The organism is Pseudidiomarina atlantica (genome assembly GCF_000753735.1).
GTDB classification, from domain to species: Bacteria; Pseudomonadota; Gammaproteobacteria; order Enterobacterales; family Alteromonadaceae; genus Pseudidiomarina; species Pseudidiomarina atlantica.
In genome coordinates this window covers 1-57671 of the sequence record NZ_JPIN01000012.1, presented here as the reverse complement: position 1 = coordinate 57671, position 57671 = coordinate 1, and the positions used below count along the sequence as shown (strand labels likewise).

48 protein-coding genes (1 of these 48 running past the window's edge) are annotated in these 57671 nt (G+C 50.7%); 29 read left to right on the top strand and 19 right to left on the bottom strand.

Going from position 1 to position 57671, the window contains the following annotated elements; translation table 11 throughout:
* On the top strand, window positions 1-2118 hold the 3' portion of the coding sequence (locus tag IDAT_RS10595) for an NfrA family protein (protein WP_034733444.1). The gene continues 903 nt to the left of window position 1, outside the view; the window shows 2118 of its 3021 coding nt (coding positions 904-3021); the start codon falls outside the window, past its left edge; the stop codon is at window positions 2116-2118.
* A gap of 23 nt (window positions 2119-2141) precedes the next feature.
* The gene (locus IDAT_RS10590) at window positions 2142-3008 is read left to right on the top strand and encodes a DUF4434 domain-containing protein (RefSeq protein WP_162178401.1); all 867 of its coding nucleotides are present in this window, start codon (window positions 2142-2144) and stop codon (window positions 3006-3008) included.
* Here IDAT_RS10590 and IDAT_RS10585 read toward each other — a convergent pair.
* The 4 genes from IDAT_RS10585 to IDAT_RS10570 are packed head-to-tail and all read right to left on the bottom strand — an operon-like array spanning window position 3005 to window position 6078.
* The gene (locus IDAT_RS10585; protein ID WP_034733439.1) at window positions 3005-3622 is read right to left on the bottom strand and encodes a glutathione S-transferase family protein; all 618 of its coding nucleotides are present in this window, start codon (window positions 3620-3622) and stop codon (window positions 3005-3007) included. The two genes, IDAT_RS10590 and IDAT_RS10585, sit on opposite strands and share 4 nt — an antisense overlap.
* A gap of 6 nt (window positions 3623-3628) precedes the next feature.
* Complete coding sequence (locus IDAT_RS10580) at window positions 3629-4576, bottom strand: META domain-containing protein (RefSeq protein ID WP_034733438.1); 948 nt, start codon at window positions 4574-4576, stop codon at window positions 3629-3631.
* Window positions 4577-4597: 21 nt separating this feature from the next.
* On the bottom strand, window positions 4598-5347 hold the full coding sequence (locus IDAT_RS10575; RefSeq protein ID WP_156099520.1) for a tetratricopeptide repeat protein: 750 nt from the start codon (window positions 5345-5347) through the stop codon (window positions 4598-4600).
* On the bottom strand, window positions 5344-6078 hold the full coding sequence (locus tag IDAT_RS10570; protein WP_034733434.1) for a hypothetical protein: 735 nt from the start codon (window positions 6076-6078) through the stop codon (window positions 5344-5346). Before IDAT_RS10570 ends, IDAT_RS10575 begins: the two co-directional genes overlap by 4 nt.
* Before the next feature lie 151 nt (window positions 6079-6229).
* Between IDAT_RS10570 and IDAT_RS10565 the strand changes: the two genes are divergently transcribed.
* Window positions 6230-6937, top strand: a complete 708-nt coding sequence (locus IDAT_RS10565; protein WP_034733433.1) for a thioredoxin domain-containing protein — start codon at window positions 6230-6232, stop codon at window positions 6935-6937.
* Here the strand turns inward: IDAT_RS10565 and trxC are convergent.
* On the bottom strand, window positions 6932-7360 hold the full coding sequence (gene trxC, locus IDAT_RS10560; protein WP_034733432.1) for a thioredoxin TrxC: 429 nt from the start codon (window positions 7358-7360) through the stop codon (window positions 6932-6934). The two genes, IDAT_RS10565 and trxC, sit on opposite strands and share 6 nt — an antisense overlap.
* A gap of 138 nt (window positions 7361-7498) precedes the next feature.
* Between trxC and IDAT_RS10555 the strand changes: the two genes are divergently transcribed.
* From IDAT_RS10555 to IDAT_RS10545, 3 genes are read left to right on the top strand one after another with little or no spacing between them, the layout of a single operon-like run.
* Window positions 7499-7690 carry a YgaP family membrane protein gene (locus tag IDAT_RS10555; protein ID WP_034733431.1) on the top strand — a complete coding sequence of 64 codons (192 nt, stop codon included), beginning with the start codon at window positions 7499-7501 and terminating at the stop codon, window positions 7688-7690.
* Window positions 7691-7714: 24 nt separating this feature from the next.
* A complete protein-coding gene (locus IDAT_RS10550; protein WP_034733430.1) occupies window positions 7715-8368 on the top strand; it encodes a cupin domain-containing protein in 654 nt (217 codons plus the stop codon).
* 57 nt (window positions 8369-8425) lie between these two features.
* Window positions 8426-9112 (top strand): dUTP diphosphatase, encoded by a 687-nt coding sequence (locus IDAT_RS10545; RefSeq protein ID WP_034733429.1) that lies wholly within the window; start codon window positions 8426-8428, stop codon window positions 9110-9112.
* A 7-nt stretch (window positions 9113-9119) separates the two neighbouring features.
* Here IDAT_RS10545 and IDAT_RS10540 read toward each other — a convergent pair whose 3' ends face one another.
* On the bottom strand, window positions 9120-9800 hold the full coding sequence (locus IDAT_RS10540) for an SDR family oxidoreductase (protein ID WP_034733428.1): 681 nt from the start codon (window positions 9798-9800) through the stop codon (window positions 9120-9122).
* A gap of 3 nt (window positions 9801-9803) precedes the next feature.
* The gene (locus IDAT_RS10535; RefSeq protein ID WP_034733427.1) at window positions 9804-10517 is read right to left on the bottom strand and encodes a thioredoxin family protein; all 714 of its coding nucleotides are present in this window, start codon (window positions 10515-10517) and stop codon (window positions 9804-9806) included.
* A 146-nt stretch (window positions 10518-10663) separates the two neighbouring features.
* Between IDAT_RS10535 and IDAT_RS10530 the strand changes: the two genes are divergently transcribed.
* Genes IDAT_RS10530 through IDAT_RS10520 form a run of 3 tightly spaced genes read left to right on the top strand, consistent with a single transcriptional unit; the run spans window position 10664 to window position 14312 of the window.
* Entirely contained in the window at window positions 10664-13099 is a 2436-nt protein-coding gene (locus IDAT_RS10530) for a S9 family peptidase (RefSeq protein ID WP_034733426.1), read from the top strand.
* Entirely contained in the window at window positions 13100-13813 is a 714-nt protein-coding gene (locus IDAT_RS10525; RefSeq protein ID WP_034733425.1) for an SGNH/GDSL hydrolase family protein, read from the top strand.
* 16 nt (window positions 13814-13829) lie between these two features.
* Entirely contained in the window at window positions 13830-14312 is a 483-nt protein-coding gene (locus IDAT_RS10520; protein WP_034733424.1) for a redoxin family protein, read from the top strand.
* Here IDAT_RS10520 and IDAT_RS10515 read toward each other — a convergent pair whose 3' ends face one another.
* Window positions 14313-14945, bottom strand: coding sequence for an SOUL family heme-binding protein (locus IDAT_RS10515; RefSeq protein ID WP_211250602.1), 633 nt, complete (start codon window positions 14943-14945; stop codon window positions 14313-14315). It abuts the gene before it with no gap.
* Between the two features lie 142 nt (window positions 14946-15087).
* Here IDAT_RS10515 and IDAT_RS13305 point away from each other — a divergent pair, with 142 nt between their 5' ends.
* The 5 genes from IDAT_RS13305 (at window position 15088) to IDAT_RS10495 (ending at window position 21696) form a co-directional block, all read left to right on the top strand.
* The gene (locus IDAT_RS13305; protein WP_156099518.1) at window positions 15088-15249 is read left to right on the top strand and encodes a hypothetical protein; all 162 of its coding nucleotides are present in this window, start codon (window positions 15088-15090) and stop codon (window positions 15247-15249) included.
* A gap of 76 nt (window positions 15250-15325) precedes the next feature.
* Window positions 15326-16702 (top strand): M23 family metallopeptidase, encoded by a 1377-nt coding sequence (locus tag IDAT_RS10510; protein ID WP_081909823.1) that lies wholly within the window; start codon window positions 15326-15328, stop codon window positions 16700-16702.
* A 179-nt stretch (window positions 16703-16881) separates the two neighbouring features.
* Window positions 16882-19854: a TonB-dependent receptor gene (locus tag IDAT_RS10505; RefSeq protein ID WP_034733423.1), complete on the top strand. Its 2973-nt coding sequence runs from the start codon at window positions 16882-16884 to the stop codon at window positions 19852-19854.
* 134 nt (window positions 19855-19988) lie between these two features.
* Window positions 19989-20357 (top strand): PadR family transcriptional regulator, encoded by a 369-nt coding sequence (locus IDAT_RS10500; RefSeq protein WP_244441644.1) that lies wholly within the window; start codon window positions 19989-19991, stop codon window positions 20355-20357.
* Entirely contained in the window at window positions 20338-21696 is a 1359-nt protein-coding gene (locus tag IDAT_RS10495) for a permease prefix domain 1-containing protein (protein WP_034733421.1), read from the top strand. The genes IDAT_RS10500 and IDAT_RS10495 overlap by 20 nt, the downstream gene beginning before the upstream one ends.
* 71 nt (window positions 21697-21767) lie before the next feature.
* Here IDAT_RS10495 and IDAT_RS10490 read toward each other — a convergent pair whose 3' ends face one another.
* Complete coding sequence (locus IDAT_RS10490) at window positions 21768-23039, bottom strand: sensor domain-containing diguanylate cyclase (RefSeq protein ID WP_034733420.1); 1272 nt, start codon at window positions 23037-23039, stop codon at window positions 21768-21770.
* Window positions 23040-23182: 143 nt separating this feature from the next.
* Between IDAT_RS10490 and IDAT_RS10485 the strand changes: the two genes are divergently transcribed.
* On the top strand, window positions 23183-26194 hold the full coding sequence (locus tag IDAT_RS10485) for a ligand-binding sensor domain-containing diguanylate cyclase (protein WP_034733419.1): 3012 nt from the start codon (window positions 23183-23185) through the stop codon (window positions 26192-26194).
* Window positions 26195-26202: 8 nt separating this feature from the next.
* Here the strand turns inward: IDAT_RS10485 and IDAT_RS10480 are convergent, their stop codons facing one another.
* Both IDAT_RS10480 and katG read right to left on the bottom strand, forming a co-directional pair.
* On the bottom strand, window positions 26203-29157 hold the full coding sequence (locus IDAT_RS10480; protein ID WP_034733418.1) for a ligand-binding sensor domain-containing diguanylate cyclase: 2955 nt from the start codon (window positions 29155-29157) through the stop codon (window positions 26203-26205).
* Between the two features lie 121 nt (window positions 29158-29278).
* Window positions 29279-31438, bottom strand: a complete 2160-nt coding sequence (katG, locus tag IDAT_RS10475) for a catalase/peroxidase HPI (RefSeq protein ID WP_034733417.1) — start codon at window positions 31436-31438, stop codon at window positions 29279-29281.
* Window positions 31439-31653: 215 nt separating this feature from the next.
* On the opposite strand from katG, the gene IDAT_RS10470 reads away from it, so the two are divergent.
* Genes IDAT_RS10470 through IDAT_RS10455 form a run of 4 tightly spaced genes read left to right on the top strand, consistent with a single transcriptional unit; the run spans window position 31654 to window position 37352 of the window.
* Window positions 31654-32730, top strand: coding sequence for an efflux RND transporter periplasmic adaptor subunit (locus IDAT_RS10470; protein ID WP_034733416.1), 1077 nt, complete (start codon window positions 31654-31656; stop codon window positions 32728-32730).
* Window positions 32727-35804 carry an efflux RND transporter permease subunit gene (locus tag IDAT_RS10465; RefSeq protein ID WP_034733415.1) on the top strand — a complete coding sequence of 1026 codons (3078 nt, stop codon included), beginning with the start codon at window positions 32727-32729 and terminating at the stop codon, window positions 35802-35804. Before IDAT_RS10470 ends, IDAT_RS10465 begins: the two co-directional genes overlap by 4 nt.
* Window positions 35797-36897 (top strand): threonine aldolase family protein, encoded by a 1101-nt coding sequence (locus IDAT_RS10460; protein ID WP_156099517.1) that lies wholly within the window; start codon window positions 35797-35799, stop codon window positions 36895-36897. The genes IDAT_RS10465 and IDAT_RS10460 overlap by 8 nt, the downstream gene beginning before the upstream one ends.
* Window positions 36894-37352 carry a YaiI/YqxD family protein gene (locus IDAT_RS10455; RefSeq protein WP_034733413.1) on the top strand — a complete coding sequence of 153 codons (459 nt, stop codon included), beginning with the start codon at window positions 36894-36896 and terminating at the stop codon, window positions 37350-37352. Before IDAT_RS10460 ends, IDAT_RS10455 begins: the two co-directional genes overlap by 4 nt.
* Here the strand turns inward: IDAT_RS10455 and IDAT_RS10450 are convergent.
* A complete protein-coding gene (locus IDAT_RS10450; RefSeq protein ID WP_280113587.1) occupies window positions 37349-38392 on the bottom strand; it encodes a branched-chain amino acid aminotransferase in 1044 nt (347 codons plus the stop codon). The two genes, IDAT_RS10455 and IDAT_RS10450, sit on opposite strands and share 4 nt — an antisense overlap.
* Window positions 38393-38479: 87 nt before the next feature.
* Here IDAT_RS10450 and IDAT_RS10445 point away from each other — a divergent pair, with 87 nt between their 5' ends.
* Window positions 38480-38746: a CopG family ribbon-helix-helix protein gene (locus tag IDAT_RS10445; RefSeq protein WP_034733411.1), complete on the top strand. Its 267-nt coding sequence runs from the start codon at window positions 38480-38482 to the stop codon at window positions 38744-38746.
* Window positions 38743-39027, top strand: a complete 285-nt coding sequence (locus IDAT_RS10440) for a type II toxin-antitoxin system RelE/ParE family toxin (protein ID WP_034733410.1) — start codon at window positions 38743-38745, stop codon at window positions 39025-39027. Before IDAT_RS10445 ends, IDAT_RS10440 begins: the two co-directional genes overlap by 4 nt.
* A gap of 12 nt (window positions 39028-39039) precedes the next feature.
* On the opposite strand, the gene IDAT_RS10435 is transcribed toward IDAT_RS10440, so the two are convergent.
* Window positions 39040-40440 (bottom strand): amidase, encoded by a 1401-nt coding sequence (locus IDAT_RS10435; RefSeq protein ID WP_034733409.1) that lies wholly within the window; start codon window positions 40438-40440, stop codon window positions 39040-39042.
* A 132-nt stretch (window positions 40441-40572) separates the two neighbouring features.
* Between IDAT_RS10435 and IDAT_RS10430 the strand changes: the two genes are divergently transcribed.
* Window positions 40573-42162, top strand: a complete 1590-nt coding sequence (locus IDAT_RS10430) for an ABC-F family ATPase (protein ID WP_034733408.1) — start codon at window positions 40573-40575, stop codon at window positions 42160-42162.
* An 8-nt stretch (window positions 42163-42170) separates the two neighbouring features.
* Here the strand turns inward: IDAT_RS10430 and IDAT_RS10425 are convergent, their stop codons facing one another.
* Complete coding sequence (locus tag IDAT_RS10425; protein ID WP_034733407.1) at window positions 42171-43457, bottom strand: M56 family metallopeptidase; 1287 nt, start codon at window positions 43455-43457, stop codon at window positions 42171-42173.
* Window positions 43457-43831 carry a BlaI/MecI/CopY family transcriptional regulator gene (locus tag IDAT_RS10420; protein WP_034733406.1) on the bottom strand — a complete coding sequence of 125 codons (375 nt, stop codon included), beginning with the start codon at window positions 43829-43831 and terminating at the stop codon, window positions 43457-43459. Before IDAT_RS10420 ends, IDAT_RS10425 begins: the two co-directional genes overlap by 1 nt.
* A 154-nt stretch (window positions 43832-43985) precedes the next feature.
* Here IDAT_RS10420 and IDAT_RS10415 point away from each other — a divergent pair, with 154 nt between their 5' ends.
* Complete coding sequence (locus IDAT_RS10415; RefSeq protein WP_034733405.1) at window positions 43986-45077, top strand: DUF2891 domain-containing protein; 1092 nt, start codon at window positions 43986-43988, stop codon at window positions 45075-45077.
* A 154-nt stretch (window positions 45078-45231) separates the two neighbouring features.
* Window positions 45232-47847: a TonB-dependent receptor gene (locus IDAT_RS10410; protein ID WP_034733404.1), complete on the top strand. Its 2616-nt coding sequence runs from the start codon at window positions 45232-45234 to the stop codon at window positions 47845-47847.
* Between the two features lie 124 nt (window positions 47848-47971).
* On the opposite strand, the gene IDAT_RS10405 is transcribed toward IDAT_RS10410, so the two are convergent.
* Together IDAT_RS10405 and IDAT_RS10400 are read right to left on the bottom strand one after the other, a co-directional pair.
* On the bottom strand, window positions 47972-49588 hold the full coding sequence (locus IDAT_RS10405; protein WP_034733403.1) for a M28 family peptidase: 1617 nt from the start codon (window positions 49586-49588) through the stop codon (window positions 47972-47974).
* 83 nt (window positions 49589-49671) lie between these two features.
* Complete coding sequence (locus tag IDAT_RS10400; RefSeq protein WP_034733402.1) at window positions 49672-50553, bottom strand: prenyltransferase; 882 nt, start codon at window positions 50551-50553, stop codon at window positions 49672-49674.
* A gap of 106 nt (window positions 50554-50659) precedes the next feature.
* Between IDAT_RS10400 and IDAT_RS10395 the strand changes: the two genes are divergently transcribed.
* A complete protein-coding gene (locus tag IDAT_RS10395; protein ID WP_034733401.1) occupies window positions 50660-51748 on the top strand; it encodes an NADH:flavin oxidoreductase/NADH oxidase in 1089 nt (362 codons plus the stop codon).
* A 25-nt stretch (window positions 51749-51773) separates the two neighbouring features.
* Here IDAT_RS10395 and IDAT_RS13345 read toward each other — a convergent pair whose 3' ends face one another.
* The gene (locus IDAT_RS13345; protein WP_051986728.1) at window positions 51774-52286 is read right to left on the bottom strand and encodes a DUF805 domain-containing protein; all 513 of its coding nucleotides are present in this window, start codon (window positions 52284-52286) and stop codon (window positions 51774-51776) included.
* Window positions 52287-52497: 211 nt separating this feature from the next.
* Here IDAT_RS13345 and IDAT_RS10385 point away from each other — a divergent pair, with 211 nt between their 5' ends.
* The 4 genes from IDAT_RS10385 (at window position 52498) to IDAT_RS10365 (ending at window position 56095) form a co-directional block, all read left to right on the top strand.
* Window positions 52498-53235 (top strand): endonuclease/exonuclease/phosphatase family protein, encoded by a 738-nt coding sequence (locus IDAT_RS10385; RefSeq protein WP_034733400.1) that lies wholly within the window; start codon window positions 52498-52500, stop codon window positions 53233-53235.
* A 194-nt stretch (window positions 53236-53429) separates the two neighbouring features.
* Window positions 53430-53672, top strand: coding sequence for a helix-turn-helix domain-containing protein (locus IDAT_RS10380; protein WP_051986725.1), 243 nt, complete (start codon window positions 53430-53432; stop codon window positions 53670-53672).
* Between the two features lie 38 nt (window positions 53673-53710).
* On the top strand, window positions 53711-54976 hold the full coding sequence (locus tag IDAT_RS10375; protein ID WP_162178400.1) for a type II toxin-antitoxin system HipA family toxin: 1266 nt from the start codon (window positions 53711-53713) through the stop codon (window positions 54974-54976).
* Window positions 54977-55618: 642 nt separating this feature from the next.
* The gene (locus IDAT_RS10365) at window positions 55619-56095 is read left to right on the top strand and encodes a hypothetical protein (protein ID WP_034733397.1); all 477 of its coding nucleotides are present in this window, start codon (window positions 55619-55621) and stop codon (window positions 56093-56095) included.
* 514 nt (window positions 56096-56609) lie between these two features.
* Here IDAT_RS10365 and IDAT_RS10360 read toward each other — a convergent pair.
* Window positions 56610-57671: nucleotidyl transferase AbiEii/AbiGii toxin family protein (locus IDAT_RS10360; protein ID WP_244441643.1), on the bottom strand; the 1062-nt coding region annotated here is incomplete at its 5' end.

Genomic DNA, 57671 nt, shown 5'->3' with positions numbered 1-57671 from the left:
CTGTTGTTGCGAATGGATAATCGCGCTGCTGCCGAACAGCGCTTTGTGAATTGTTCGGTGCGCGAAAATGCGGCGGTTTGGCTGACTTTAGCAGAGCGTCTGAAGCAGTTCGAGCTGGTGCAACGCACGGAGTTTTCCAACCCGGAGCTGCAAGCACAACGTGTGCGCTTGTTAATGAACCACAATCATCAGCAACAGGCGTGGCAGCGCCAAGTAGAATTGCTTAGCGGACGAGCGGACAACGAGGCGGAGCTAACTTACTTGGCGATGGCCTACGATCGGCTCGGCGATGGTGCGAAGTCTGAACCAGTTTGGCGCGAAATTTGGCAGCGCTATCGTGATCCAGCTGCGTTAGAAAAAGCAACTTACTTGATGTGGCAACGTGGTGAATCTTCACAGACCTTAGCCTTGCTGCACGAGGGCTTTGGTGAAGTCAACTTGGCCAGTGCGCCGGGCAAAGTTTTACTCTCGCGCTACATTAATATTTTGTACGGTGCGCCAGACGCGATTAGCGCTGAGCGCATTCAATTGCTAGCGGAGAATAACGCAGATCCAGTGGATGTTGCTGAGCTTTGGCGCTTACATGGGGACTGTGATGCAGCGCTTGCCGCACTGGAAAATGTCAGCCAACAACGTGGTATCCGTACTCGCGCGGAGTGTTTGATTGATCGTGACCCAGAAGCCGCCTATGCAGCCTTGCAAATGGCTATTGGTGAACAGCCTTCGGCAGGAGACTTACGTAGCTTAGCGGCACTAGCACAACGAGTTGGTGATGACCAAGCGGCAGTAGGTTATCTGCAACAAATTCCAGCGAGCGAACGTGTGGGTTCCGACGACATCGCCATTGCGCGCATGATGTACGATTTAGGCGATCTTGCGCAAGCCGAGACTGCGTGGCAGGCGGCAAGACAAGAGCAAGAACTCGATTGGTGGCTGTTGGGTGTCGATATTGCGCAAGCGCAACAGGACGACGACAAAACCCTGTTGTTACTTGAACGTGCGGACCAACGTTTTGATTCGCCATTGTTGGTCGAAGAGCGCGCCTACATTTACCGTAAACGCGGTCAGCTAGAGCAGCTTGAAGCATTGTATCGCGAAGCCGTCGCGACTTATCCCGACAACAAGCAATTTCAAGCTGAATTAGCCTTCACCATTTATGAGCGTGATCCGGTAGAGTCGGCACCTTATTTTGAGACGGCGTTGCGCGGTAATGAAGCGAATGCGCAAGTGAAGCACTTACATCAAGCTGCGTTTGCTTTTGACTATGCGAATGACGCTGAAAAAACCCAGCATTACGTGCGTGCCGCTATCGACAAGATGCTCGATGATCCTGATGCTGACGAGCTACAGTTGCTCGAAGCTCAGCGTCTGCATCGCGATGTTTCAAGTCAATGGTCATTTAACCTTAGCGGTTGGGCAGGTGATAGCAGTCGTGCCGCGGTGGGCCAGGGGGTCGATGCGCAAGGCGACTACTTTATGCAGTTGCAAGCGGCTTATGCGTTTACCGAAGAGCAAAGCGGTATTGGTGGGCTAGGGGCGCAAATAAGCCTATTGCAAGGCGGTGAAGACGATTTCTTTGAGACCCAAGAAATCGATTTAGGCGTTACTTGGCGGCCCACACTTAAAATGAACACCGTGTTTGCTGCTGGTGTGCGGCAGCAACTCGATGGTGATGAAGAGCTGAAGCCGTACCTGCGCGCGTCGATTGATTTGCTCAGTCCATGGAGCCAAGGCAAATGGTGGAAGCCGCAGCAAGAACGTTTTTGGTACAACACTTTCTATCTAGATGGCATTTATTACCCAGAAGACGATCAGCATGCGTTTTTTGGACGTATCGAGTCGGGTCCAGTGATCGCGCTCACGCAGACACATCTGCAGACCTTACGCGGCTATGGTTTCTTGCAGGCAGATACCTCAAAAGACCTTGCGGCTCTCGGTGATGCGAGCGATACGCGCGCTGGCTTAGGTGTGGGCTGGATGTCGGAATGGTGGGCATCGGACTATAACGGGTACAACTTACAGATGGAGCTTGGTCTCGAATGGCAACATGTAGTCAACAGCGATTACGCCGAAGATGGCGACAACGCGGTCCTCATTCGCTTCGAGCTCTATTTCTAGGTCTGATAGTTAGTGTATTGCCTGTGTTAGTACAACCAGTGGCGGCAGACGAGTCACCGCCACTGGGCGTAATGTATCAGCCACTGAACCGTGATGCCGAGCTTGGTAGTTATGGTTGGCAATACTTGTTTCAGCAGGTGGCGGACACAGATATCGAATTCGGTGTGGTGCAATGGGTACAGTATGGCGAAAGCGATTTTAGTACGCCAGCACCTTGGTTGCTTGATGCGGTAACTGCGTGGCAACGACACATGCCATTATGGTTAGGCATGCATAGTGAACCTGACTATTTTACCGAAATGGCGAAGGGTACCGCAGCGCAGGCACAGTTTTTTGCCCGTTATCTGCGGCGCATGAACGGCCCTGTGGCACGTTGGCAGGGCTGGATAGCGCAGCATCGCGCGCAATTTTTAGGTTGGTATCTCCCCCTGGAGCTTAGTGACGCCTATTTCTCGGAACCGGAACAGCGCAAGCAACTACATGAGTTCTTACGCAAAGTTCGGCGCAGTATGGGGGATGCTCCACTCGCTATTAGCTTATTCATGAGTGCGCAAATGTCGCCGCGGAGCTTTGCGGATTGGGTAGAACAGCTGCAAGCTTTGGATTATCAAGTGTGGTTGCAAGATGGCGCCGGTACGCAAGCGCTCTCAGCCAGCGAACGCAGAGCCTACTTTGACCGGATCAACTGCAAAATAAGCTTTATCAATGAAGCTTTTGTACAAACTTCAACTGAGCCGTTCAAAGCGAGGGCAGCGACGCCGGAGGAGCTAGCTGCGACAATGGCGCAACAACAGCCTTGTCACCAACGTATCTTGTTTTCGTTACGCTATTTGCCGCAAACGGCTGGGCTACTTTATCTGACCGATGTCACCCAGCCGGCCGCCCCTTAAACTTGTGCTGATTCACGCGCCTGCATGCGCTGGTACCAGGCGTGCAAATTGGGCAATGAATCGTCAACCCGAAGCTTAATGACACGTGCAAAAGCGGCAACTGCGAAGGCCGTGAGGTCAGCAGCGGTAAGCTTGTCGCAGCAAATGAACTGTTTGTCGGCAAGGTGTTGATCGAGAAAACGCATGAATTTTTGCGTATCTGCGACGCAGAGCTCGCCCCATTCTTTAACTGGTGTCATGCGGTCTTTAAAGAACCCGCTGGTATGCTGGAAGCCCATACCACATGGCACAAAGAAGTAGTAATCCAACCATCGTGACCATTGCTCAATTACAGCTTCTTCAACCGCGTTGTCACCTAGCAGTTTAGGCGTAGCGGGATAAGCACTTTCAAAATAGCGACAAATTGCCATGGTTTCGGCGATACAAGTACCATCATCAAGTTCCAGCACTGGCACTTTCTTCATTGGATTCTTGGCGGCAAATTCAGGAGTAAGATTTTCGCCTTTTTGTAAGTCAATTTCGACACATTCAACTTGGTCGAGCAGTCCTTTTTCGGCTAAAAACATGCGGACCCGACGTGGGTTGGGAGCGGTTTTGGTTTCATATAATTTCATTCGTTGTTACTCACCATTCGATGGAAGTTCTAGGGCCTGACGGGTGAAAGCAATAAATTCACCGTTCGGGAGACGCAGTTGCATGGTTGCATCTGCAAATACGCGAAAGCCGTTAACTTGGGTTAATTGTTGCAGAAATTCTTGTTCAATCGACATGACCTCACGAGCGCACATGCGCTTGGTCACCGCCATAGGGGCAAAGGACAAGCCTTCACCGGTGACTGTGTAGCCGCCGGTGAAGTAATTACAGCCGGCATAGCCACTGACTCTAGACTCTGGATGGAAAGTGATACTCACAGGCTGTTCAGTAGCTGTTTGCTGCAAGTGCCAGCTGGCGCCGCTAAGTGTGCGTTGCGGATCTCCGGCACAGCCCGCGAACACCGAGTCGCCTTCGGTCAACGCAACACGGTAGGGATAGCTTTGACCACTCATTGAGTCGTAACAGATCTCTTGTGCGACATCTAATGTCGCGCCGTTGGAGAATTCAAGGTGATGCTCGAAGCCTTGTGCGACATTATCTGTCGTACGGACGGTAACTTCCTCTGAGTTATCGGGTTTACGCAGAGTTGCTCGGTCGCCGTCGATAGTGATCAGCCAAAAAGGTTCGTTACCACGTGCATTCAGGTCCTGCGGTAGGGTTCCTTTTTCAATACACAGGGGTAGGGTGAACAGATCGCTGCTGAATTGCGCCTCGTTACCTTTGTTCCAAAATTCCCCACCCAAATCTTGGTTGACGTAACGCGCACCCGAAGCCGCAGGTGTTGCCGTAAAGTTATAGCTGCGGTCAGCAAACTGTACGACAAGTTCTTCACCGTTGAGTTCGGTGGTTAATGCCAGCGCACCACATTCATATTCGGTCACTGCCGCGCTTTCTGCATCCTCGGTTACCGGCCCGCAGGCGCTTAGCGTCAAAGCTCCTAGGACCATCGGCAAACGCCACGCAATAGACTCCATTTATGCTTCCTTCACCACTTCTCAAGGTGAATTAACGATAGCGGTAGATCGCACCTCCTGCAACAACTGTTGTAGCTCCGGATCGTTTGATGTGGCTGCGAGACCGAAATGCTTATTAGCCTCATGCAGTTGATGATTCATTACGAATAATTGAGCTAAGCGGAGGTGCGCCCACTCAATAGGGGCTAAATCATCGCGTGTCGTGTTCATCGTTGCAACGCGCGCAATGTAACCTTCCAAAGCGACTATTCCGTGTTTGATGTCCCGTTGCGTTAGCACCGTTAAGCGGCCTTTTTGATAGAGGAATGCTGGGTCATTTTGAATGTGTTCGGGTTGCGCATCGATAAACTGAGTAAGTTCAACGGCGCTATCGTTTTGCCGTAAGTGCAATAATTCCATTCGTGCGCCAAATAATGGATCCAGAATAGCCAGCTGGCGGATCTGTTCTCGTGCGCCTGCTTGGCTCCCGCCGACAATGCTTGGTGCGTTGACATAAAAGTTGATGAGTCCGACGCGGTAGTCTAAGTTATCCGGATCAAGATCAACGGCGGCTTCTAAGCACTTCAGTGAGCGTTTTGCGTAACCGTAAGCGGAAAATACATTCGCTTGACTTGCGAGTTTGCCAAAGTGACGGCCGCAAGCGAATTGTAGTGCAGCATCATCAGGTGACGCGCGCAATTGCTCAAGTAGCTGCTCGCTCTCATCCGACGCGCGTGCGGAACCAGCGAACAAGCAGAGTAGGCACACCAACGTAGAGATTACGATCTTCACAGCTGCACCAACTTAGCGTTTTTCGCATACTTGCGCGTCAGCAGTGCAATTGAGATACCACCGATAACGCCTGGCAACACCCAGAAGGTGAGTTGCCAATAGCCGTCAAGTTGAATGAGATGGCGAGCGCCAAAGGTCAGAAAAGCCGTGTAAGCCGCAATACCAGAGCCGATGTAGCCGCCTAGGTGCTCGGCGAGCCATAGTTTATTCGAAACTTCTTTTTTACGGATGAGTCGATAGGTTGAAATGGATGAAAATAAGCCTAAGCCACCGAATATTTGTAGCAATGGATGGCCGTACTGAATACCAGCTACAAGACAAATGAGGCCCAAGATAAACATTCCAGCTAACAGGGTAAGATAGCGCGGGGTGCGATAGGCTGAGCGGTTTTGCTTTGCTTGCAGCGAGACTTGCCCGTGATAGACCGAGAATAAGGTGAGCCAACCCAAGAACACTAGCAGCGTGGCGAACACGCGGACGCTGGTGATTTGCGCCGAACTGCTGTCGAGTGCGGCGAGTTCGGGCTTTATCCAGGTTGGTACGGTAAACATCAGTAGCGACATCAGTATCCCGCAGTAGGCGACGAGATACATCGACCGGCGGTAGTAGCGACCAAAGCTGCGGTGGTTGAAGCCGCCTTTGCGTGTTGCTAGTGGCACCCAAAAAAGCACCATCGCGATCAATCCCGCGGTGATGTGGATGTAGAATAATGCGTAGTAAAAAGTCGCCATAACGGTTCTCCAAAGCCCCAATTACCAGAATTAGATGAAGCATACAAAGCAATAGCGCACGCGGTTAGTGCCAAAAGTCATCGTTGAAAACGTGACTTTTGGCCTATTGTGGGTTGAAATGGCAGTTATCTATTACAGCTAGGGAATCATTATGCGTTTATTCAGTGTGTTACTGTTAAGTTTGCTGGTCGCTGCGTGCCAACCAGCGACTGAAGAATCGAACCAACCAAATACTAAAGCATCACCAGCAGAAAAAATCATGCAGCCAGAAGCTACTGTTGCTGAACGTTTTGTTGAAGGTAAAGATTACCGGGTGTTGGAGCAGGTAATAGCTCCAGCAGCGTTTGAGCCGCAAGCTGGTGAAGCCGGCTATGTGATAGAGTTTCTCTGGCCTGGTTGCCCGCATTGCCAAGAATTCAATCCAACCATAGTGGCGTTTGCGCTTGAGCATCCCGAGGTGACCGTTATCAAGCGTGCTGCACCGGCCAATGAGCGTTGGGCAATGGATGCCCGAGTGTTTTTTGCGTTGCGTGAGATCTCCGAAACCAATCTCGATGACGAGCTATTGGCGTTTTATCAAGGTGTGCGCGTAAACCATGAGCGCTTACCAACGCAACCAGATTTGAACCGCTTTATGGCAGAACACGGGATCGCTGAAGACGCTTTTGCTGCGGCGTATGAAGATCCTGCGCTGACCGATAAGTTGCGGGTTGTTTTAGAAGACATGCGTGGCGCAAATATCAGCAGTGTACCGACCGTTGTGGTCAACGGTCGCTACGTGGTCGAAGCTCCGGCTCCACATAGCCAAGCTGAATCACAGCGCTATTTCGCCTTGATCAATCACCTGTTGACCTTATAAGTGCTGCTGTAGCCATTGTTCGAATTGCTGGGGTGGCAAAGCTCCGGCGATTCGAGCGACTTCTTGCCCGTGTTTCATCACCATTAACGTCGGAATACTGCGAACATTGAAATGTTGTGCCAAGTGCGGCTCTGTTTCAGTGCTGACTTTCACAAAACGTGCTTGTTCTGCAAATTTCGCTGCAGTTTGACTGAATATCGGCGCAAATTGTTGGCAAGGGCCACACCAGCTCGCCCAAAAATCGACCACGACAGGTAAATCGCTATCGCGATGATGGCGAAACTGATCCGCACTTACGGTGATCGCTTGGCCATTAAAGAGCTTTGCTCCACACGCACCGCACTTAGCTTCAGCGCGTGGCTTATTGGCAGGAAGGCGGTTCTTCTGATGACACTGCGGGCAGGCAACAATCGTTGAACTCATAAAGACTCTCTGTTTTAGCAATAACTAAATTAAATATAGGGGAGTTTACCCTGTTTTCAATAGTTACAACTGTCTTTTTAGCGATCCATCAACTATCTTTCGTCGTAGTAATTCAGCAACAGCTAAAAGGAGAACATCATGGGTAACGTAGGAACCATCGATCGTATTATTCGCATTATCATTGGGGTTGCGCTCATTGCCTGGAGTCTGTCGGCGGGTAATTTATGGTGGATCGCCGGCGCTATTATTGTCGCGACCGGGGTCTTTAAATTTTGTGGTTTGTACAAGGTGTTAGGCATTAATACCTGTGGTAAATCCAGCACTTCTTAACAGTTTTCAGGAGAAAGTTGTTCCATGCTTAATATGGATTTCTCGCAACGCGTCGTTATCGAAGCGGCCAAATCTGAATGGCAGCCGAGTCCTGCTGCGGGTATCGAACGCAAGTTATTAGAGCGTGAAGAAGCCGAGCGCGGCCGCGCCACAAGCATCGTGCGTTACGCTGCTGGCTCACGCTTCAACACACACGAACACCCGCTCGGCGAAGAAATTTTCGTACTCGATGGGGTGTTTTCTGATGAAACTGGCGATTATCCCGCCGGTACTTACCTGCGGAATCCGCCAGGTTCTGCCCATGCACCCTTTAGTGAGCAAGGCTGCACATTGTTCGTCAAGTTGCACCAATTTGCTCGAGCCGATCGCGCTACCGTGCGTATCAACACCAACACCCAACGTTGGTTACCGGGTCACGGTGGACTGCAAGTGATGCCGCTCCATAGTTTTGAAACTGAGCATGTCGCTTTAGTGAAGTGGCCAGCTGGGGAAGTTTTCCAGCCCCATCGGCATTATGCAGGCGAAGAAATTCTGGTGCTCAATGGTGAGTTTATTGATGAGCACGGGCGCTATCCCAAAGGCACGTGGATGCGCAGCCCCCACGCCAGCAAACATACACCACATGTCGAGCAAGAAACCATCATTTACGTCAAAACGGGACATTTGCCGGTGCTTTAATCGGCCCACTTGTGTTATTTTTGCGCTAGGCAAAAGTACATCAAAAAGGAAAACCCAATGACGCCAAATCAAGCGCGCCAGCTGGTTGCAATGCAAGTCGCATTCAACCAAGTGATTGACCCTGATTATCCAGCAGCTCCGAAAGTCAAACGCGATGACGTGAAGGCAATTTTGGTGGAATTAGGCGAATACTTCGAGCACAGCGCTTATAAATGGTGGAAAAAGCAAAGCGCCGATTGGTCACAAGCGAATATGGAGCTCATCGATATTTTACACTTCGCAATGTCGGATGCGATTGAGCACGCATGCCGCAGCTCCGCAGACACCGCAGCAGCAATCGAGCATGTCGCCCAACTGATCATCAAAAGCTTCGCGAAGCAACGCAACGTGGAAGACGGAAAAGAACTTGTCAGTGCGCTAGCGAAAGATGGCGATAGTGAACACTCACTTGTCTGTGGTGCCAACTTTTTCGATGTGTTGCTGTCAATGTTAGTTGAGGCATACGGCGATGCTGATACTGTGTACCTGACGTACATCGGTAAAAACGCCTTGAATAACTTGCGCCAACAGCGCGGATACAAACAGGGCACCTACATTAAGATGTGGCATGGCGAAGAAGACAACGAAGTGATGATGCGCCTGTTAGCTGAGCATCAAGACGCAATCATCAATGCCGAGCAGCCGCTGGTACATGCCCAGACGTTGCTGCTCGATCATTATGACCAGCAAGTGGTAAGCGCTTAGTTTTTGCCTAGTTGCGATACGCTGGCATCAAATAGATTTCGCGGACGCAGTTGCGTGGATGTGCCTCAAGTGCATACAACACTGCGTCGGCGACATCTTGCGGATCGAGCTTGTCCGGCTTTGGTTCATCAAAGAAGGGTGTGTTCACCATGCCTGGAGCAATAGTCGTGCAGCGACCGTCCCACTCTTTCATTTCTTCGGCGAGGTTCTGCGCAAACCCATGCACAAACCACTTAGTGGCACCGTACACGGAGCCCTTGATAGTGGTACGTCCTGCCGCCGAGCCGGTCATTAAAAAATGCCCAGTGGTTTTGCGTAAATGCGGTAAGGTTAATTGTGCGGTGTAGAGCAACCCGTTAATATTTACGCCAATCATCTGTTGCCATTGTTCCGGATCGCCGTTGGCGACGCCTGGGCTAGAAACGCCAGTACCTGCATTGGCAAAGACGGCATCTAACTGCCCAAACGTTTCGATGCCGCGTTCAACAGCGTGGCGTAAAGCGTCGTAATCACTGGCATCAGCAGCAACGCCAAGCGCTTGCTCGGCGCCAATTTCACTGACCAACTCGTCAAGCAATTGTTGTCGGCGTGCAGTTAAAATCAGACGATAGCCTGCTTTTGCTGCCGTAATAGCGGTGGTCTTGCCAATGCCACTTGAGGCACCGGTGATCATCAATACTTTAGCCATAGGTTACTCCTTTTCGGGTTCCCACATTTGGCGTGGGTAGTCGGGGAATCCTGCGGTTGCAGACTGATACTTTACCACATCCTCAAATACGCCATTGCGAAACGCGGCAAGTGCTTCCCATGCGGCACCGAATTCGCTGGACGCTTGATCATCGTCGCTCGTCATATAGGCCTTTAACATAGGGCCTACGGTCGCAAAACCGTCACGCACACGCTCGGCCTGCGCGGTTTCGAATGCCAAACTCTCTGCGGTCTGCTCTACTTGCGTAAATTGTTGTTCAATGAAGTAATCCTGATAGGTTTCGGGCGTCTGCGAGGAAGCATTGGTCCACTGCTGCCAGTCGGCTTTATTCAGGATACGTCCGGAATCAGGATCAACAATTATGACGGTAGGAGTGCCGTAGTATGTTGGTGCGCCAAAGGCGTTAGTGATAAAAAAGCCATATTCTAAATAGCCTACATCGATGGCTTGCATGACATAGCGTTTTTCAAGAGCGGCAGCAAATTCTGGCTGCTGAAACTGTGCCATTAAATCACGGCTGTCATGGCACCAGTCGGCACCCAGTACGAACATCAGTAGCTTGTCTTGCGCTCTTGCTTGTTGTTGCAATGCCGCAAGCTCAGTCGCTGAAGATTCTGCGGTGACAAAGTACTTAGTATCTGCAGCATTACTGTTAAAGCTTGCGACAAAAACAAGCAATAGAAGCCAGTATTTCATTTTAATTCCCCTAGACATGCGTTGAATGCCGACTGTGATGCGATTTATGCCAACGTCAAAGTGAAGAATTTGACGTAAGTTATGGTAGCTTAGTTAACAGAATTTTAAATCACCTAGATGTTTAAATAACGAAAAAGGTAACCAATATGATCAAGGGACTTAAGTTGAGTGCGCTGGCAATTGCCCTCGGCGCCAGTGCGGCATTCGTTGCGGCAGCGCCGAGTTATGCCAATGCAGTGAAAATCGATTATCAACAACCGACGCAAGAGATCATCGATATTGTCGATGCTGCGCCGTCACCAGGCGGTAGTTTAAGCCCTAGTGGCGACTTGTTGCTGGTCACCGGCTATCCGGCATTACCGGACATTGCGGATGTTGCTGCCGATGAATTAAAGCTTGCCGGACGTCGGATTAATCCAGCAAACCACACAGTGAGTCAAGCGCGTTATATCAGTTCGCTTGAGCTAATCAACGTTGAGACTGGTGAAGCTGAGCAAATTGCAGGTTTGCCGGCCGAACTAAAAGCACTTGGTACCAGCTGGTCACCCAACGGCAAGTACATCGCTTTTGCGCAAATGACGCCGAACAAAGTTGAGTTGTGGGTGGTCGACGTTGACGCGGCAGAGGCGAAACTCTGGTCAAGCGAGCAGCTAACAGCCGTATGGGGACCGGAATTAGAGTGGCGTCATGACAGCAAAGGGCTCTACAGCTACACCGTTGTGGCAGATCTTGAAGAACCTGCGCGTCGCACCGTGCCAACCGGACCGGTCATCACCGAGAGTATGGGCCGTACTGCGCCAGGTCGTACCTATCAAGATTTGCTGCAAAACAAGCAAGATGAATTGTTGTTTGATTACTACTTTACCAGTCAAATCACTTATTTCGACCTTAACGGCGACACCCAGCAAGTCGGTGAGCCAGCGATTTATAGCGGCGTTACCAGCTCACCAAATGATGCCTATTTATTGGTAAGCCATATTCAACGTCCTTATTCTTATGCAGTGCCTTGGTACCGCTTCCCGGAAACCACGCAGGTATGGAATAACGCCGGTGACAACGTCTATACCGTGGTGGAACAGCCGTTAGCCGACAACTTACCTATTGCTTTTGACGCTGTGGTACAAGGGCGCCGCTCCATTAGCTGGCGCAACGATGCAGATGCTACTTTAGTATGGGCTGAGGCTACCGACCAAGGTGACCCTGCTGTCGATACCGAAGTGCGTGACCAAGTCTTCCAGCAGGCAGCGCCTTTTGATCAAGCACCGCAAAAACTCCTCGACTTGAGCAAACGCTATGCGCGAATGCTCGCGGCAGATGCCGAGAACATTTTGGTATGGGAGCGTTGGTGGGCGGATCGCGATGAAAAACTCTGGTTAGTCGATGCAACGGGTCAACGTGATGCCAAGCTCGTGTGGGAACGTTCATGGGAAGACCGCTACAACGATCCAGGTCAGCCATTTACCGTGCAACAAGACGGTCGCAACTTGCTCCATCTTGCCGATGGCGAAATGTTGTTGAGCGGTACTGGGGCATCTGATGAAGGCGACCGCCCATTTATTGATACCTATGATTTGCATAGTGGCGAGAAAGAGCGTCTTTGGCGTAGCGAAGCACCTTACTACGAGCGCCCATGGGCCCTGATTGATGCGCAAGAAATGACCTTTTTGACGCAACGTGAAGGCGTTACGGATCCGGCCGATTTCTTTGTTCGCGATGTCGATGACAACCAATTGACCGCGCTTACAGAAACGCCACACCCGATGCCACATACCAAAGACATCACGCGCGAGTTAATTACATACACCCGGGAAGATGGCCTTGCCATGTCAGCTGAGCTCTATCTGCCGGCGGGCTACGATAAGGAACGTGATGGCCCGTTGCCAACTATGGTGTGGGCGTACCCGCGTGAGTACAAGAGCTCAGCTGCAGCAGCACAAATCTCGGGTTCGCCTTATGAGTTTGTCCGCATTAGCTACTGGGGACCGCAGTACTTAGCGACGCAAGGCTATGCAGTTATGGATGCTGCCACTATGCCGATCGTGGGTGAGGGCGACGCGCAACCGAACGACACCTTCATCGAGCAGTTGGTGATGAACGGTGAAGCGGCTATAGCTGCGGGGGTTGAGCGTGGTGTTACGGACCCAGAGCGTGTGGCGCTGGGAGGCCACTCGTATGGCGCCTTTATGACCGCCAATATGCTCGCCCATAGTGATTTGTTTGCGACGGGCATCGCGCGCAGTGGCGCCTACAACCGCAGCTTGACGCCGTTTGGTTTCCAGCGCGAGGAACGTACCGTTTGGGACGACCCAGACCTGTACATTCGCATGTCGCCGTTTTTCCATGCGCACAAAATCAACGAACCTTTGTTGATGATTCACGGTGCTAACGATAACAACTCCGGCACCTTCCCGATGCAGTCCGAGCGTCTCTACCAGGCCATTAAAGGCCTTGGGGGCACCTCGCGGTTAGTGATGTTGCCGCATGAATCGCATGGTTATCGGGCGCGGGAATCGATCTTGCACATGTTGTGGGAACAAACGCGTTGGCTCGACACCTACCTTAAGGATGAGGCCGCAGAATAGGTGTTCAGCCGTCTTGCGCTAGTAGTGGCTGCGCCGGTGTTGCTCTACCAAGGGCGGCGCGTGCGCAGCACTACGATACGTTTACCTGAGCCGCCCGGCGATCGCGCTGGGCACTCAGCAAACCCGCAACAGCGAAAGTTACGCTTACTGTTACTCGGTGATTCAGCGATTGCTGGCGTCGGCTCTGCATCTCAACAAGAAGCGGTCACGGGCCAGCTCACCAGTGTGTTGGCGGAGCATTATGACCTGCAGTGGCAACTCATTGCGCGTTCGAGTCTAACTTGTGCACAAGTGTTGCAGTTATTGCGTGAGAGCGAGCTGCAATTACCACAAGTTGATGCAGTATTGGTGTCGGTAGGGGTGAACGATGTCACGCGGCGCACCCCCTTGTCGCAGTGGCGTATGGATTTACGTGCGATGACAGAGTACCTGGTCGAACACTTGGGTGCGCAAAAGGTGCTCTATACAGCCTTGCCGCCGATGCACAAGTTTCCAGCGTTACCACAACCACTGCGCTGGTTTGTTGGACAACAGGCCAAGCAGCTCAATCATGCCCTGCAGCAACATTGTCAGCAACAGACACAAACTGAGCTCCTCAACTTCGATGTGCCCTATGAACCCAAATACATCGCTACCGATGGCTATCATCCGTCAGCAGTTGCGGCGCAGATCTGGGCAAAAGCGGCGGCACAGCGACTTGCACAGAAGCATTGAGATACACAGGTGTTGAGTGATTAAGAAAGTTTTACTTTATGCGTTTCTCGCTTTACTGGTCGTCACTGTTGTGGACTTGTGGCGTGGAAAGGACTTACCCGCTGGACCGCTTCCAGAACAACAATGGCAGAGTCTGCAATACCAAGCTGTCGATATCGTCGAACGTAGCTACCAAGAACCTGTCATCGTTTATTTTTGGGGGACTTGGTGCCCAGTGTGTTCAGTTATCACCCCCTCGGTCGATTGGTTGGCCGGCTATCTACCCGTCGTAAGTGTGGCGATGACATCGGGCACTGACGCCGAACTCAGACGCTATTTGGTTCAAAACGACTATCAGCTTGCGGTGATAAATGATCCGCAAGCTGCTATCTCAAAACAGTGGGGGGTGGCGGTCACGCCCGCCTTTGCAATTGTCAGCAATGGCGAAATGCAGTCCTTTACTGCTGGACCTACGACACCGCTTGGGCTTTACGCCCGCTGGTTGTGGGCGCATTGGTAATCAAGGCTGGTAGGCGATTTTCACTTCATTGCGCCGCAAAAACGGAAGCGTCCAAGGTGGATCGTAACGCGCCAGTTCAGGTTCACCTGATGGCCGAATGTTGTTGGCTTCCAGCCAATCGCGTAGGGCCGTAGTTTTCTCTGCAACCTTAGCTTCACCGGCGAATCCCGAAAAGCGAATCACAGCATAGTGCTGACTTGGCAGCTCGCGAATAGTGATGTTTGGATTATTTGGCTGCGGCAGGGTCTCCATGTTGTATTGGCTGGGCATCATAAAATGCATTCGCCAAGCGCCGTCGCTTGCTTGCATGGTCACTGGCGAGGTCATGGCAATCTTTTCCGCCTGCGCTGTCATGGTGACCGGGGTCGTCATAGCTATCTCAGTGTTGGTGCCTCCGGGCACGCGGTTATTGCCGAAAATATAATCGGCTAGCACGCGAAAAGCTTTGCCCGAGGCGTTATCCATGGAACCACGCACGGTCACTTCCGCGACCATCATCGGCGCGTACTGACGTAACTCAAAGTCACCATCTTGTTTCAGCACGTCATACTTAGGTTCTTCAGTCGCCATTACCGTCCCCATCAAGCCAAGTCCAAGCAAACCCAACCCTAAAGCTTTTACAAAAAATCGCATCACACGCTCCTCACAAAGTTATACCTAATACGTTGTTGACGCCAAGAAACGATCTAAATCCACAAAACTATCGTTCAAATAATCATCACCATTAACCTCCCCTAACGAATAACGAATAACGAACAACGAAGGAGCACCCCTCATGGGCGAAAAGAAATTAAGTTACTGGGACAGTCATGAAGAACTCGGCCCGCAACCCCCCTGCGCTGGAGCCGAACTAGATAACGAAACTGGACAACCAAACTATAGCTATTCGGTTTCGACAGAAGAAGACAAACAAACTAACCAAGACGAAACTATGTAAAGGATAAAAACCGCCGCAAAGCTGTCATATTAAGGTAGAATGACCGCGATATTGACCAGAAGGCGCTCGGTTTTTGATGACTTTTCTTCATAAAATTAGTTTGTTAGCTTTTGCTGTATTGCTATTGGGGTGCAGCGATACGACCTCGATAGAGGAGCCAAGAGATACCACCGAAACAACCGTGGAAGCTGAGCAAGACGTTCCCGTTAGTGAGCAACGTCAAGCCGTTTTGGTTGCAGATACCAATGAGGTATCACGCAAGTTAGCTGCAAGGCCCTCCGAGATCCGCCTTGCGCAACCGCAATTGCCCGTCGCTACAGCACTCGAGGGTGCTACCTATGCGGTGTTACGGCGTGGGCAAACGGTCACATCGTTATTAAGCAAATATGGTTTTAAAGCCCGTGAAGTTTATCTGTTGGCTGAGGCCCTCGATGGTATCCTCAACATTGACAAGCTTCAGGCAGGTTCAGCCATTGCCATCGAACGCACGCCGGCGCAACGACGTTTAAGTTTTGCTGGAGAATATGCAGAGCGTATTGATGCAACCCTGCAGGACGGGCAATGGCGGGTGCAGAAGCAGCGTGTACCAACCCGTCTTGAAGTCGCTGAGCATGCCGTGGTGATTGATCATAGTCTGTACGGTAATGCGGCGGCGGCGGAAATTCCTGGCGATGTGATTAATGCTGCGTTGTTAGCACTCTCACATTTCATTGATTTTCAGCGTGAAGTGTATACTGGAAATCGTTTTGAGGTGGTGTTTGAGCGCACGCTCGTCAGCCAAGACGAGGCACTCTTTAGTCACATGCAAACACCGTTGCAAGCGACCTATTTACGCTTTCAAAATAGTGAAAGTGACTATCGACTATTCCGCTTTGATGGTGCTTTTTATCTTGAAGATGGCCGGCTCGCTGAGAGTTTCCTGCTGAAGACACCGCTCAATGGTGCACGCTTGTCGTCCTACTATGGCCAGCGTAAGCATCCCATTCTTGGCTACACGCGTATGCACAAAGGTATCGACTTCGGTGCACCCTTGGGCACGCCGATCATGGCAGCCGGTAATGGCGTGATCAAACGTGCCGACTGGTACGGTGATTATGGCAATGCGGTGATTATTCAGCATGCCGATGGCTACGAAACTCTGTATGCGCACATGCATGGATTTGCTGATGGTATTACTGCTGGTGTAGAAGTAAAGCAGGGCGACATTATTGGCTTTCTTGGTAACACCGGACTTTCGCAAGCGCGTCATTTGCACTATGAAGTCTATAAAAACGGTATCAGTATTAACCCTCTCAATTTAAAAAAGCTTTCTTCAGTGCGTCTCAGCGGTACCCGTCTCAACGAGTTTAACGCTTACATTTCAAGTGTGGCAACGCGTACCGAACGTCTTGCACAACTGGAAAGTGGTGCCCGCCAAATTTATGCTGAACAAGTCACTAGCGGCGCGCAATAGACCTGTTTTAACAACCTAGATTAGACAAAAATGTGAATTTTATTTGACGAACGCGTCATAGAATATTATTCATAATAGGGTAAATAATAATCATAAATTATTTACAGCGGCGGAAAAAGCGGCTAGGGTATGGCCGCAAGATATCCATAAGTCGTTTCTAATCAGGGAACAAAATAATAATGAAAACAACTACTTTTAAGTATTCGCTAGTAGCTGCTGCTATCGGTGCCACGCTTACTCTCGGGGGTATGGTAAGCCCAGCACACGCACAAAGCTCAGATGGTAGCTTACGTGGTGAGGTGGTAACCGAATCTAACCAAGAGCTCGCTGGCGCAACCATTACCATTCGCAATCGCGAAACCGGTTACACGCGTAGTGTCACTGCCGATGCCGATGGTAGCTATCGTTTTGCCCGCTTGCCTGTCGGTAGCTATGAAGTGAGCGCGTCGTTTGACGGCTATCAGCGTAGTGTGATCGACAATGTTGAAGTGCGCATCGGTTCTGCTGCTGTGGTAGATCTGACGATGACCGCTGGTGATGTTGAACGCATTTCAGTAAGTGGTGCACGGCTCTCAACCATTGATACGCGCTCTTCTGAGTCTGGTTTGAATATCAGCGCTGGTCAACTTGAACGTATTCCAGTGCCACGCGATCTTGCCTCGGTTGCCAACTTGGCACCGGGTGTTATCTCCGGCTCACGCTTTGGCGGCATCTCGTTTGGCGGCTCGTCAGTCGGTGAAAATGCAATTTTCTTAAACGGCTTGAACATCAGTGACGTTGAAACTGGGGTTGGCTATTCTTCAGTACCTTTCGCTTTCTTTAAAGATTTCCAAGTCAAAACCGGTGGTTACTCGGTTGAGTACGGCCGTACCACCGGTGGTGTGGTAAGCGCAGTTACCAAGTCGGGTGGTAACGAATTTGAGTTTGGCGGCGATATGTATTGGCAGCCAGACGCGCTCCGCGGCGACGGTAAAGACTTCTACGACGGCCAAGGAATTCGTAACATTAACCGTTCAGACAGCGAAACCGACAGTCTTCGCGGCAACATTTGGGCTAGTGGTCCAATCATCAAAGACAAACTCTTCTTCTTTGCCTTGTATGAGCCACGCAGTATCGATTCGCAATACGGCAGTGCAAACGGCGATAACATTTATCAAGAAAAAGCAGATGACGGTTTCTGGGGCGGCAAAATTGACTGGATTATCAGTGGCGACCACACCGTTGAGCTAATGGGCTTCTCAGACGAACAGACCATTGTCACCGAACGCTACAACAGCGGTGACTATTCAGACACCTCATTCCTCGATCGCGGTGGTGTGAACTGGTCAGCGACTTACACCGGTTACTTAACTGATAACTTTATGGTGAAAGTGCTCTACGGTGAAAGCGAGCGCGACTATGACTCGACCAACTCTTCAGGCATTGAATGTAATCGCGTTTATGATGTGCGCATTGGTCAGCATTTAGGCTGTACCACAAGTACACGTTTTGACGCACGTTTAAACGAGCGAGAAGCATTGCGTATCGATGCCGAGTGGACCTTTGAAGACCACTTAATTCGTTTTGGTATGGATGATGAAACCCGTACCACGACCATGAACCGTCGTACTACAGGTCCGAATGGCACTTACTATAGCCTTTATGAGACCACTCCTGGTTCAGACGTGAACGGTGAAATCGTACCTGAAGGTGTTGATGCATACGTTTATGCTCGGTCAATTGAAACTATTGGTGCCTACCCAACGGATACCAAAGCGTTTTACCTTGAAGACGTATGGACGATGAACCCTGATATGACCTTAACCATGGGTCTACGTTGGGACGAATTCATTACTTATGCGGCGGACGGTACGCCGTTCCTTGAAGTTGACGATATGTTGGCTCCGCGCGTCGGTTTTGCTTGGGATGTGAATAGCGATGGTACCGCGAAATTCTTTGCGAACGCTGGTCGTTACTACTTCCCAATTGCCAACGGCATGGCTGCACGCAGTGCCGGTGGTGGTGTCTCTATCGATAACCTCAATTATTACGTGCTCGAAGGGCTCGAGACCAACACGACCGAAAATGGCAACACTAACGTAACGCCAATTCTTGGTGAGCAATTGGGCGACACCATTAGTTTCGGTGGTTCAGGCGCTGGTAACTTCCTTGATGAAGTCGATAATGATCTCGACCCCATCTATCAAGATGAGTTAATCGTTGGCTATGAAGCGCAAATCAACGATGACTGGAATTACGGTGTACGTGGTATTTACCGTGAATTCAACAATGCCATTGAAGACATGCGCATTAACGTGAATGTACCTGGTTGTGGCAACATTTCCGGTTGGGTTTTCGCTAACCCTGGTCGTGAGTTGACCTTGCAGCGCGAATGTCCAGACACCGGTAACGTGACCGATATTCTCATCGACCTTGGTGAAGTACAAGACTACGGCTTCGATTTAGATGGCGACGGCAATCCAGATCCAATCGGTGGTGACCAAGTTCAGCGTAAATATTACGCCTTGGAATTCGTTCTTGATCGCGTCTGGGATGACGTTTGGCAGGCACACTTCTCGTACACCTGGTCGCACAGCTACGGTAACTACGAGGGTAGCGTGAACTCTGACACTGGTAACGACATTCCTGGTTGGACCGAAGCCGGCGATAACGTTATCTACATCAATTCAGGTTGGGGTGACTTGCCGAATGATCGTCGTCACCAGTTCAAAGCGCGCGGTGCATACGCGTTGGCTGACGGTTTGACGCTCGGCGCGAACTTCTCGCTTATTTCGGGTAGTCCAATTAACGCCCGTGGGCAGGGTAACCCGCTCAATGACAACACGCGTTACTACCTGAACTATCTGTGTGTCGCAAACTGTACTGATGTGGCAGATAACTCTGAGCGTGAGTTCATGTACATTCCGAAGGGCTTCTACGGCAATACCGATTGGGTTGCTCAGCTTGACCTGAACTTGAACTACGATGTTGAGATCAACGATATCGACTTTAACTTTGGTATCGATGTATTCAACGTCTTTAACTCGCAAGTTACCACACGAGTCAACGAATACTTGACCACCGATGTGGCGACTCGCAATCCGAGCTTTATGTCGACGGTAGGTGCGCAATCACCACGTTACATTCAGTTGAGCGCAGGATTCCGTTTCTAATAGCGTCCTGGAGCTATTGTAAGTTGAGCCCCGCTTCATGCGGGGCTTTTTTTTGCGCGGCAGAAAATAAAACTTGCATACCTAGAACAGCTAGGTATAAATTTATACCTAGTTGTTCTAGGTATAAGGACTTTATGATGAATCTATCCAAAGATCTCATCGCTGCTTCATCGACACCGCTGGTGCTTGGCATCATTGCTGAGGGTGAAACGTACGGCTATGAGATAGTAAAGCGCGTTGAAGAATTGTCCGGTGGCGTAATGAACTGGACCGATGGCATGCTCTATCCGTTACTTCATCGACTCGAGCAGCAAGGGTTGCTGGTTTCTCGATGGGGTGCGGCCAAGGACACTGGGCGCAAGCGCAAATATTATAGTGTGACGCAGTTAGGGCAGCAGACGTTGAGTGAGCAACGCCAGCAATGGCAAGTCATTAATGCGGCTTTGAACCGTATTTGGCACGACATGGCACAAGGAGCCAACGATGACTACTTACCAGCCTAACGCCTTCAACGTCGAGCAAGCTCTTGCTGATTGGCGTGCGCATTTAACCCGGCACGCGGCGCTGACTGCGGCCGACATTGATGAACTGGAGTCGCACCTACTTGATCAAATGGATGCGTTGCGTGCGCAAGGGTTGCGCGCAGATGAAGCCTTTCTGATCGCCAGTCGTCGGGTGGGAAATCTCAACGAGGTCACGCGTGAGTACGCTGAAGTCTATTCGGGACGCCTCTGGCGACAATTTAATTTAGCTGAACAGGACACTCATTGGTTGGGTCGACAAATGGTGACTGCGTTTGTTTTGGCAATCTGTGCCGCGCTTGCGATTAAACTACCAAGTTGGCTCGGCATGAGCTTCGATGCGGTTAATGCCGACTGGTTTTACGCTACGCATTTGTCTTTGTTTTGTTTGCCATTTTTAGCTTGCTACTTTATTTGGCAACGGCAATTGGGTGCCAAGGGACTGTTCTTGGTCGCCGGTGTCAGTGGTGCGTTGTTGCTTTGGCTGCAAGGGGTGGTGCTAAATGCATCGGACGCAAGTAAACAACTGGTCATCATTCATTTACCTTTGGTGTTGTGGTTCCTGGTCGGGCTTACCTACACCGGTGATTGGTGGCGGTCGTTCGCGAAACGCATGGATTTTATTCGCTATTCCGGCGAGTACTTCATTTATTTTGTGCTAATAGCCCTTGGTGGTGGCGTTTTGAGCGCGCTGACGTTGGGTTTGTTTTACTTCATCGGGGTTGAAATCGAAACCATCGTGCAACAATGGGTGATCCCTTGCGGCGCTATGGGAGCTGTGGTCATTGCCGGCTGGTTGGTGGAAGCCAAACAAGCCGCAGTGGAGAATATGGCACCTGTTTTGGCACGGATTTTCACGCCGTTGTTGGCACTTATGTTGACTTTACTGGTGGTGACAATGATTGTCACTGGGCAAGGTTTTGCGATTGAACGCGACGTGTTAATTGCGCTCGATTTGCTGCTAGTGATCGTGCTGGCGTTGGTAATGTACAGCGTATCCGCGCGGGATTCGAGCAAGGCAGTCAGCCTCATGGATTATCTGACTTTGTACTTGATTGCGGTCGCTTTAATTGTGGATATGCTGGCGTTGAGCGCAATTAGCATGCGCATCGGTGACCTCGGCTTCACTGCCAACCGTACGGCTGCTTTGGGAGAGAACTTAGTGCTGTTAGTAAGTCTTGCGGGCTATGCATGGCATTACTTCAAGTTCGTCCGAGCGCGCAGTGGTTTCCATGCCGTTGAGCAATGGCAAACCCGCTACATCCCGATCTATGTACTATGGGCGGTAGTCGTAGTGATTGCCTTTCCGTTAGCTTGGTGAGTTCGAGCGCGAGCCACCTGCTAGGCCGGTGGCTTCTATGAGTCTAGAATAGACAGAAGTCAATAAAGCGATTACTCACCTTTTTTGACTTGATTGCGACCCTCATTTTTGGCTTGATAGAGTGCTTTATCAGCACGTTGTAACCAGCTTTCGATGGTATCATTTGAGTTGATCTGGCTGATGCCAAACGAAGCGGTCAGTTTGATATCAGCGTCGGAGAAAGTGCGTTGCGAAACTTCATGACGCAGATTTTCGGCAAGTTCTGCGGCACCATCGCGCGTGGTATTTGGCAAAATGATCAAGAATTCCTCGCCACCCCAACGCACAAGGTAATCGGTTTCGCGTAGACGCGCTTCGATAGCTTGGACGAATTCTTGCAGTACATCATCACCAACTAAATGGCCATTGGCGTCATTAATTTGTTTGAAGTGATCAATGTCGGCCAACACCAGTGAGATGGGTTGTTGTAATCGGTTGAAGCGTGCCAACTCTTTGTGCAAGATTTGGTCACCGAACCGGCGGTTATAAGCACCGGTGAGCTGGTCGTGGCTGGCAGCGGCTTTGAGCTCTTCTTCAAGCTGAATTTGTTCGGAAATATCACGGAAAATAAAGACGCCGCCAAACAAATCATCAACGCCCGGCATGAGCGGAGTTGCCGCCACTTCAACGGGGATGAGCTTACCTTGTTTGGTCCAAAAGTGATCGCGCCAAGGCTCGACCACAGTGCCATCTCGCATGATCTGAAAAATGGGACAATCTTTAAGCGGATAATCACTCCCATCCGGATGTGAGTGATGGATCAAGGTGTGACTATTTTGCCCAATCAACTCATCTTCATTTTCATAACCTAACGCCTTGAGTGCTGCTGGATTCACAAAAGTGCAATTGCCTTGGGTATCAATGCCAAACACACCTTCGCCAAGACTATCTAATAAGCGCTGGTTAAAGGTCTCTAACTGACTCTCATGAGTGATGTCGCGTTGTACTGAGACAAAATGCGTGATCTCGTCGGCCTCGTTGCGCATTGGGCTAATGCTCCAATGCACGATATAGGGTGTGCCGTCTTTGCGATAGTTGATGGTTGCACCCTCAAAACGCACCCCTTGTTCGAGATTCTGGCGTAGGCGTTTAAGCACCTTCCTGTCGGTTAAAGGACCTTGCAAAATACGCGGTGTTTGCCCCATCAGCTCTGCGCGAGAATATCCGGTACGCTCACAAAACGCGTTATTAGCATACACAATTTGTGGACCCGGCAAGTCAAGTTCAGCAGTGGTGATCAGCACTGAGTCAAAAGTTTGCTCAACGGCAAGCTCGAACAATCCTTGGTTGATTGGGTTATCCATTCAGTGTGCTCCCGTCGCCACTCTTCGTTCGGACCTGATTTTTTCCGCAGATAAGTATAGGAAAAGTGTTATAAATTGGTCACAATGATAACACCGTTAGTAGTGTAGCATTGAAACTATTCTCTGCTATTCAGCGAGTGAATATGCGATTGATTGTAGTAAAAATTTTGCTGGTCGTCCTTGGTTGCTTGCAGCTCTCGATCGGTCATGCAAAAACCGTTGAGTTTAACCAGTTTGAGCGACTTTCCGATCAACTAGGTGGTCGGCAGTCTTCGGTCTACGCTATCTATCGAAGCTCGCATGATTTTCTTTGGTTTGCAACCGATACTGATGGCGTACTGCGTTACGATGGCTACGACTACGAGCCGTGGTCGCAATACCTGTTTCCTTCTGGTCAGCGAGTCAGTTATTCCTCGTTATTACTGAGCTCTGATGAAAAACTGTGGGCGGCAACCTGGGGCAATGGGCTCGTCAGTTGGAACGCGAACACACAGGTTTCACGGCGTTACATGCACAGCACCGACAGTCCTGCATCGCTGCGTGATGATCGTGTCCAAACGCTGTTTCAAGACTCACGACAACGACTTTGGGTCGGCACCTTAAATGGCCTGAGTTACCTCGAGGACATTGCCGGCGGCGATTGGCAGATGCAAGGTTTGCCGGCCGAGCATCCGTTGCGCAGGCAACGTATTTGGTGGCTCGCTGAGAGTAACGATTCCTTGTGGGTGGCAACTTCACAAGGATTGTACCAATTGAGTCTAGACTTGGCTCAATGGCAACATTATCTGCTGAACGCGGCGGACGAAGGACCCAACCGACAAAATGAAATTCGCACGGTAGCCGTGTTCGATGAGGAAGTTTGGATCGGAACCGACTTCGGTGTGTTTTTCTTCAACCAAGAGCATCAACAATTCGAACCAGTGACTTTTCCGGCTGGGGCGGACAACCTTAGTCAGGTGCGTTCAAATGTCTTATTGAGCGATCCTTTTGCCGCCGATGATGGCACCTTTTGGTCGGGCGGTGCCGGTGGTCTGTATTTGATCGATCGGGAGCGCAAGCAATACATCGAATTGCAGGGGGGTTGGAGCAAGCTTGCCGAAGTTGATGTGCGCTCCATAGCCTTCGATAGCGTCGGCGATATGTGGGTGGGAGCCCGCGATCAAGGTATCTTTTTTGGCCGCCGCGATCGGCAGAATTTTACCACCACCATCGATAGCGATCAGTTGACCGCGCTTGGACTCCCTGATCAGCGCGCCACAAATGTGGTTTACTACGACGCAGATGATGATTTATGGCTTGGCTTCGCTGAGGGCGTGCTGCATCAAGACGCGCAAACGCAGGCTTGGCAGATGCTCTCCTTTCCACCAGAAGATTTCGTTAATCAGGTCGAAACGCTGTTTGTCGATACGGACGATACGCTTTGGGTCGCAACCAATACTAGGCTCTATCGAGCGGACGCCAACAACCCTAAAAAACTTGAACGTTTTACCCTACTGCATGAACAGTTAGCTCTTAGCGATCAAGCAGTGAATGAAATTTTTCCCATAAGTGATGATGAGTTACTACTGGCTTTTTGGGGCGAGGGTATCGCGAGATTTAATCTTACCACGCAGACCGCCACTTGGGAGTTCCAAGGGCTTGCAGGTTTACGTGGCAATCAAGTGTATGACATCGCGTACTTGGAGCAGTTCGGCTATTTTGCGGTAACTCGCTATTCCGGGGTATTCCAGCGCGCGAATGATAGCGAGCAATGGCAATCAATAGCGATCAAGCCCCCGGAGGCCTCAGGTGGCGATGACTTCTTGTGCGTTTACGCTGAACCTCCCGCAACGCTCTGGCTTTGTAGTATTGAGGGGGTATGGCAGGTAAACCTAGCGGATGGCACTCAACAACTATTGAGTATGAAACATGGCTTACCTTCTGATCGCGTTGTGGGTGTGCACGCGGACAACGAAGGGTTTATCTGGTTCCTCACTAGCCTAGGTTTGGCGCGTTACGACGCGACCACGAAGAGCATTATTAATTTCGGTCTGAGCGATGGTTTACCCGCAGAGGTAATGCTGCGCCAGTCGGTGGACATGAATTCTGCTGGAAGACTGACTGTTGGTTCAGTAAAGGGTGCAGTTAGCTTTGATCCTGCTGCGATTTCGTTGAATCCAGAAAGTCCGCAGGTAGCTCTCACGGAATTGGTGATCAGTGGTGAAAACCGAAGTCCCGAGTTAGGTTTCGCAGCCTCGCAACTTACTTTGGCGCCTGAAGAACGCAGTTTTGTGGTGCAATACAGCGTGCTAGATTTTCATGACGCAACTCGCAATAGCGGGCGCTATCGTTTGCTCGGTGCCGATGACGAGTGGAGTGATTGGAGTTTCAATCGTGAAATTTCTTTTGCTGGCCTGGCGGCAGGGGATTATGTCTTGCAAATTGAGGGGCGCAATAGTCAAGGTATTGTATCGTCACAGCCGACCGAGTTGGCAATTCGCGTCTTACGGCCTTGGTGGCAAACGACTTGGGCACTCGTGTTAGCAGTCGTGCTCTTGGGGCTTGCGGTTTATCTGCTGCTGAGGCTACGTTTCCGTGCCCTTGAAGCCGTGAATAAGAGGCTTGATGAAGAGGTGCAAATACGCACGCGAGAGCTCGAACAAGCGAATGCCCAGTTACTTCGCCAATCACAAACGGATCCGTTGACTGGACTCTTGAATCGTCGTGGTTTTAGTGAATGTTTCCTCCAGACGCAACAGCTTCTTGCCCAGCGCAACGAAGCTATTGCATTAGTGCTGCTGGATGTGGATTATTTTAAGCAAGTCAACGACCGTTATGGTCACGATGTCGGTGATGAAGTGCTGCGGCGCATTGCGAGCATTTTGCAGCAACGTTTACGCAAAGATGATTTTATTGGGCGCTGGGGCGGTGAGGAGTTTATTTTGTTGCTGCCTAATACTGACGCTGAGAGTGCGGTGCGTGTTTGTGAGGCATTACGAAAAGCTATTGCTGAGATGTTAATTGAAGTGCAGGGGCAGCAATTGGCGGTAACCGCTACCTTCGGTGTGACGGCACAAGCTGATGCAAAAGTAGGTCTAGAACAGCTGCTCAAACACGCGGATGATGCTTTATATCAAGGTAAATCGAGTGGACGCAATCAGGTGGTCATACGATAAATCGGGCGCTAGGCCTCTGTCCGAATACAGTTACGACCGCCTTTTTTCGCAGCATACAGAGCTTTATCTGCGGCAGCCAATAATTTCCCTGACGCATCGCCTTGGGTATTACAAGCAATACCGATACTTACCGTGACCGGCTCTTCAATCTTCAAATCACTATAGTCCTGTGCCGCAATCGCAAGTCGAATCCGTTCGCATACCTCTTTTGCTTCGGCAAGGTGGGTATTCGGTAACAACACGGTAAATTCTTCACCACCCCAACGTGCGGCAAAATCGCCTTGCCTAACGGTACGACTGATAAGCTGTGCCACTCGCTGCAAGATACGGTCGCCGGTCGCGTGCAAATATTTGTCATTGATACGTTTGAAGTGGTCGACATCGATAACCGCTAGACACAATGGCTGCTGTTGTTGCTGCGCTTGCGCGAATCGTCGGCGTAGTTGTTGATCAAATGCCCGGCGATTCGGCAGACGCGTTAAATCGTCTTGGTGCGCCAGTAATTGCAATTCTTTGGTTTGCTCTTTAACCAATTGCTTCAGCGTGTTTCTTGATTGTTGCAAGGCATAGAGCCGCCAGCGGAAGAGCCCAAACGTGGTCAGTGATCCCAACACGAGGATCAATAGCCAAAATCCTAGGGTCTCATAAAAGCGATTAGGTACTGTGAAACTATAGGTCACGGCTTCAGACCATTGTGAGCCTGGATAACGCACCTGCGCGGCAAACTCAAAGCTTCCTGCGGGTAGTGAAGTGTATTCAGCCTGCGTTTGTGTGCGCTGCTCCCATTGTTCATCGAAGCCGCGCAACTGCACGCGATACTCAAGTTGTTGCGCCATGCGAAAACCAAGTCCGGCATAGGCCAAGCGGATACGCTCAATGGCCCCGTCCCAGTCGTGTGTGCGGTCGACAGGTGTATCGTTAATAATTATTTGCTCCAGCACGATAGGAGGCGGTGATAAGTCTTGCTGTTGTAATGATGCAGGATCGACGACTACTGGGCCTCCCGCCGTTGAAAACCATAGTCGCCCGTCTTCAGCGAGCTTGGCTGAGGGACCGCCAACATTCGTTTGATGATTGTGAATACCATCAGCGCTATTAAAAAGTTGGACATTGAGTGTTGCTGTATCGCCATTCAACACCTGCACAAGGCTGCTATGGTCGATACGCACGATACCGCGGCTGCTGCCGAGCCAAAGGTGTCCATCACGATCAAATACGATAGAAAAATAGCTATGAAAGGGTAAGCCATGCTGGCGCGCAAGTTGCTGCCATTGATCAGTCTCAGGGTGATAAATGAGCAAGCCGCGATCAGTTGCAAACCACAGTCGTTGTTGTTGTTCGGTCATGGCGAACACGTTGCGCGCACTGCCAATGCCGGCTAAATCAATAGCTTCAACCTTTAGCTCACCGTTCTGTTGCGGTTTAAGGCGGGTCAGGCCGGCAATCGAGCTCGCCCAAATCGTTGTCCACTGATCTTGATAAAGACCGACCACAAAATCACTGGCAAGGCCGTCATCCCGATTGAGCCTAAACTGCTGTTGAAAGCCTTTGTCATCAAGCGTGAGCGCTAAAATACCGTTTGCAGTACCGAGCCATACGCGCTTGCCTTCTAGTGGTAGAATACTGCGGACTTCGCCAAGGCTGAGTCCTTGTTGAACACCAAATTGGTGTGTGACTTTGCCTTCTTGCAGTAAGAAGATACCGTCGGTATGAGACCCTACCAATAGCTGGTTGCCTGGCAAGGGTGCAAGACTGAGAATCGATAAGTTCTCTAGCTGTGGGGAGGTAGCAACACTTTGCGCGTATTGATCGAAGATGCGTGTGAGCCCCTCACTGCTACCAACCCATATCGCGCCATCGGTGGTCTGTTCAATGGCGCGAACGAATTCGCCATTTGCCCCATGCCGGCGCGTAAAACTGGTAAATAGGGCATTACGCATTTGCACCAAACCACCATGCGTGCCCAGCCATAAATTTTGTTCTTGATCGAGAAATAGGTCGAGTACATGTAGATTCGGCAGCCCTTGCTCGACGCCAAAATAATCAACGCCCGACGCCGTAATGCGGGCTACGCCATGGGCGAAAGTACCCACCCACAGCTCATTATCGACGCCTTCAAGTAAGCTGGAAACCCGACCTTCGGAGAAAGCTTGGTAAAGACCACAACGCGTCAGCTCTGGCGAGCAGAAATAGAGACCAGACGCCATGCCCACAGCAAGATGTCCGGACTGCATGCGTAGCACCGCTCGAACCAGTTCGGCGGGGAGCGCAGTAATGGCTTCGAAGCGGTCTGTTGTGGCGTCGTAGACCGCCAGCCCCTGCTCGGTGCCAACCCAAAGTTCATGGTGAAATGCGCGCGGTAGAGCCGCATCATTGCCGGTGGTAAAAATCCGTTGGCTGTAGGTATCAGGTAAGCCATCCTGTGCGGTGTAGTAGCGTCTCGCACCGCTCGCGTCAATGCGCAAGACACCCGCATTTGAAGCCGCTGCCCACAAAGTTCCATCCGCAAGCACAACCGTTTCGTGAACAAAGTCATCGGCACTCGCAAGCACCTGCCAAGTGCGCTCGCTGTGGCGCAACATTAAGCCGCGGCGGCCACTCGCAATAACGGTTTCACCGCTGCCATCGCTAGAGATATCAAACACGCCATTTTCGCTGGCGCCTAATGCGGATAGGTCGTCGTAAACCAAGAACTCACGACCATTAAAGCGAACCGGGCCTTCCCAAGTGGCAATCCAAAGATAGCCTTCATGGTCTTGGGTAATCCGGTTTACCGAGTTGTGCGGTAGACCATCGTTGGCATTCCAAGTGTTGAGCGTATAAAAGTCGAGCGGCTTTTCAATGACCGGGAGTGGCGGCACGGGCGTATCGCCCGACTTGGTAGAAAAAGTCGGTTGGGCCAACGTCAATAGTGGTAAAAGCGCAAAGACTAGCGCCCCGAGAAGTGCCGAAAGTTGTTTCATTCCATTGCTTATAATGATGTTTTCGGGGCTTACTATAGCAAGCGGTGGATAATTCACCAACAGCTTCGAGCGAGATAAAAATGCCCCATTCCCGAGGAGAGTTGGGAATGGGGCGGGGTGCCTAGGCTTCTAGGTCGAAGCGGTCGGCATTCATGACCTTGGTCCATGCTTTGACGAAGTCTTTCACAAATTTTTCTTGTGAATCGTCTTGCGCATAAAGCTCACAGTAAGAGCGTAGGATCGAATTGGAGCCGAATACCAAATCGACGCGTGAGGCAGTGTATTTGGTCTCACCGGACTTACGTTCAACGATATCGTAAGAGTTACGGCCAGTTGGTTTCCAGCTGTATTTCATGTCGGTCAAAGTGACAAAGAAGTCATTCGTCAAGCTGCCGACGCGGTCAGTGAAGACCCCATGCTTACTGCCACCGTAGTTGGTGCCAAGTACGCGCATACCGCCAAGCAATACGGTCATTTCTGGAGCGGTTAGACCGAGTAACTGGGCGCGGTCGAGTAGCAACTCCTCGGCAGTGACGCTGTAATGCTTCTTCATCCAGTTCCGGAAACCGTCATGCACGGGTTCCAGCCATTCGAAGCCGTCAACGTCAGTTTGTTCCAAAGTCGCATCGCCACGACCCGGTGCAAACGGTACTTCAATGTCGAAGCCAGCATTTTTAGCAGCCTGTTCGATGGCGTAGTTACCGCCAAGGACAATTACGTCAGCGATACTGGCGCCAGTTGCAGTGGCAATCGGCTCAAGTTGCGCGAGTACTTTTTGTAAGCGCTCCGGCTCGTTACCCTCCCAATCCTTTTGTGGTGCGAGACGAATCCGCGCCCCGTTGGCACCGCCACGCATGTCTGAACCGCGGAAGGTGCGTGCACTGTCCCAAGCGGTGGCAGCGAGTTCGCTAATCGACAAGTTCGTCTTTGCGATCTTCGCTTTAACTGCTGCAACATCGTAATCTTTGCTGCCCGCAGGGATCGGATCTTGCCAAATGAGCTCTTCTTGCGGCACATCAGGACCCAAATAACGGTCACGCGGACCCATATCGCGGTGGGTAAGTTTGTACCAAGCGCGCGCAAACACCTCTGAGAAGTACTCAGGATCGTTATAGAAACGCTCTGAAATCTTGCGATACTCAGGATCCATTTTCATCGCCATATCGGCGTCGGTCATAATTGGGTTATGGCGAATGGAAGGATCTTCTACATCAACAGGCTTATCTTCTTCTTTGATGTTCACCGGTTCCCACTGCCAAGCACCGGCTGGGCTCTTTTTCAGCTCCCAGTCGTAGTTCAAGAGTAAGTAGAAGTAGCCGTTATCCCACTTGGTAGGTTCTGTCGTCCAGGCACCTTCGATACCACTGGTGACAGTGTCGCGTCCGATACCACGGGTTTTGTGATTGTTCCAGCCAAGACCTTGCTCTTCAACGTCAGCTGCTTCTGGATCTGGACCGAGGTTTTCGGCACGGCCATTACCGTGACATTTACCGACAGTGTGGCCACCGGCCGTCAGCGCAACGGTTTCTTCATCGTTCATTGCCATACGGGCAAAGGTGACGCGGACATCGTGTGCTGTTTTGATTGGGTCAGGGTTGCCATCTACACCCTCTGGGTTGACGTAGATTAAGCCCATTTGTACAGCTGCTAGCGGGTTCTCAAGCGTTTCACTTGCTTCACCATCGTAACGTGTCTTGCCCAGCCATTCGGTTTCTGAACCCCAGTAAATATCTTTTTCTGGATGCCAGATATCGTTTCGACCAAAAGCGAATCCATAGGCCGGTAAGCCCATTGACTCATAGGCCATGGTGCCAGCAAGAATGATGAGGTCAGCCCAGCTGATTTTGTTGCCGTACTTTTTCTTGATAGGCCATAATAAACGACGTGCTTTATCTAGGTTGGCGTTGTCTGGCCACGAGTTCAGCGGCGCAAAGCGCTGGTTACCTGTACCGCCGCCACCGCGACCATCAGCCACGCGGTAGGAACCGGCAGCGTGCCAAGCCATACGAATCATCAAGCCACCGTAGTGACCCCAATCAGCTGGCCACCAATCTTGGCTGTCTGTCATCAATGCTTTGACATCGTTTTTCAAGGCTTCAACATCAAGTTCTTTGAGTGCCTCGCGGTAGTTGAAGTCAGGATCAAGAGGGTTTGTTTTGCGGTCGTGCTGGTGCAGAATGTCGAGGTTGAGCGCATTCGGCCACCAATCCATATTTGATTTACCGGTGGCAGTGTTACCACCATGCATTACAGGGCATGTTCCGGTCGATTTATTGGTCATGGAGAGCTCCTTTTAGCTTTCGCGGATTTCGTTACTGACTAACCATAGTCTTTTTCGATGATTTAGTAAAAGCTAATAAAGCGACCAGCCTAATAGTTTTTTTCGATGTAAGATCGAGTTTACGTTCTAATTCGTAATAACTTGGCTAAATCACTTTGCTGCATTGCATAGAAATGTATACTTAAGTTAATTCTAAAATACGGTGAGAAATTCAAATGTTGCGTCGTTATAGCTTGTTGGTGGGTGTCATGATTCTCTTGGTGGGTTGCAGCCAAGCAGAGCAAGCGCAAAATGCTAAATCTATCGAACTGCCGGTGCGCGTCATTGCACCGCAGGCTGCAGCTGGGCAGCAGACAACACTTTCTGGCATCGTGCGCGCACAAACGGAGATGCCATTGGCATTTGAAGTGGGAGGACGCATCGCGCAGCGCACGCAGAATGCCGGTGCACTTTTACAGCAGGGGCAGCCGATTATGCGTTTGCAAACTTACGAGTTTGAACAACGCCTACAAGCCGCCCAAGCTGAGCTAGCTGCAGCAGATGCTGCGGTCAGCAATGCGCGGGCGGAACTGCGCCGCGTGGAGGAATTGATTGCCGCCGAGTTGGCAAGTCAACAACAACGTGACCAACTTAGATTGCAGTTGACGCAGGCTGAACGTCAACGTGACGCTGCGCAAGCGAACGTTGCGCTAGCGCAAGAAGCGCTTGATGACACACAGTTAGTAGCGCCGGCAAACGGTGTGTTATTGGAATTTAGTGCAGAACAAGATCAAGTTGTGACTGCAGGTCAAGCCGTTGCAATGTTTGCTTATGCAGGAGCGACAGAAGTCGAAGTGTTATTACCCCCGACTGCATTAGCGGAGCCTGCGGCGTATCAAACGGCTGAGCTATTGCTCGAAGAGCAACGCCTACCCTTACGTTTGCGCGAAACCGCTGGCGCTTTGGCAGCATCAGGCAAAACTTTACGCGCCCGTTATCAGGCGTCGCAGTCACTGGCGTTGCCATTAGGTAGTATCGTGAAGGTTGCCCTAAAACAATCAGCGCAAGCAACATGGGTAGTGCCATTATCGGCCGTTGATATGCGCTGCTCATCGGCAGACCCCATTGTTTGCAGCGACAGCCAGGTATGGCGTTTTGTGCAGGGCAAAGCAACACCGGTTCCGGTTCGTGTTAATCGTGTCGATGGCGAATACGCCTATGTCACAGCAGCGCTCAACGCTGATGACGAAATCATTGCGGCAGGCACTCACCAACTGACCAATGGCGTTGCCGTGCGGAAGGCGCAGCGATGAGTTTTCCTAACCTTTCGGCGCTTGCCGTCAAACAACGCTCTGTTACCCTGTTTTTCTTACTGCTGTCGGTAATTGCTGGAATTTATGCTTTTACGTCGATGGGACGCGCGGAAGATCCAGCCTTTACCGTGCGCGCCATGACGGTCCAAGCGTACTGGCCTGGTGCAACGGCTGAACAGCTGCAGGATCAGGTAGTGGACCGATTGGAAAAACGTATCCAAGAGGTTGAATACATCTATCGGATTGACACTACGATTCGCCCGGGATTTGCCTCGATATTGGTCGAATTTCATGAGTATTCGCCAGCCGAACAGGTGAATGAGCTATTTTACGAAGTGCGCAAACGCATGCTGGATGAACGGCCCAATTTACCCGCCGGTGTGGTCGGCCCCATCGTTATCGATGACTTTAACGACGTCTACTTTAGTCTAATTGCGCTCACCGGTGAGAACGCCGAGGGCGCTGCGCTGCCGTTGCGCGAATTAACCCGCGAAGCAGAAGCGATTCGTGATCGCTTGCAGCGTGTTGCTGGCGTGCACAAGGCCTTATTGCTAGGTGAGCGTGCAGAGCGCGTTTACGTCGAATTTGATCCTGCTGGCTTGCTCAATCTCGGAATCGAGCCGACAGCCATCTTCAACGCGATTCAGCAGCATAATCAGCTGCTACCCGCCGGACGTATCGAAACTCAGGGTGCGCGTCTGCATATTCGCGTCGATAGTTTGATTGACGATCCACAGCAGCTAGCACAGTTACCCATCGCAACTGCCAATGGCATCGTAAGTCTTGGCGACATTGCCACAATTCGCCGCGGCTACGAAGAGCCCGCGCGTTACTTAATCCGCTCCCGCGGTGAGGACGCCTTGCTGCTTGGTGTCGTCATGCAAAAAGGTTACAACGGTCAGGAGCTTGGCGAAAATCTTGGCCATTTTATCGAAGCGGAGCAGCAGCAATTGCCGTTGGGTATCTCGCTGGAGGTTCTAACGGACCAAAGTGATGCCATCAATAAGGCTGTCGGCTTATTTCAGGTTAAGTTTTTAGTCGCAGTCGGGGTGGTCATGCTAGTGAGTATTCTAGCAATTGGCTTCCGCGCTGGCGTCATTGTGGGTTTGGCGGTACCGCTGACCTTAGGTATCACGTTTATGGTGATGCTGTTGCTGGGTATTAACCTCGATCGCATTACCTTAGGTGCGTTGATACTGGCGTTAGGACTTTTGGTCGACGACGCTATTATTGCAGTCGAAATGATGCTGGTTAAAATTCATCAGGGCTGGAATAGTACCCGAGCCGCTTCGCATGCATGGACGGTGACTGCCGCGCCAATGCTATTTGGTACCTTGGTCACAGTGGCTGGGTTTTTCCCGATTGGTTTTGCGAAGTCTGGCGTTGGTGAATACGCCGGGAATATTTTCTGGGTGACCGGTATCGCACTGATTGTTTCGTGGCTGGTGGCAGTTATTTTTGTGCCTTACTTAGGGGTGCGCTTGATTGGCGATAAGCCACCCTCACGCGGTGCGCATGGCGATGGCGAAGAGGCCTACAATTCGCAGCTGTATCAAAAGTTGCGTGCAGTGATCCAGCGTTGCGTCAAAAACCGCAAAACAGTAGTGGTTGCGACAATCGCTCTGTTGGTCTTGAGCATTGTCGGCATGGCAACCTTGGTACAAAAGCAATTCTTCCCGAATTCCGACCGTACCGAAGTGATTGTCAGTGTTTATATGCCGCAGGGAACCTCGATTCAGCAGACCGATGCTGTAGTGCAACGGTTGGAAGCGGTCATTAACCAACAAGATAATATTCGTTCAGTAGCAAGCTACGTTGGTGGGGGGCCGCCACGATTCTTCATTAGTGCGTCGCCAGAGCCGATGGACCCTGCGTTCGCTAAAATCGTTGCGGTGACGGCTGATGAGCAAAGCCGCAATGCGTTGATGGCACTGTTGCAAGATCAAATCGAACAGGGCGCCTATAGTGAGGCCCGCGTGAGAGTGTATCGCTTGCTGTATGGTCCACCCGTCAATTGGCCGATCACGTTTCGCGTGTTGGGCCCTGATCCAGACCAATTACGGGTCATCGGTCATCAGGTGCGAGAGGTAGTGGCGCAGCATCCGAATACTCATAATACGCACATGGAGTGGGATGAACGCATTCCGGTGTATCGACTGAATCTCGATGCTAACGCGCTGCAGTTGCATGGTTTAACGCCTACCCGCTTAGCCGAGCAGTTGCAGCTATTGGTTGAGGGTAAGCCTATTACCGAGCTCTATGAGGATATCCGCCAGGTCGCCGTGCATGTGCGTGGGCGGGAGGGCGGTGCGGCGATCGATCCCGAGCGTTTTGCCAGCTTAGAGGTGCTCAATGCGCAAGGTGATCGTATTCCGCTGCGCCAATTAGGTGCGCTTGAAGTGGCGCAGGAAGAACCTGTGATCCGGCGTTATAATCGCGAAAATTATATCAATGTGTTGGCCGATATTCGTGGAGCACAGCCGAACACTTTAACCAGCGAGCTATGGCAGCAACTTGAGTCGATACGCACGAACCTGCCGCTTGGTTATACGATGCAAATCGGCGGTTCAGTTGAACAGTCGAATAAAGGTGAAGGCTCGCTGCAAAAACTGCAGCCGATTATGGTGGCCTTCATGCTGATCTTTATCATGCTCCAAATGCGTTCGTTCAGCGGCACCTTTATGGTGTTTGCGACGGCACCGCTGGGCCTGATCGGGGCGGTGCTGGCGCTGTTGTTGTTTAATCAGCCGTTTGGCTTCGTCGCCTTGCTTGGCTTGACCGGCCTTGCCGGTATTTTGATGCGTAATACCTTAATTTTGACGCAGCAAGTGTCTGACAACTTGGCTGACGGCATGCAAACCTTTACTGCCATTGTGGAAGCTGCGGTGCAACGGGCGCGGCCAGTGGTGCTGACCGCCTTAGCAGCGATGTTAGCATTCGTGCCTTTGACCCAAGACAGTTTCTGGGGACCTTTGGCGTATGTCTTGATCGGTGGTGTTGGTGTTGGCACAGTGATCACGTTACTCTTTGTGCCAGCCTTATATGCGCTATGGTATCGCGTCGAAAATGAATGATTTAACCCAAGCTTATCAGCAAGCTGCGGCAGCAGCTCAGCATTCGTTGCTGCGTCATCCCACATTATCGATGGCAGCCATGTTGCGTGTGTGCGCAGAGCGGGCCGAGCGTTATGAGAGCCCTGATGTTTACGGGCAGGGTGCAATTATCGAACAGTTTGAGCAGCGGCTTGCCAAGCTACTTGGCAAGCCCGCGGCCCTATTTTTGCCAAGTGGCACGCTGGCGCAGCCCATGGCCCTGCGCATTCATGCTGAAGCATCGGGTCGCAATCGCGTACTGTTGCATCCCACTTCCCATTTGGTTCTGCACGAGCAAGATGGCTATCAAAAGTTGTGGGGCCTTAGCGGTGAGGTGGTCGGTGCTGCCGAACAAGTGTTGCAGCTGGCGGACTTGCAAGCCGTTGCGCAGCCAAAATCCTGCGCTGCATTGGTACTTGAGCTACCGATGCGCGAAATTGGCGGCCAATTGCCAAGTTGGGAAGCGCTGCAACAGCAAGTTGCATGGGCGCGTGAGCATGGCATTGCAGTGCATATCGATGGCGCGCGTTTGTGGCAATGTGAAAACTACTATGGCCGCAGTTTTGCTGATATTTGTGCGCTTGCTGATTCGGTTTACGTGAGCCTGTATAAAGATCTCGGCGGCATAGCCGGTGCTGTATTGGTTGGTGCGACAGAATTTGTCGCACAGGCGCGCGTCTGGTCACGTAGAGCCGGCGGTAATCTGATTTCGATGTATCCTTATATTTTGGCGGCTGAACAGGGGCTCGAGGATAATCTCGTCTTGTTGCCACAGGTTGCTGTGTATACGCGTGAATTAGCGCCCTTGCTCAACGAGCTGCCGGGTGTGCAGGTGAATCCTGAGGAGCCGCAGGCCACCATGTTTCATTTGCATATTAATGCCGAGCGTGAAGCGCTGATTCGTGCTGTCACCAACTATGCCGAAGAGCACGGGGTACTGGTATTGCCATTACCCCGTGCGGTGCAACAGGGGCGCTGTGTGTGTGAAATTCCACTCGGGCGCAATGCGCTGCAGCAACCGCCGACATTTTGGCAGCAGCATCTTCGTGCGTGCCTAGAGAGACTCGATCAATGACCATTTGGGTAGATGCGGACGCTTGTCCGACGGTAATCAAAGACATTCTGTATCGCGCTGCGGAGCGCACTAAAACAGCCTTGGTCCTCGTCGCGAATCAATCGCTACGCACGCCGCCATCGCCGTGGATCCGCAGCGTGCAAGTGCAGGCTGGCTTCGATGTTGCCGACAACGAGATAGTACGTTTGAGTGAAGCCGGAGACTTAGTCATCACCAGCGATATTCCGCTGGCCGCCGAAGTGATTGCCAAAGGAGCAACGGCACTCAGTCCGCGCGGTGAGTTACTGACCAAAGAGAACGTCGGCGCCCGTCTGAACGTGCGCGATTTTATGGATACCATGCGTGCGAGTGGTGTGCAAAGCGGCGGACCGCCGCCGCTTAATGCCCGCGATCGCATGCAATTTGCGAATCAGCTTGATCGTTACTTAGCGCAACAGAAAGCGCAAAAGCGCTAGCAAACCCGCTTAAGCCAACCGTGCCGGTCTTCGCTCTGTCCCCACTGCACCGCATTCAAGGCTGCGCGTAGCTGCTGGGTAACTGGACCAAACTCGCCGTTGCCCACTTGGTATTCTTGGCCATCGCGGATCAGTGTGCCAACTGGCGTCAACACTGCGGCGGTGCCGGACAGTGCCGCTTCGGCGTGCGGTTTAGTGGCGCGTTCAACCAGTTCATCAACACTGAGTTCGCGTTCGCTCACTTTCATGCCGGCATCGCGCGCCAAGGTCAAAATAGAGTCCCGAGTGATACCGTGTAAAAACGAGCTGTCGAGCGCTTTGGTGATGATTTCGTTGTCGTCAATGAGCATAAAGTTGGCGGCGCCCGTTTCTTGCACATCGCCATTCGGACAGAACAACACTTGGTCAGCTTTCACACTCGCCCGTGCCCGCATGATCGGTTGCAAGGCACTAGCGTAGTTGCCACCGCTTTTGACCATACCCATGTGGGCGGCACAGCGCGAACCGTTCTCTTCCAACAACAAGCGCAACGGCTTTAATCCACCGCTGAAGTAGTCGCCTACGGGAGACAGCAATACGTACAACATCGAGGTTGCGCTTGGTGCAGCCGCCTTACCAATGGTTTCTTCGGTGCCAATATGAGTGGGGCGAATATACATTGCTCCAGGCGGCTCCGGCACCTCGCTGCTGAAAGCTGCTAATGCTTGCAGAATCATTTGCTCGAGCATGTCCGCTTCGAATGCCGGGAGTGCCAACAGTTCGGTACTTTGCTGCAAACGCGCAATATTGGCGTCCATACGAAATACATGCACTGAGCCGTCGTCGTGCCGAAAGGCTTTGAGCCCCTCAAAGCAAGTACTGGCGTAGTGCAATACGTGCGCACCAGGGTGCAAACTGATGTGGTCAGAACTCACCATCGCTGGTGCGCTCCACTTGCGCCCATCAAATTGGCTTAACGCCATTTGCGGCATGAATTGGGTTCCAAAGGCGGCCATACTTCTCTGCTCGTTTTGGTGAAAAGATAACTTGAGTTTACCGATCCTCAACAGGTCGCGCAAAACTTTCGGACTGGCTGAACCCTGTAGCGTCGACTACAATGTATTACGCTGTAATTATTCGGAGGGTCTATGGGAATTACAACTGTTCGTTTACAAGATGACGTTGAACAAGAGCTCGATAGCATTGCGACTAAACTCAATCGTAGCAAAGGTTGGGTTATCAAAGAGGCCTTGGTCGAGTACCTTGCCAAACAACAACTTGAGCAGCAACGTTGGCAAGAGACCTTACAAGCGATGGAATCAGCTACGCAAGGTCGAGTGGTAGATGCAGATAGTGTGCATGAATGGCTTGCACAATGGGGAACCGAAGCTGAGCAGCAAGGACCGAAAAAGTGAGCAAAAAGCTGGTTTACACGGACGAAGCCATCGCTGATTTACAACGCCTTCGTGCATTCATTGCTGAGCATGATCCTCAGGCTGCCAAACGCATTGCTGCCAGCTTAATCGAGAGATTAAAGCTACTGCAACACTTTCCCGAACTCGGTATTGCTGTGCCTCAAGCACCTGATCCCAGAACCGTGCGCGACATGATCTTTGGGCGCTATTGTGTCCGCTATTCAATCCACGTTGAGGTGATCATCGTTTTGCGGATCTGGCACACCTTAGAACAGCGTTAGTTACTCGTTACTTTATTCGGGTGGGCTGAACTGCAAGCCGCTTTGTGCCAGCAGTTTTCCTATGTTGAACAGTCGGCCTTCATGATGGTGCGGCGCGCTTATGGAGATGCCAATCGGTAAACCATCGGAATCGCAACCCGTTGGCACGGTTAGCACGGGCTGTCCGCTAAGGTTAAACAACGCCACAAATGGGAAGCAGTAATCCATGTAAGGAATTTGCTCGCCATCGAGCGCAATGCGCCGATGCTTGTGATTATGTGTAAATGCTGGACCTAGCGCGGTTGGGCTGAGCACCGCATCACAATCGGCAAAGCAATGCTTGAGCTCGTCGATGACTTCACGGCGGTAATGTAAGGCGCGGCTAAAGTGCATAAAATCAAGACTCAAACCGCGCTGCAAAGCAGGAATTAAATCGAGCGAGCTGTCTTTCAGGGCGGGACGGAATTTAAAGTAAAAGATCTTACGAATCAGCCAGGGTAAATTCTGCGCAATCGAAAAACCAAAGAATTCGGCCCATAGTTCCATCACTCTTTTCGCCAGCTGCGCGTCAATGGTGATGGGTTTCAGCGTCGCACCTTGGGCTTCCAACAAGCGTTTGAGCTTGCCAAGACCTGACTGCACCGACTGTCCAGCCTCTAGGCCATGAAAGGTATCAAAGTAACCAAAGGTATAGCCGCTGAGCGGCTTACTTTCGAGTTGCAGTTGCTGCTCGGGATACAGAACGCGGAAGGCGAGTTCGAGATCTTCTGGGCTGCGCGCCAACGGGCCTGTGCAATTCATCACACTAAAGCCAAGCTCTTGCTCAGGCAGGGGCGGCACATGACCATCGTGGCTGTGGCCATTCTCGGTAGGTTTTAGACCAAAGAGACCACAATACGCTGATGGATTACGGATCGAGCCGCCAATATCACTACCAAGTTCTAGCGCGCATAAGTCTGCGGCGAGTGCCGCTGCACCACCACCGGTACTGCCGCCGGGCGTGCGACTCAAATCAAACGGATTGTTGGCAGTTGGGTAGAGCGGACCGAAGGTTTGGCTGTCCGCCAATAGTTGCGGCACATTGGTTTTGCCCAGAATCACCGCACCGGCGTCAATGAGGCGCTGCACCAACGGCGATGTTTGCTTGCCGACATAGTTCTTTAACGGCGGATAATTGAGTGTGGTCGGGGTGCCTTCGTACAAATAACATTCTTTAATCGACACCGGCACGCCATGCAACGGACCGCGGGCGCCGCTGTCGTGGTCACGTTGCTGCGCTTGTGCCATGGCTTGCTTGCGATAGACATCGACATACGCATTGAGCTGCGAGTTGTGTTGCTCGATGCGCTGTAAATAGTGCTCGGTGACAGCAGCAGAACTGAATTCATTTGCAGCAATCGCTCGCGCAATGTCGGTGGCGGTTAAATAGTTCATGGCTTACCCCTCTTTGGAACCCTATCGTTGTCCAAGCACTGCAGAATGTAAAGATATCAGACAAAACTTCCCTAGCAATTCCGCGCCAAAACGCGTAGATTACGCGCCTATTTTTTCATCGGGTATACTATCGTGATTTCTGCTGCAAATATCACCATGCAATTTGGTGCCAAGCCTCTATTTGAGAACATTTCCGTAAAATTTGGTGAAGGTAATCGTTACGGCCTGATTGGCGCCAACGGTTGCGGTAAATCGACCTTCATGAAAATTTTGAGTGGCGAGCAAGAGCCGTCAGCGGGAAATGTCTCGATTGAGCCGAATATGCGCGTCGGTAAATTACGCCAGGACCAGTTCGCGTACGAGCAGTACTCGGTGGTCGACACGGTTATTATGGGTCACGAAGAGCTCTGGCAAGTGAAAGCAGAGCGTGATCGCATTTACGCTTTGCCAGAAATGAGTGAAGACGACGGCATGCGCGTGGCCGACCTTGAAGTCGCCTTTGCCGAAATGGATGGTTACACCGCTGAGTCGCGAGCGGGCGAGTTGCTGCTTGGCGTGGGAATTCCATTAGAAGCACATTTTGGTTTGATGAGCGAGCTGGCGCCGGGTTTGAAGCTACGGGTGTTGCTTGCGCAAGTACTATTCTCTGAGCCAGACATCATGCTGCTCGACGAACCGACCAACAACTTGGACATCAACACCATTCGCTGGCTGGAGAATGTGTTGAACGAGCGCCAAGCGACCATGATCATCATCTCGCACGACCGTCACTTTTTAAACAGCGTCTGCACGCACATGGCCGATATCGATTACGGCGAGCTCCGCGTCTACCCTGGCAACTACGATCAGTATATGTTCGCAGCAACCCAAGCGCGCGAACAATTGCTTAGCGACAACGCCAAGAAAAAAGAGAAAATTGCTGAGTTGCAGCAGTTTGTCAGTCGCTTCTCAGCGAACGCTTCAAAAGCTAAGCAGGCGACGTCGCGCGCTAAGCAAATTGAGAAGATCCAGCTGGCCGAAGTCAAGGCCTCTAGCCGCATCAGTCCTTACATTCGTTTTGAGCAAGACAAAAAACTCTATCGTCTAGCGCTGGAAATGGAAGGTGTGCATAAAGCTTTTGACGACCTGCAAGTGCTGCGCAATATCAGCGCGATGATCGAAGTTGGCGAAAAAGTCGCGATTATTGGCGCTAACGGTATCGGTAAAACAACTTTGCTCAAGTGTTTGGTTGGCCAACAACAAGCGGACAGCGGCCTGATCAAGTGGTCAGAAAACGTCAACATCGGTTATTACGCGCAGGATCACGCCGACTGGTTCAAAGAAAAGCTGACCGTGTTTGATTGGATGAGCCAATGGAAGCAACCGCATCACGACGAACAAGCGATTCGTGGCGTATTGGGTCGCATGTTGTTCTCACAAGATGACATTAAGAAGCCGGTTACGATTTTGTCAGGTGGCGAGAAAGGTCGGATGATTTTCGGTAAGCTCATTCTGCAGCGCCCGAATATCTTGATCATGGATGAACCCACCAACCACTTGGATATGGAGTCCATCGAAGCCCTCAACTTAGCTCTTGAGCACTACGATGGCACCTTATTGTTTGTCAGCCACGATCGCGAATTTGTGTCGTCATTGGCATCGCGCATCATCGAACTGACCGAAACCGGCATGCGCGATTTTGCCGGTACTTACGACGAATATTTGGCGCAACTACCAAGCTAATCATGCTGTTATGAGCGCGGTTGCGTCGCACGTTCGAGTTGCAGTCGAACTGAAAATTCAGGGCTTGTTTGAGTGTCGTTGGCGATCTCGATCAAGCCCGATTTGCCATAGGCTATGCGCATACTTGGACTGGCAATGACTTGCGGCTCGGCCCCTCTGAGATCGACAATTTCCATGTCGACCGCGGCGCTATCATCGCGATCGGAGATGGTAAAATCGAAACGGTAATTCTCGCCAATCTGCACCCGCGCGCGCTTATTGAAATCAACCCAAACCGATAGTTCTGATCGTGAGACACTTGTGCCTGCCGTGTCATCGTATTCGGTTATTTCAATGTCAAACTCAATGAGAGCACCCTTGCTATCTGCCTTGGTGGATTCCACCATGGGCGTCAGTGCAGAGGCAAAACTAGTCCAAGTGACAGCGCTAAGTGATACACAGAAAACAAAGCTGTACATGAGCATTTTGGGTAGTGTCATACGGTTAGGTTCCTTGAGTAGCTGTAGACGTTCAATGTTATTTCGCTTTTTTGACAGCGCGGCGTTGGCAATGGGGTGCCGAGTGCGTTGTTGCCGAGTTAGTAGCAGAGATGCGAGTTGTTCGAGATAAAAAACGCGCCCCAAATGGTCGCCAGTTTGCGCGTCGCAAAGCGCTTCAATTAAAAATCGATTGCGCTGCACCAACCATCGCACCCACGGATTCCACCAGAACAGACACGCCATGTACGAAAGAAATAACAATCGCAGGTTGTCGTGGCGGCGTTGATGGGTACGTTCGTGCGCGACCACAATATCGATTTGCTGCGGATCTTGCAGATCAGCAGCGATGACGATTTTCGGCTTGCGTAAACCCAACAGCAGCCCGGTAGACACATGTGTTGAGCGGTAGATGGGGGTCTTGTAATGTTCGCTCAATTTGAAATCGTGATGAAAACATGGAGCATCCAAGATGCTGCGCGTCGCTCTAACATTTTGCAGTAGAGTCAAAATGAAGTAACCACCGCCGAGTGTCAGCAGGACAACGAGCACCGTGGTAGGCGCTTCAGCGCTGGTCACTGAGATCATGTTTGTCGTCGGTAGTAGCGTTCCAACTTGTTGCTGAACTTGCCTTAGAATGAGCGGATTGACGATGGTTTGATGCGCGGCCCACTGGGCGATCCAATGATAGGGAATAAGCCATGTCGCTAGTGCAAAAGTCGACAGATAATAGTTGCTGCGCGGACTGCCATGGCCAAAGCGGATGAGGGTAAGTGCAACAAATGCTATCGCGCTGTTGAGGACAAAATAGATGAGCATTATTGCAGCTCCTGTTTGCGCTCTTTCAGGAGCTTTTCAAGATACTCGATATCGTCGATTGAGAGCTCTTCTTCTTCAAGGATATGCGCGGCAAGTGGTTGACTTTTGCCAAGAAACACCTTGTTGATAAAGTCTTTAAGTAATGAACCGCGAACGTCCTTTTTAACCGTGAGTGGCGCGTAGAAAATAGTTCGGCCTTCGGTGCGACTACGCTGGAGAGCGGCCTTTTTCTCCAAGCGGTCGATGATTGTTTTGACCGTGGTGTATTTTACCGGTCGCCGTTGCGCAATTAACTTGTGAAGTTGCGGTGCAGTTGCTTCTTCAAGTTCCCAAAGCAGTTGCATGACCTCGAGTTCAAAATCCGAAAGTGACATGAAAGCCTCTTTATCTCTACAGTTGTAGTTGAAGCATATATCTACATTTGTAGTTATGCAAGTTTGTGTGTTGACGAATCGCACAAATAGATGGTCGACAGTGGTACAGTTGTTTTAAGCTGTAGCTACCTACTGATTCCAGGAGTATCACTCAATGAAAACTCGGAAACTCGCCTATGCCGCGCTACTTAGCGTGAGCAGCGTACTGACGCAAGCCGCCGTGGCAAGCGAAGATGCACATTCATTAACTGCCGTTGAAGCGGACAAATTGATCACCTTACCGCTGCATTGCGTTGAAACACCGTACCCATACAAAACTGGCATTGTGTTGGGCAGCGCTGATGATTTAAAAGAACCGGCGCAACATCACCCCATTTTTTACGGTTGCTTCGATTGGCACAGTGCCGCGCACGGCTATTGGTCGCTGGTGACTTTGCTGCGGCAGTTTCCGGAAATGGAGCATGCCGATGAGGCACGGGCGATTCTGGATCGCAATCTCACCGCTGAAAACGGTCAGCAAGAAGCAGCTTTCTTTAGCAAAGATATCAACAAGTCGTTTGAGCGTACCTATGGTTGGGCGTGGTTATTGAAGTTGTCAGATGAGCTTAAAGCATGGGATGACCCAAAAGCAGCGGAGTATGCCGCCAACTTGCAACCGTTGGTGGATGTCATCGTGCAGCGCTATATGGAATTCCTACCACAGTTGTTGTACCCGGTCCGAGTCGGGGAACACAGCAATACCGCATTTGGCTTAAGCTTTGCGCACGATTATGCGGTCAATCAAGGGCTCACCGAATTGCAACAGCTGATTGAAGCGCGTGCTCGAAACTATTTCAGCGCCGACGAGAACTGCCCCATTAGCTGGGAACCGAGTGGCTATGACTTTATTTCGCCATGCCTTGAAGAAATTGGCTTGATGCAACGGGTATTGCCTGCCGATAAGTTTTTACCATGGCTGCAAGCGTTTATGCCGCAGCTCGCCGACCCAGATTACAGTCTGGAAGTCGGTAAAGTCAGCGACCGCACCGATGGCAAACTCGTGCATTTAGATGGCCTCAATTTCAGCCGCGCGTGGAATTTATATACGCTGGCGACTGCCTACCCGCAGTACGCCCACTTACGCGCTGTTGCTGACCAACATATGGCCTATTCTTACCCAAATCTGATTGGTGATAGTTATGAAGGCGGGCATTGGTTGGGTAGTTTTGCGATTCAAGCGCTAAATCAAGCCGCATTACAACCGTGAGGCACAACAATGCCTCGCCGTTGTTCCCCTATTTGTTAATCATAAAAAATTATTAAAAGGGGTTTCTTTAGTTGAAAAGCTAATGTACATTTAGACGTCCAAGCATCTAAACGTCTAATAATGTTGTCGCTATTCACTAAAGAAGAGGTTTTCAATGTCTAAGAGTTTTACGTCCTACCTAGCTGTTTCTATTGTAGGCGTCGCTGCTGCAGCAGCATCTCCACTGTCTTTGGCAAATCAGAATGAAGCCAAAGTTGAGCGTATTCAGGTCACGGGTTCGCACATTCGCCGTACCCACAATGAGGACGCGACACCGTTGCAAGTGGTGTCGGCGGAAGATATCGCATTAAGCGGAAAAGTTACGTTAACGGATGTGTTACGCGATTTAACGGTCAATACTGGCAATAGCTACGACGAGCAATTTACCAGTAGCTTTTCGGCTGGCTCGGCGTCGATTGCCTTACGTGGGTTGAGCCCCAAAAACACCTTGTTATTGGTGAATGGTCAACGGGTGTCAAACTACGGCTTTGCGTTGGGTACGCAAGATACCTTTGTCGATTTGAACGCATTGCCGCTTAGCGCCGTAGCGCGTATTGAAGTGCTCAAAGACGGCGCCTCAGCCGCTTATGGTTCCGACGCGATAGCAGGCGTGGTCAACATTATTCTGCGGCGCGATTATCAGGGCACACAAGTTTCTGCTTCGGCAGGGACAGCCACAGAAGGCGGCTTGAATCAATACAGCGCGGGGATCGTGACGGGTTTCGGTTCGCTCAATGCTGATGGTTACAACATCACCCTGAGTCTGGATGCGTTGGAGCGTGACGAGCTGAATGCCAGTGAACGCGAGCTGACGCGTAGCGGCGATTTTCGTGATCAACCGGGTGGGCGTCTTGCGGGGTGGTCTACCCAAGGTGGCAACTATTTGGATGATCCGCAGCAACCACGGCCGTTTGCCGAGTGTCCTGGTGAATCAGAGCTACGCGACTGGAGTGATTTCACGCCTAATCGCGACGGTCAAGTTTGTGCGTTTAATGCGCAGCCTTACAATACCTTGCAACCCGAAGTGAGCCGTCGGCAACTGTCGGTGCAAAGTACGTATTTGGTCAACAGTGAGCTTGAATTGGTCGGTGAAGTTCTCTACAGCGATAACAAGTCCAGTCACACCTTTGGCGCGCCACTTAGCGTCGGTGCAGGTTTACGTGCCTACGACCGCGCAACGGGCACTTTAGTGAATATTCCGGTAGAGCTGCCAGTGGGTCACCCTGACAACCCCACCGACGCGCCATTGCCGTTTGAACATACCTTTTTTGATGTCGGTGCGCGATTGAAGTCCAATCATCAGATCTTTAACCGCTTTTTAGTTGGTGCTCGCTACTCTGGAAATGTTTGGGATGTTAATTTGAACGTCTTGCAGTCGCAGAGTCGTCAGCGTGAATACGTAAGTAATTTTGTCAATCGTTACACGTTCGAAGATTATTTAGCCAGTGGTGAGTACGATTTCTTTGGTGGTGAAAATAGTGCGGAGTCGATTGCTGCGCTGCGCATCGCAACTCGCCGTCCAGGGTTTTATCAACTGCAATCGGCTAACCTGACGGCCTCTCGCGTCTTGGCGTATTGGCCACATGGCGACGTAGGGTTTGCTACCGGAATTGATTGGCGGAACGAGCAAATGGATGCTGGCACATCTGAAGAGGTCTTGTCTGGTACCGAATTACGCCCGGCGATTAACTTGATAAATGGCGAACGCGAAGTGATTGCCGGTTATGTCGAACTTGATCTTCCTTTAGCTGCCGGACTGAATGTGAATACTGCCGTGCGCGCAGATTCCTACGATGATTTTGGTAGTGCGGTTTCGCCAAAAGTATCGGCCTACTACTTACTCAATGACGCATGGTTGTTCCGTGGTTCATGGTCACGCGGCTTCCGCGCTCCGGGATTGCCAGAAATCTCACAAAGTAACACCATTAGTTATGGTTCTGTCATTGACCCAAATGATCCGGTTGAACCGGGCGTGCGCCGCGGTTTTACGCAATTACGCAGCGGCAATGCTGATTTAGAGGCAGAGCGTTCAACCAACGTTAATTTTGGCGCCGTCTGGTCACCGACGCGCGCGTTCAGTGCCGCCATTGATTACTTCAAAATTGAACAAGACGACATTATTTCGCCAGACAATGCTCAGTACATTATCAACAATGAGGCAGCGTTTGCGGATCGTGTGCAACGCGATCAGGCAGGGCGCTTGCAGATCATTACCAACCAATATGCCAACCAAGGAACACGCACAGTATCTGGCATCGACGTGGATCTAAGCTATCGCTTTGCAGCCTTTGGTGGAGCAGCTGAAATTGTCTCGAATTGGTCGCATTTGCTAGATTACGAGCAAGCATTAGTGGTCGGTGTAACGCCGATTGATGGTGCTGGTAGTAACCAGTTCGGTGCACTGCCAAGTTGGCAAGGGCGTACCGTGGCCAAGTGGCAGCGGAACCATTGGACGCTCGCACTCAGTGCTGATTACACCCATAGCTACCAACAGCGCGTTGCGACTGCATCGAGTAATCCAGGGCTGCGGCCAGAAGTCAGTAGCTATACCGCATTGAATACCAAAGTCAGTTACGCGGGATGGCAGGACACAGTGGTCAGCGTCACCGTACAAAATCTAGCCGATCGTCAGCCGCCCTTTGACCCAGCAGCAGGCGCGTACTTTTACGATATCACTCAGTACAATGCGCGCGGCCGCTCGATTGATGTAGCTGTGAGCTATCAATTTTAAGCACAATTGACGAGCTAGATCTGAGTCGATTGAGTTGATAGATCTCTCTAAGCTTACGCGGTCAATTATTTAGTAAAAAAAAGCCCCTGCAGGTTGCAGGGGCTTAAAGACTTTCGTTTTCTTGTTATTCTGGACGGTCTTGCGCTCGGCGCTTCTTAAAGTCCGAGTCGGCTTTCCATGCTGGCCAGTCATCATTGTTAGCGAGCTCTACGGCAATAGCGGTCATCAGCTCGATGTCTTGTTTTACTCCAGCTAATGGCCAGTCAGGAGAGTAATCGTCACTGACTTTGTGGTAACGATGACTTATATACTCTGGGTCACTGTCTCCTAAATTCATAAACAAAATGCTTGGTACTCCCTGTTTGGCGAAAGACAAATGATCTGAACGGAAAAACAAACCATTTTCAGGGCGTGGATCCATTTTAATCACACGGCCTTGTGCAGCAGCTGCGGCCGCCAGATAGTCCTCCATTTCTGACATGTCTTTACCATATTGCAAAACGTAGTCGGTTGCTTCTAATACGTTCATACCATCAATATTGAGGAGTGCAACCATTTGCGCGGGATCGACGATACCGCCGCGAGCTAGATGTTCGGAACCAATGAGACCCGTTTCTTCAGCGGTAAAGTCAGCGAATAGAATGGAGCGCTTAAACGGTTTTTGTTGATGCATGGCCATGAGTAGACGTGCCATCTCTAATTTTGCCGCCACCCCAGCAGCGTTATCGATGGCGCCATTGTAAATTTCAAGACCCTCTGGAGTTTCACGACTGCCAAAGTGGTCCCAGTGTGCCCCAATAACAATATATTCATTGGGTTTTTCTGATCCTTTTATCTCAGCCACCACATTCTGCGATTGAGCAATATGGATACTATTGTTTAGGGTTAAATTCGCTTTACTTTTTAGGGCCACTGGAGTGAATTCAGGAGTCAAGGCACGGGCTTTTTCGGAATGATAGTCAAGGCCTGCTTGGGCGAAAATGGCTTCTGCTGAAGCTAGATCGAGCCAGCCCATGATCGGAACGCGTGATGCATTCTTTTCGTCATCTATGAGGGTATATTTGCTGCCGGTATTTGAACTCTCGACGACACTCCAAGGATAAGCTGCTGGCGCTGTTTCATGCACGATAAAAACTGCATCCGCTCCTTTACGAGCTCCTTCCTCATACTTGTAGGTCCAGCGTCCGTAATAAGTCATTGCGTTACCGGTAAAGAGGTCGTCATTTTGAGTGGCATAACCGGGGTCATTAACCAGCACAATGATGGTTTTACCGGTGACGTCAACATCTGCAAAATCATTCCAATTATACTCGGGAGCATCAATACCATAGCCAAGAAACACAACTTCAGAATTGTTAAGTTGTATCTGTTCTCGTAATTGCTCGGTGCGCGCGGTGAATTGCTCTCCAGCCGTCAACTGAATATCACCAATCGTTAAGGACATCGCTGGATCTGGTGTGATCTGCGCAATTTCAACAGGTTGAAAGTAGTCACCGTTGACGGCACCAGCTATCCCCATTTCCTGATAGCGCTTGGCGAGGTACTCAATCGTAAGCGTCTCCCCCTCAGTCAAAGGACCGCGGCCGAGAAACTCATCGGATGCCAAAGTTTTTACGTCTTGTTTGAAACTGGTGAGGTTGATCTGCGTCTGATCTTGGCTGGTTTCGGCTTCCGGCGCTGGCTCAGAACACGCGACGAGCGCTAAGCTCATAAGCGTTGCACAAAGAGTTCTATAGGTCATAGTAGGGCTCATTATTGGCAGGGGAGATAGATAGTCAGAATACTGCAAAGCGAGTTGCTGCTCAACGACTCCGTGGGCAAAAATCAATGCAGCAGTAAACCCAATGAAATCAGCAGTGGCAGGCTAATTGTTAGCACCACATTCAGTGCTAGCAACCGTGTGGGTAGAGGTTTGTCGAGGGTGACACTAGCGCGATAGAGCGGTAGCGCCACGACGAGACTGATAAAGCCTAATGCCGCTGGCGGTGGAAGCACTTCTACCACGAGGAATAGCGCCAAGAGCACATAAGTGAGGCCAAGGAAAATACGGAAGGTGATGCTGGCAACGCGCGGTCCATAGGCCGTGAGCAGATTTCGGCGACCGACTTCAATATCGGCTGCTGCATCGGGGAATTGATTCAACAGCAACAAGTTATTGACCAAGAAAAAGGGTATCAATGACACCCAAAATACCGAGGCGGTGTACTCGCCTGTGAGGACAAAATAGCTCCCCATGACCATCAACGGCCCGAAGCCCAGCCCTGGAGCGATCAAACAGAGCCACGGCCGATGGGTGATGATGGGGGTGTAAGAGATCACCAACAGCAAGCCAGCCAAGCCCAGCGGCAACAGCTGTAAACCTCGCAGATAAATAAAGAAACAACCTATCGCCGTAACCAGAATCAGCAAAACCTTTCCCATTAGAGCCGCTGCGTCGATCGCTGCTGGATGCGCTTGCAGCGCACCACTGCCGCCACTAAATGGAGTGCGATGCGTGAGCAAATCAAGACCTGAACGCGCATCATGCACCTCGTTCAGTACATTGACGCCGGCGTGTGCAGCTAGGGCGCCGAATAGTACAAGTGCGGCCAATTCAAGCGATAGCGGTTGACTGTGCTGAGTCGCCAGCGCCACCGCCAGCGCTACCACGGCAACTGTGAGTATCAAGAAATTAGGGCGTGTGGTTCTGATCAAGGTGAGTAGCATTTATTTTTTCGATGGCCTAAATAGATTTTCTTAACTTACTAAAACTCGTGGTAAAAGTTAATGTATTGCGCTAGTTCCGTATTCTAACCTTAAAGGTAGGCTTTGTATGTCAGCTCTATTTCAACCCTTTGAATTGAAAGATGTAACCTTACGGAATCGCATCGCGGTCCCGCCAATGTGTCAATACATGGCGGAAGAAGGGGTGCCCAATGACTGGCACTTGAGCCATTACGCAGGTCTAGCGCGAGGTGGCGCTGGTTTGGTGATTGTCGAAGCAACCGCAGTGTCGCCGGAGGGGCGCATTACGCCTAATTGTACTGGGCTTTGGAATGATGCACAGGCAGCAGCCTTTGCGCCGATCGTTGCGGCAATCGAGGCTGCTGGCGCGGTGCCGGGCATTCAGATCGGCCATGCTGGGCGCAAAGCCAGCGCAAATCGCCCTTGGGACGGTGATGACCACATTGCTGAAGATGACCCTAAGGGATGGCAAACCCTGTCGCCATCGGCCATTCCCTTTGGTGCAAACTTGCCACGCACGCCCAAGGCCATGACGATTGCAGATATTCAACGGGTGCAAGCCGATTTTGTCGCAGCTGCGACGCGCGCGCGTGACCTCGGTTTTCAGTGGCTTGAACTGCATTTTGCACACGGCTATTTAGGGCAGAGCTTCTTTTCGCCACATGCCAACCAACGTGACGACCAGTACGGTGGCACGTTCGAAAATCGCGCCCGTTTTCTGCTCGAAACGGTCCGCGCGGTAAAACAAGTGTGGCCGGATAACCTGCCGCTCACCGCACGTTTGGGTGTCATTGAATTTGACGGTAACGATGAGCAGCAACTTGAAGAAGCAATTGCACTGGCGGAGCTTTTAAAAGCCGAAGGGTTGGACTTTTTGAATGTTAGCATCAGTTTCTCGACGCCTACTGCTAATGTACCTTGGGGGCCGGGCTTTATGGCGCCGATCGCTGAACGCATTCGCACTGCGACAGCGCTGCCAGTGGCATCAGCTTGGGGCATTGACGCGCCACAAATAGCAGAGCACACCGTCGCTCAAGGCCAGCTCGACCTGGTGATGATCGGTCGTGCCCATCTAGCCAATCCGCACTGGCCCTATGAGGCTGCCAAAGCCCTGCGCGTCAAAGATCCCTCGTGGGTGTTGCCGGTGCCATACGCGCATTGGCTCGAGCGCTACTGATAACCGTGTGAACTCGAGTTTGATATTACGACCGTTCCGAGCTTGGCATCGCCAAGAAATAAAGTACTAAAAGCCCACCAATGGGCACCAGGTACAGCCATTGCCACCAGATACTCTGACCGGCATCTCTTAAACGGCGCGTAGAAACTGCTAGAAATGGCACCAGCAGAATAATTGCGACAATGCTCGCCAGCATGAGATGGAGAGTATCTGCTAACGCCAGCAGCAAAACGAAAAAGACGAAGAACCACCAGAATTCATAGCGTCCTGAGTGACTTTGAAAGTCATCGAAGTTTTTGAGCGTGCTGAGTACGCTAGCCGCTGCGCTTCGTGGCGTGTTCGCAACCGGCCGTTGCAGTGAGTCCACGCTGACGGCAAAGACTGCCGCCAATGCTTTGATTGTTTCTGGCGATGCGCTACCTCTTGTTTCGACGCGTTGAATGGTTCGCAGATTCAACCCACATATCTCACTTAATTGTTCTTGTGACCAGCCTCGTTCTGCACGCAATTGTTTTACTTTATCGTTATTGATATTCATGCGGTAGCCACTCCTTGTTGTGCCTAACTGATGGCTTAGAAAGTAGCACAATTGGTGAAAACTACTACGACATTTATGCGGCAGTTTGCCGACAGGAAGGCTACTTCTATCCTGTACTGGATACCGAATTGAAACTGATAGGCTGAACGAGTGTCTGAGATTGTGGCGCAGCGGGCGCCCTAGAAGTGCGTATTTTCGAAAAGGCGAAAGAGTGCTTAAACCCAAGATCGTGATTCCTCAGCAATTCATCCATGAGCATCCGATTGCTCATGGTGAGGCGTTTGGCGTGCTCTGTTGGAACACCCAGAAGCTGACCGAAACAGCCAAGTTTCAACACGCGCTGGCGCGCATTTTAGCTGACTATCCTTGCTTGTTTTTATTGCTGCAAGAGGCAAAACTGAGCGCCAGAGAAAGCTGGCTGTTGCCGCATTGGTCGTATGCGGTTGCGCCCAATATGCAAACGCGGCGCTTTACCTATGGTGTCATTACGGCAAGCCAGTATGCTTTTACCGAAGCGCAGGCGCGATTGAGCAGAAAGCGCGAAGGCCTGTTCGCTACCCATAAAAGTTATATGCTTTCGTATCACGCACTGGCAGAGGGCGGCGCCTTGTTGGTTGTCAATGTTCATGCCATCAACTTTGTGCGCACGCAGCAATTTTCGCAAGAAATAGCGCTCATCAAAGAAGAAATCCTAGGTCATCAAGGGCCGCTGATTGTCGCGGGTGACTTTAATGTTTGGAGCCGCCAACGCCGCTTGCGCTTGCTACAATTCTGCCGCAGCATCGGTCTGCGACAGGCGATCATGGTGGACCCACACCACATTAAAACCTACCGCCAACATCCCCTCGATTTCATCTTCTACCGCGACCTTTCGCTGCAGGAGACTTCGGCAATTGATACCAGTACCGTGTCTGACCACAACCCGCTTTATGCGCGGTTTACGTTATGACATAAAGAATGCTTGAGTCATGTCCGACGTCACTGGAGTGGAGTTGGAATTTTTACTTATAACTGCTCCGATTTTTCGGAGGGATTACAACATCATTAAGATTTGTTTATGATGTTCACTTCATTTTATTGACTTTATGTAATACACTTCATATTACTGTTTTATAAACTTAACCTCATCAATGAGGCTTACTCATGATTATTCAGCGTCCAATCGACTTATCGGCACTTATTAAATCGCAGAGAAAAGCGCAGGGTTACACGCAAAAGGAACTGGCTAAGCTAACTGGGCTTTCACAAAGAAGTGTGTCGTCCATTGAACGTACCGGAGAAATGCACACATCGACTTTGCTGCGAATCTTTGCAGCGCTCAGCATTCAGCTAAACGCGGACGCTGCTGAACAAAGCGCCGGGAATAGCAGCGAGGTTATTTGGTAATGGGCCGACGCAAACATGAGAAGACCCTCTATTGCCACATGAATGATCAGTTCGTTGGCACGTTGACATCGCGACTGAATAATTTGAGCTTTCGATATTCAGATAGCTGGCTACAATCCAAGTTTGCGCGGGCAATCTCCGTATCCATGCCATTAACTGAGCAAGAATATTCCGGCGAAGCCCTAAACGCTTACTTTGATAATCTGTTGCCCGATAGTTCAGATGTTCGTAAATACATTGTCGATAGACTTGGGGCTAAAAGCACAAAACCTTTTGACTTGCTCGAAACGGTCGGCAAAGACTGCATTGGCGCATTAACCTTTCTAGCCAGTCCGGAGCCTCAGCCGGTTCCAGACGTTGAAATAAACCCGTTGAATGAAGCGCAAATCGGTCAACTTATAGCCGATTCGCGAACCGGTAAAACCCTAGGTATGCAGCACAATGATGCATTTCGTTTTTCACTCGCCGGTGCTCAGGAGAAAACGGCGCTAACTTATTGGCAGGGACAATGGGGTATCCCTGTTGGCCGAACACCAACAACGCACATATTGAAACCGCGGATCATAACTCGCCCAGGTGAACCTGATTTATCCAGCAGCGTTGAGAATGAATGGTTTTGTATGCGTGTTGTTGAGGCACTTGGACTGCCGGTAGCGCATACAAAAATTGACAGCTTCAACGGTGAAGATGTTTTGATTATTGAGCGTTTTGACAGAAGAGTGATTGGGAACAAGGTTTATCGTCTACCGCAAGAAGATTTCTGCCAAGCGCTTGCTGTGGTAGGTGGTTCAAAGTATGAGGAGCATGGCGGCCCAGGCGCTAAAGAGATAATGAAAATTTTATCCACATCTACGGCCTCGGTTAGTGATCAGGATACATTTATGTCAGCGCAGTTACTGTATTGGCTTTTTGCCGCGATAGACGGGCATGCAAAGAACTTTAGTTTGGCACTGACTCCTAAAGGGTACCGACTGACACCGTTGTATGACATATTATCAGCGCATGGATTCGCGCAAGTAGGCAATCTACATCCGAAAAAAATAAAAATGGCGATGGCGGTGAATAGTAAGAATCGGCATTATCATTGGCATACAATTCTTCCTCGGCACTGGGGAACTCACGCAAAGAGTGTTGGCTATGATCCAGATCGCATGGATTCGACAATGGTGAACATCACATCCAAGTTAGAAGCGTGTCTCGATGTTGCATCAGAGGAAGCTGCCTCGATAAGTGTTCGCGCTGAGCAAAGCGCGGAAACTATCCGCAAAGGTACATTGAAGGCGCTTGAACGTTTTAAGGTATGAGCTTTCTATTCGTAAATCAGGACGGAGGTGCTTACGTCTAGCAAGCTGACTTAGCGCCTAAATTTCGCTGAAGCTAGCAACATCAGCGTTACGATTAGAAACAAGATAAACGCGCCTAGCATCATGCCGCCAAACATACGAGCGAGAAACCGCAGGTAAACGCGATCGGATAACGGTTTCGCTGGTGCCTTATGCCGCATCCTTGAGAATACGAGATAGCCCAAGAAAATAGCGAAGGACAACCAGAGTAAGAAGTCTTTGTCATTAAAAATCACAGGCGTATCCATACGAATTAATCAATTTGTTTATTAGCCAAAGGCCGCTTCATTACCACCACCCCCGAGCGACACACTGTTAGCAAAAAGAAATTGGTAGCCAACGATAATCTGCTAGTTATAAGCATGGCAGTCGTCATTGAGATAGTCTTGCACGTCAAATGAATATACGACCACCTCAAATGACGTTCGGGTTAAGATTGCCACTACAATACTCTCAGTGCGAAGGTGGTTATAATGACGAGCGAATGAGAAAAGCCATAACTATGACATCTCCCGGAGATTACTCTTTGTTCTTCGGGGACAATAACTGCCAAGACTATATAGACAGAGTGATCGATAACTACAATAAGCTGGGGGACTAACAATGAAAATCGCGATTTCTTTGATCCTAGTGGTTGTTGTATCCGTCATAGGGCTCCCATATATCTATCGAATACTTGATCTGTACACGGCAGATTACGACAAGTTTCTGCCAGTTGCTCAAGCGAGCGCCACTGAAAATTTATACAAACTTGATTTTGCACCACAGCGCTCAGGCTATTTTGAGGTTGGATTACTATCCAAGGATGGGGTTTCGGTCGAAACTTTGCAGACACTATCGATGACTGGTCATTTAAAAATAGAGCGTGGTCTAGACGTATTATGGGAGGGGGAAATAGATAAACCGCTTCATTTTCGGTCTCCAAATAATCCTGAAATAGTTAGCAAGGCAATTCTATTTCAGTTTCCCGTTAACACCCTGATCAATATTACACCGTTGAAGATAAGCTATCAGCCCGAAAGTGACGAACTTAACACAAAGTTCCCTATCATTTATGTTTCGATTAGCGCAGTGTACTAGGATACGAGGGCCGAACATCGGCTTGGTTTGGTAAGGCCTAAGACGCCATAAAAAGACAAAACGACAGGCCCAAGACAAACCAGCGAAAATGACAAAACTGTGGGACTTTTTGAGTTATCGGCACTATAAAGATACAAGGGTGCTCTACAGCCCAATAAATTGGCGCACCCGACAGGAGTCGAACCTGTGACCTCTGCCTCCGGAGGGCAGTCACGGGTTCGGTGGTAAATCGTGAAAGCTAGGTGTAGCAGAGGCTTAAGCGGTGTTGTGGTTTTCTGTTTTGCGTCGAAATCGACACTTTTGAGACCGTTTAATGACAAAATTGGTCACAGAAAACCGACTCCGAAATTTCAAATTTTGACCTTTGCCTCGCGACAAGAAATTCTAAATCTCCGAAAAATCCTGAGTTTTTAGGTGGAAAAAATTCCACCTTTTAACCGGACTTTAGGTGTGTAGATTAGCCTATAATTTAATAATGCCAACAAACGAGATCGCTTTATTCCAAATATCGAAATTAACACCGTCCGTTCAAAAAGCTATTAATTAGATCTTGCTGTTTGGCTAAACGCTCAATAATGTCAGCAAAGCTATCAGGGGCACTGAAGAACATTCCACCGCTTACGGACTGGTCGTAATCTCTTTTGATTTCTTTAAGCAAGCCGTCGGGCGGGATTAACACCAATTCACCGGAAAGAATGTCTTCAAAAGAAACACCTCGAGTCGCCCACCTGGCGGACTTCATCGCGACAACGTTCTCCAGTGCTTCGGCGCTTTGGTATGTGCCTTCCTCGAGGTTTCTCAAAATGCAGTCTACGTCGTACCAATGCCTGGACAACCGCACCGTATCAGGCGCGTTCTCTTGTGTGCAGAATTGATGAAGTGCGGTCAGCTTTTCCCAAATAATGTAATCCGGGTGGTAAGCCTCCACTGCGGCTTTCGGTAAGGTGTGTGCCTTTGAAACCTCATCTATTTCTGACAGGTAAGTCGTTACCGGTTTAGAAACCGTCGGCCGGCCCCGGTTTCGGCCGCCAAATTCGAGCAGTACATGCTCCAGTTGGTACGAGCCATCCTGAAATGCCACATGTGGGAAGTGAATGTCGATTTTCTCACCACCAGAGCCATCTTCTATTTCGGCGCTCAGGCCCTCAATGCCATAATCTGAAAGCCTGCCATTCAACCTTTGAATAAATTCGTTGGTCCAACCTTCTAAACGCTCTCTCTGCTCACGTCTAAACTTACGTTGCTGGCTGGGATTCCGTGTTGTCTGCTCCCATGCGACAACTTCATCACCTGATTCTGCTAAGTCAGCCCAATGAATCGATAAATCAATATCCTCAGAGAATCGCTCAATGGTGCTGTAACACTTACTAAGAGCCGTTCCACCTTTGAAAGCCACGTCATGGCCATCCAATAAATCTTCTTCGTAAAGCAACCGCAGAATTTCGGTCACCCAAATATCTTTCTCTAAGAAATTAGCGCCCAAACCTCTTACGGAGTTCTGCGCAGCATAGTCGAGGATTAATTTTAGCTCCGCTCGTTTCGCTTCCGTTCTATAGTAATCAAATATGTCCATCAC

What these genes read in the sequence shown, in the direction of transcription:
- IDAT_RS13345 (WP_051986728.1), bottom strand. Translation starts at nt 52,286, where the DNA reads ATGAATATCAATAACGATAAAGTAAAACAATTGCGTGCAGAACGAGGC.
- katG (WP_034733417.1), bottom strand. Translation starts at nt 31,438, where the DNA reads ATGACCAATAAATCGACCGGAACATGCCCTGTAATGCATGGTGGTAAC.
- IDAT_RS10515 (WP_211250602.1), bottom strand. Translation starts at nt 14,945, where the DNA reads ATGCGATTTTTTGTAAAAGCTTTAGGGTTGGGTTTGCTTGGACTTGGC.
- IDAT_RS10425 (WP_034733407.1), bottom strand. Translation starts at nt 43,457, where the DNA reads ATGCTCATCTATTTTGTCCTCAACAGCGCGATAGCATTTGTTGCACTT.
- IDAT_RS10490 (WP_034733420.1), bottom strand. Translation starts at nt 23,039, where the DNA reads ATGGATAACCCAATCAACCAAGGATTGTTCGAGCTTGCCGTTGAGCAA.
- IDAT_RS10395 (WP_034733401.1), top strand. Translation starts at nt 50,660, where the DNA reads ATGTCAGCTCTATTTCAACCCTTTGAATTGAAAGATGTAACCTTACGG.
- IDAT_RS10535 (WP_034733427.1), bottom strand. Translation starts at nt 10,517, where the DNA reads ATGAAATACTGGCTTCTATTGCTTGTTTTTGTCGCAAGCTTTAACAGT.
- IDAT_RS10375 (WP_162178400.1), top strand. Translation starts at nt 53,711, where the DNA reads ATGAATGATCAGTTCGTTGGCACGTTGACATCGCGACTGAATAATTTG.
- IDAT_RS10460 (WP_156099517.1), top strand. Translation starts at nt 35,797, where the DNA reads ATGAATGATTTAACCCAAGCTTATCAGCAAGCTGCGGCAGCAGCTCAG.
- IDAT_RS10465 (WP_034733415.1), top strand. Translation starts at nt 32,727, where the DNA reads ATGAGTTTTCCTAACCTTTCGGCGCTTGCCGTCAAACAACGCTCTGTT.
- IDAT_RS10585 (WP_034733439.1), bottom strand. Translation starts at nt 3,622, where the DNA reads ATGAAATTATATGAAACCAAAACCGCTCCCAACCCACGTCGGGTCCGC.
- IDAT_RS10380 (WP_051986725.1), top strand. Translation starts at nt 53,430, where the DNA reads ATGATTATTCAGCGTCCAATCGACTTATCGGCACTTATTAAATCGCAG.
- IDAT_RS10445 (WP_034733411.1), top strand. Translation starts at nt 38,480, where the DNA reads ATGGGAATTACAACTGTTCGTTTACAAGATGACGTTGAACAAGAGCTC.
- IDAT_RS10555 (WP_034733431.1), top strand. Translation starts at nt 7,499, where the DNA reads ATGGGTAACGTAGGAACCATCGATCGTATTATTCGCATTATCATTGGG.
- trxC (WP_034733432.1), bottom strand. Translation starts at nt 7,360, where the DNA reads ATGAGTTCAACGATTGTTGCCTGCCCGCAGTGTCATCAGAAGAACCGC.
- IDAT_RS10530 (WP_034733426.1), top strand. Translation starts at nt 10,664, where the DNA reads ATGATCAAGGGACTTAAGTTGAGTGCGCTGGCAATTGCCCTCGGCGCC.
- IDAT_RS10550 (WP_034733430.1), top strand. Translation starts at nt 7,715, where the DNA reads ATGCTTAATATGGATTTCTCGCAACGCGTCGTTATCGAAGCGGCCAAA.
- IDAT_RS10565 (WP_034733433.1), top strand. Translation starts at nt 6,230, where the DNA reads ATGCGTTTATTCAGTGTGTTACTGTTAAGTTTGCTGGTCGCTGCGTGC.
- IDAT_RS10470 (WP_034733416.1), top strand. Translation starts at nt 31,654, where the DNA reads ATGTTGCGTCGTTATAGCTTGTTGGTGGGTGTCATGATTCTCTTGGTG.
- IDAT_RS10495 (WP_034733421.1), top strand. Translation starts at nt 20,338, where the DNA reads ATGACTACTTACCAGCCTAACGCCTTCAACGTCGAGCAAGCTCTTGCT.
- IDAT_RS10510 (WP_081909823.1), top strand. Translation starts at nt 15,326, where the DNA reads ATGACTTTTCTTCATAAAATTAGTTTGTTAGCTTTTGCTGTATTGCTA.
- IDAT_RS10400 (WP_034733402.1), bottom strand. Translation starts at nt 50,553, where the DNA reads ATGCTACTCACCTTGATCAGAACCACACGCCCTAATTTCTTGATACTC.
- IDAT_RS13305 (WP_156099518.1), top strand. Translation starts at nt 15,088, where the DNA reads ATGGGCGAAAAGAAATTAAGTTACTGGGACAGTCATGAAGAACTCGGC.
- IDAT_RS10570 (WP_034733434.1), bottom strand. Translation starts at nt 6,078, where the DNA reads ATGGCGACTTTTTACTACGCATTATTCTACATCCACATCACCGCGGGA.
- IDAT_RS10435 (WP_034733409.1), bottom strand. Translation starts at nt 40,440, where the DNA reads ATGAACTATTTAACCGCCACCGACATTGCGCGAGCGATTGCTGCAAAT.
- IDAT_RS10410 (WP_034733404.1), top strand. Translation starts at nt 45,232, where the DNA reads ATGTCTAAGAGTTTTACGTCCTACCTAGCTGTTTCTATTGTAGGCGTC.
- IDAT_RS10545 (WP_034733429.1), top strand. Translation starts at nt 8,426, where the DNA reads ATGACGCCAAATCAAGCGCGCCAGCTGGTTGCAATGCAAGTCGCATTC.
- IDAT_RS10580 (WP_034733438.1), bottom strand. Translation starts at nt 4,576, where the DNA reads ATGGAGTCTATTGCGTGGCGTTTGCCGATGGTCCTAGGAGCTTTGACG.
- IDAT_RS10415 (WP_034733405.1), top strand. Translation starts at nt 43,986, where the DNA reads ATGAAAACTCGGAAACTCGCCTATGCCGCGCTACTTAGCGTGAGCAGC.
- IDAT_RS10455 (WP_034733413.1), top strand. Translation starts at nt 36,894, where the DNA reads ATGACCATTTGGGTAGATGCGGACGCTTGTCCGACGGTAATCAAAGAC.
- IDAT_RS10365 (WP_034733397.1), top strand. Translation starts at nt 55,619, where the DNA reads ATGAAAATCGCGATTTCTTTGATCCTAGTGGTTGTTGTATCCGTCATA.
- IDAT_RS10480 (WP_034733418.1), bottom strand. Translation starts at nt 29,157, where the DNA reads ATGAAACAACTTTCGGCACTTCTCGGGGCGCTAGTCTTTGCGCTTTTA.
- IDAT_RS10420 (WP_034733406.1), bottom strand. Translation starts at nt 43,831, where the DNA reads ATGTCACTTTCGGATTTTGAACTCGAGGTCATGCAACTGCTTTGGGAA.
- IDAT_RS10540 (WP_034733428.1), bottom strand. Translation starts at nt 9,800, where the DNA reads ATGGCTAAAGTATTGATGATCACCGGTGCCTCAAGTGGCATTGGCAAG.
- IDAT_RS10405 (WP_034733403.1), bottom strand. Translation starts at nt 49,588, where the DNA reads ATGACCTATAGAACTCTTTGTGCAACGCTTATGAGCTTAGCGCTCGTC.
- IDAT_RS10500 (WP_244441644.1), top strand. Translation starts at nt 19,989, where the DNA reads ATGATGAATCTATCCAAAGATCTCATCGCTGCTTCATCGACACCGCTG.
- IDAT_RS10505 (WP_034733423.1), top strand. Translation starts at nt 16,882, where the DNA reads ATGAAAACAACTACTTTTAAGTATTCGCTAGTAGCTGCTGCTATCGGT.
- IDAT_RS10485 (WP_034733419.1), top strand. Translation starts at nt 23,183, where the DNA reads ATGCGATTGATTGTAGTAAAAATTTTGCTGGTCGTCCTTGGTTGCTTG.